The sequence below is a fragment of the Acidobacteriota bacterium genome, from assembly GCA_020349885.1.
Lineage (GTDB): Bacteria > Acidobacteriota.
In genome coordinates this window covers 2,040,713-2,084,332 of the sequence record CP070701.1, presented here as the reverse complement: position 1 = coordinate 2,084,332, position 43,620 = coordinate 2,040,713, and the positions used below count along the sequence as shown (strand labels likewise).

The following is a 43,620-nucleotide window of genomic DNA, read 5'->3' as shown; positions in this document are numbered from 1 at the left end:
CCGTAGAGCAATGACAGCATCACGTAGGCGTCCGAGCAGTGCTTGTCGTTCGTGGCCATCAAGAAGTGTTCTTTTGCCTTGGACGAGTCTCCTCGCTCCATGTGGTAGCGCCCTATCCCGATCCAGGCCATTCCTTTCTTCGGCCTCAACCGGATGGCTTTCTCGTAAAGCGGAAGGGCCTCGTCCCACCGTCCCTTCATCTCATGGAGGGAGGCGAGGATGTAAACCGCCTGGTAGTTCGTGGGATCCTTTTTCATGATGTTTTCCAGGTCCCTTTGCATGCCGTCGAGGTCGGAAACGTTTTGGAGATTCTCCGCGTCCCTGAGCAGTTCGTGCATGGCGATGGCATCCTTCGGATCACGGAGATCGGCCGGCTCCGCGCGGGACTCACGGGCCCCGAACACGTACCCCAGGCTTCTCAGGGTTTCCTCTTCCTCCTCGCTCATCGCGCGGCGCGAAGACACCGTTTCGTTCTCAGCCTTCCGGAGCTTCTCGAAAGTTTCCTCGTACCGCTTCACCAATGAGGCCCTCCTTTGAGGCTGGTCGTCCCATAGATTCGCCGTTTCGTTCGGGTCCCGGGCGAGATCATAGTACTCAGGCTGCGGCGCTTTGATGTACTTTTCACTCCCGTGAAGCAAGCCCGACAACGGCGCCCAATTGTAAGCCTCGAACGGGAACACGGATTCTATCAAGACGCTTCGATGGTCCAGCACCGCGCTCCCCTGCATCGCGTCGAGAAACGATTTTCCCTGAAGTTCGGGCGGCGCGGGCAGGCCGAAGTACTCGAGCACCGTCGGGGCCACGTCCGCCATGCTAACCGACGCGTCGAGCCGCTTGCCTTCCGGAAGAACGCCGGGCTGCGAGAAAATCAACGGAACCCGCATCGCCGCGTTGTAAATGAAAAACGCGTGTGTCTGCTCTCCGTGCTCGCCCAGGCTCTCTCCATGGTCCGCGATGACTACGACTAAGGTATCGCGGAGCACGCCCCAGCGCTCCAGCCGGGAGATCAGCGTCCCGATCACGCTGTCCATATACGCGATCTGTCCGTCGTAAGGATTGTGCGAGAACGCTTCCTGAAACTTGCGCGGTGCGCGGTAGGGCATGTGCGGGTCGAAGAAATGCACCCACAGGAAAAACTTCCGCCGGTGCGTCTCCCGGAGCCAGGCCAGGGCGTCCTCGACCGTCTGTTGGCCCGAGCGACTCTGAATCTCCATGGACGTAAGCTTCGGGTGCCCCGCCGTGAGATCGTCGCCGAAGCTCTCGAATCCCTGCGCCAGGCCGAACCGCGAATGAAGCACGAACGCCGAGATGAACGCCCCCGTGCGCCATCCTCCTTCCCGAAACATCTCGGCAAGCGTCGTGTATTCCCCGGGCAGCTCGTAGCGGCCGTTGTTGCGCACTCCATGGAACACCGGGTACAACCCAGTCAGAATCGTCGTGTGTGAAGGAAGCGTGAGGGGAGTCACGGCGTACGCCGCGTCGAACGCAACCCCTCGCTCCGCAATGCGGTCCAGAGCGGGGGTCCGGGCCGCTTCGTACCCGTAGCATCCTATGCGGTCGGCGCGGGTCGTGTCGAGCGTGAGGAGGAGCAGGTTGCGCCTTTCGGCCGGCGTATGGCCGCCCGAAGCAAGCTTGGAGCGGCCGTCCCGGGAAGGCGGCAGAAACCCTCGCAGTGCGACCAGAACCGCGGCCGCGATCATCAGTGCGAGCACCAAAACAATAAGCTTCCGCGACCTGTAGAAGGGCGGATCGTTGTGCTTCATGAGATACTATCGCTTTATCCGGTTGGGGCTGTGCACGGCTGTTTCTCCACATTCTACCATTTTTCAATCTGCGGCAATGGTGCCAAGGGCCCTTTGAAAAGAGTCTTTGCCCTTCAAAAAACGAGCCCTCCGGTGGAGGGCTCGTTAGAAGGAATGGATGGAGGTAAAGGGGATCAGGAAAGAGCCGCCTCGTCGCCGCTCCGCACGGGGGTCAGGAAGATTTTTCCCGAACCCGGAGCTTTAAGGCCGTCCCACCCAACACCCCGCCCAGGCGGACGAGGTCGCCGTCCTTGAGCTCCGTCTGGGACACGGGCCGGTCGTTTACGTACGTGCCGTTGGTGGACGCGCAATCGCGCAGCAGGATCGCGCGATCGCCGTAAATCTCGAGTACGGCGTGCTTGCGCGAGATCTGGGTGTCCAGGAACTGCATGTCCTCGAAGCCGCGCCCCATCGTTATGCGGCTCTTGTTGATCTCCAGCGTCCGCCCCTTGCGGGGGCCGTTGAGTATCTCCAGCGTGAGGCGATGGTTGGAGGGAAGCTCCCTCTCGCCCAGCCCGTCGCCGCCGTCGGATTCCTGGGAAACCGCCTGCAGAACGTCCGAGCAGGTCAGGGACCTGGTGGGGCTGGAGGGTGAGTGAAACTCAAACGTGTACCTACAAGCGGGACACGTTATGCGCTGCCCTTCCTCAATGCCCTCCGCGAGCCACCTGGACGTGCACTGGGGACAAGAGGCCTTGACGCGTCCGGTCGCGAGCGTCTCTCGGCGAGCGTTCTGGGTGATCGTATTCATGGTTTGCTTCTCTCCTCTCTTGTTCAGTCTTCTCTGCCCTGTTTGCTTCTTTCTTCTCTTGTTCAACTATCTCTTCCTCTGTTACTGACTAAGAGAACGCCTAACCCCCGGCGAGGGTTCCGGGTGACCATTTTCGGGAGGTTGCTTCTTTCTTCTCTTGTTCAACTATCTCTTCCTCTGTTACCGACTAAAAACTCACACGCAACCCTAAAATAATATATAACAACTTTTTCTACTTTTGTCAAGGGAAAAATATAAAAATAGATTATATTTAGTTAATACTATATGAAACTATTAAATGCCGCCCTGACCATAAATTGGCTTGCCCATGAGTATAAGTTCCAACGTGCGCCATTCCGGCAAGCCCGAACCCTTCGGCTTGAATAGGCGGCCCGGAAGGGTTACGATGAGATGCTTCCTTGGAAGAAGAAACCACTTTCCCCTTGCAAGGTGGACACCCATCGGTCAAGGCACAACTTTCGAATCCGCAACAGGATAAAGGAGGTCTTATGAGACGCTTGCTCTGCATTACCGTGTGCGTCGTTCTCGCGGCCGCGGCTTGCGTCCGCAAGGACGACAAGGCAACGACGGTCTTCCGTAACGGCGCCGTATATACCGTGGACGAAAACCGGCCGTGGGCCGAGGCCGTCGCCGTCCGGGGCGACACCATCGTATACGTCGGCCCGGATGATGGCGTCCAGGGCTACGTCGGGCCCGAAACCGAAGTGGTCGACCTTGCCGGCAAGATGCTGATGCCCGGATTCCACGACGTCCACATGCACCCGAGCACGGCCTCCGTTTTCGTCCACGAGTGCAATCTTTACGGCCTGTACACCAAGGAGGAACTGGTGGCCAGGCTCGAGGAGTGCGCCGCCCAGGACCGCGAATCCCCCTGGCTCAGGGGCACCGGCTGGGAGGCGTCAACACCCGACTCGCCCGAGCAGCTCTTCAAGGAGGACCTGGATATAATCTCTCCCGACCGCCCGGTCTACTTGATGGACCTGGACGGGCACCACGCGGTGGTTAACAGCAAGGCGCTGGAAATCGTCGGCATCGACGCCTCGACGGAAGACCCCGTGGGCGGGATCATCCACCGGCGCGCCGGCGGCGAGCCCTCCGGGCTGCTGATAGAGACCGCCGCGTACCTGCCCGAATCCTACGCCCCCGAGGTCAGCTTCGAGGATTCTCTGAAAACCCTGCAGTTTGCCATGCGCAAGGCGAACGAATACGGTATCACCACCATCAACGACGCCTGGGAGACGCCGGAGCGCGACAAGGTGTGGAAACACCTTCGGGAGCAGGGCCTGCTGACTGCGCGCGTCAACCTTAGCCTGTTGGTGACGGAGACGTGGGACGAGGACTGGGACGCGCTGCTCGCACGCAAGCTCGACGGCGACGAGATGCTCCGCGCCATGCAGGTGAAGCTGCTCGTGGACGGCGTGATGGAAAACCAGACCGCGGCGGTGAAACGGCCCTACCTCGATACGGACGGCAACAAGGGCCTGTCGATGTTCACCGACGAGCAGTTGAACAAGTGGATACCCCTGTTCGAAAAGCATGGCTTCCAGGTCCACGCCCACACCGTCGGCGACGCCGCCGTGGACCAGGTGCTGACGGCGCTCGAGGCGTCGAGGGAGGCAAACGGCGCGCCCAACGACTGGCCCTTCCTGATACACTGCTACCTTATCGACCCCGCCGATTATCCCCGCATCGAGGCGGCCGGCGCCACCGTCAATTTTACTATGCTGTGGCGCCAGTACTCTGAATCCATAGCAGACCTGGTCGAGCCTTATCTGACCGAGGAGCAATTCGAGCGGTTGATGCCCATGGCGGACGCGCATGATTACGGGCTGGTGGTCACCGGCGCCAGCGACTGGTACGTGTCGCAGATGGACCCGCTGGCGTCCGTCGCGGCGGCGCTCACGGGCAAGGCCGTTCCCTACTACCGGGACGAGCCCTACGACCCCGACGGCCAGCCGGTGATGCCGGGCAAGAAGCCCTCGCTTGAGACCATGCTCGCCGCCTACACCATCAACGGCGCCTACGCCTCGCACATAGAAGCCTTTACGGGCTCCATAGAGGTGGGAAAGCGGGCCGATCTGATCGTGTTGGAAAGGAATCTATTCGAGATTCCCGTGGAGCAGATCTACGGCACCAGGGTTCTCATGACCATGCTTAGCGGCAAAGTGGTCTACGCCCTCATGACCATACTTGACGGCAAAGCGGTCTACGGCACGCTGGACAGTTCCCCGGCGGGGGCGGGAACGTAAAGGGCGCGCCGAGGGTAGGGCGGGTTTTTGCCTTGGAAATAACGAGTCTTTGTGCTATACTTCCTCCGGAGGCGAGATGAAGCTGTAATCAATTTTCAGTGACCGACACACAGGGAAAGGAAAAGGGGAAAGTGATGCAAGAAAAATCCGGGGACTCGGAGAAAAAGAAAACCATCGTGCTCGTGGACGACTCACAGCTCTTCCTTCACATCGAGGAGGCGCTGCTGGATCGGAAGCGATTCAATCTTGTCAAAGCCACCACGGGCCAGCAGGCTCTCGACCTTATCAAGCGCCATAAGCCCTCGCTGGTTCTTCTGGATTTCATGCTTCCCGACATCAACGGCACCGAAGTCACGAAGCGCGTGCGCGAAGATCCCGAAGTTACAGACATTCCCATTGTCATCATTACGTCGAAAGGCTCGGAGGAGCAGAAGCTGGAATGCTTCAAGGCGGGGTGCAACGATTTTATAACGAAGCCCATCAATGGGAGTGTTTTGAAGCTCAAGGTGGATCGTCTCGTCAACATCGCGCCGAGGATGTCCTACCACACGATAGTAAAATTGCTGGAGGACGGAAAGAACAAAAACGACTTCGTTCTGAGCTCCAGCATTAACGTGAGCGAAACGGGCGTTCTTCTGGAAACGTTCAAGGAGTTCGAGGTGGGCACGAAAGTAGCCCTTCAATTCTACACGACGGTCTCGCGCGAGCCCGTCGTGGCGCAAGGCTTCATCGTGCGTGCCCAGGAAAAGGGGTTCCGGGGCGCCAAGGGCTACGCCGTCACGTTTTCCTACGTCTCCGACGAAGACCGCACCAAGATTCGCGCGCTTATGAAGCATACCGGCTGAGCGCCTCCGGCGAAACGCTCCGATTCGGATGTTTAAGAAGAAACGGGAAATCGGAGACGGCGGAAACAAGGCAGCCGAGGAGTCGTTTGTCGGATCAGCTGGGACGCGCTTTTTATGAAAGATACCCAAGGCGCCGAGATTCCCGTTCCCTACGAGACCCTGCTCGAAGCCGTAGGCGAGGGAATCGTCCTGCTCGACGGGTCCCAGCGAATATGCTACGTCAACAAGCAGGCCGGAGAATGGCTTGGCCGCAAGCGGAGCGAATTGTCCGGCGTGCCGCTACATGCCGTTCTTCCCGACCCGGCGCAAAAGAAGAACGTTTCCACCCAGCTTGAGAAGGCGAAGAAAAGGGGCGTGATTCGATTCGCGCTCCGGCTCCCCGGAAAAAAGGGAAATCCCGTCCACCTTCGCGTGACCCAAACGGTGATCCGCAACAAGGAGGGCGGCGGGAACAGCATCCTTCTGCTCCTCACGGATGTAAGCTCTTACAAAACACTGGAGCAGGAACTGCGAAAGCTGCAGGTCCACGACGAGGCCACGGGCCTGTACAGCCAGCGGTATTTCTTCGAGCAGTTGAACATGAATTTCGAGCACTGGAAGCGGTACAATCGGGAACTTTCGGTCGTCCTATTTCGCATCAACGGCATGAAACCCTTTCGTGACGAGTATGGGACGGACGTGGCCGAAACCTTCATGTCCAAGCTGTCCCATAGTCTTAAAGAGCAAACCCGCGGCTCGGATGTGCTTTGCCGCTTCGACATCGACGTGCTCGGGCTCTTGACTTTCGTTCCATCCGTTGAGTTCCTGGAGCTTGTCATGGAGCGGCTTTACCGGACCCTTCAATCAAAAATGGAGGAACTGATTAAAAAACTTCCCGTCGTCATGAGCGTCAGCGCCGGTGCGACGTCGACGCTGCTCAAGAAATACAAAATCCCTCGGGAAATGCTTCAGGACGCCAAAAAGGCGCTCAGGAGCACCAAGCCATCGAAGGCAAAGCCCGGGATTGCCCTGGGTGGATAAAATGAAATCATGGAAAATCTCGTAGCGGCCTGCCCTCAGTGCGGAATGAAATGGCCCGTGGAGGGAATGAAAACAATGCCGCTCCAAGCTCGTTTAAGCGCTCCGCGCCCTTGATAACGTTGAGGTTGCAGCGCCGTTCGGTGAGTGCTATCATACCGATCGGATGTTCAACGGTGTATCAACAAACCAAAAGGAGTTTCCCAATGAGAGTTCTTCCCACGACGCTTCTAATGACCGTCTTGCTTGTGGTGCCGCTTTGGAGCCAGGAAGGCGACGCCCCTGAAGAAACCACGGCAATTACCGTGGACCGGATTGCCGCCTGCACGGGCATCGAAGAGCGGGAGCCCGTCGGTTCCTCGGATTCCTTCCCGGCCGATGTGGGTGAGGTATATTGCTTCACGCACATAAAGGGCGCCGATGGCGAAACAACTGTCACCCATGTCTGGTACCAGGGAGAGACGGAGCGGGCGCGCGTCGAGCTCAACGTGCGTTCCGCCTCCTGGCGGACGTGGAGCAAGAAGAAGATTCCCGCCGAGTGGGCGGGCTCGTGGCGCGTCGTAGTGGTCGACGAGTCGGACAACGAAATCGGGAGCACGTCGTTCACGGTCGGGGAGTAACCCCGCCCTCGTCTCTCTTCGTTCGTACCCGTTGCACCGTTGCATGGCGTGCTGGGGGGATATACCTATCCCCCAGCACCTTCCGTGCCCGTGACGGCTTTTTCTACTTTTTAATAAGGAAGCGTCAGCCCGACGCGTCCTCCTCCGCCTCCGCGGGCGGCGCGCTCTCCTCCGCCTCCGCGGGCGGTGCGCTCTTCGCTGCCCCCGCAGGCGAGCCGAGTCTGGCCGCGAGGTCCTCGGCGACGCGCCTGCCGCTGCGGGCGGCGCTCTCGAGGAGTCCCTTGTAGCCCCTGTTGCAGTGCTCGCCGGCGAAGAACATGTTGCCGACCGGCGTGACCTGCCAGCCGGCGATGGTCGTCCGCTGGCCGGGCAGGTAGCAGGTGTAGCTGCCCAGGGAGAAGGGATAGGTGGGCCAGTGGAAGCGCTCGGCCCTGCCGTTGTACTCGGCGGAGATTCCGGGAATGGTGTTTTCGATTCCCGGCATCAGGCGCTCGACCTGTTCCGGTACGGTCCCCTCCCCGAGGTCGAGCGCGCGCTGGCCGCCGGGGTAGATGGTGATGCAGCCGGCGTCTCCGGGCCGCATCTGGCTGTCGTCCCACATCCCACAGAACGGCTCGTCGCTGTAGCCGTCGCCCCCGTACCCCTTCTCGCGCCACACGCGCTTATGGAAGCCAATCTGGATCTTGGGGTTCATGCCGTAGCCCATCTCGTCGATGACCTTTCTCTTGAGGGGCGGCATCTCCACCCTCAGGTCGATGCCGCGCAGGACCGAGAAGGGGATGGTCACGATGACGAGGTCCGCCTTGACGTCCACCGCGGAGGCGCTCGGGCCCTCGAAAGTCAGAACGAAGCCGTCGCCCTTGCTGGTCACGGCCTCCAGCCTGTGCCCGAAATTGATCTGCCCCTCGACGCGGTCGGCGAGCGCCTGGACCACCGCCTGGCAGCCTTCGAGGAGCGTGTACCGGGCGTAGTCCTCGCCCCAGAGCGCGAACGCGTCCCCGTCATAAGTCGAGTAGGCGAGGCCGCTTAGGAAATTGAGTGCCGACATCTGTTCGAAATCGAGGCCGAACTCGGCCACCAGGATCGCCTCGAACGCGCTGCGGGGCCAGGCTCTGGCCAGGCCGACGCGGTCGAGGTATTCCGCGGCGGTGAGCGCGTCGAGGGGGGCCCTCATGGCGTTCGCCTTCTCCGTCTCGCCCTCGCCGCTCAGACGCCCGGCTTCCCGGTGCGTCTCGACGTCGTCTTCGACGCGCTCGGCCATTTCCCGGAAGGCCTCGGCGACCTGCGCGTCGGTGTAGCGCTTGCCGTCGAAGTAGAAGGCCGTCTGCAGCTCCGTCTCGCTGGGCGACAACAGATCCAGCGGCGTTAATCCGAACTCCTCCACGAGGGAGATGAAGTCCTCGTGGCCGGGATCGAAGAACGAGGCCCCGAGCTCCGTCACGAGCCCGGGAGCGATGACGTCCTTCACGGAATAAATGCGTCCGCCCACGCGCTTCGCGGCCTCGTACACCTCGGCGCGATAGCCGGCCTTCTTGAGCGTGTACGCGGCGTTCAGGCCGGCGAGCCCGGCCCCTACGACGGCGATGCGCGGCGCGCCCTTCATTCTCGCGCAGGAGGCCAGAAGGCCGCTGCCCGCGAGCGCCAGGGCCGTGCCGGAAGTTTTCAAGAAGCGCCGCCGCGTCCATCCTGACGACGGAGGCGTCTCAGACCTTGTCGAGGCAAGGTCGACGAGTTCATCGAAGGGAGGGAATTCCGGTCGCCGCGCAAGGCGTGCGGCGTGCATCACACGCTGCATGGCGGCGAATTGGGGAGTGCGAGTTGAGGGGAATTTTTTGTGTTTCATACTATGTCACCTTTGGTTTGTTTGCGTTTTTTCCGAGGTGGGCCGCCAGGGCTTCGGCGACGCTTTTGCCGCTCTCGGCGGCGCTGTTAACGAACGAGGAACCGCTGCAGTGCTCGCCGGCGAAGAACATGTTGCCGACCGGCTCGGCCTCCGAGCCGGCGATGGTGGTCCACTGGCCGACCGTGTAGTTGCTGTAGCCGCACAAGGCGAAGGGATAGCTGGGCCAGTGGAAGCGCTCCGCTTTTCCGCTGAGCTCGGCCGACACGCCCGGAATGGATTTTTCCACTCCCGGCATCAAGCGCTCGACCTGCTCCGCGGCCGTTCCCTCCCCGAGCTTCACCCCCTCCCGTCCGCCCGGGTAGATGGTGAGGCAGCCGGCCTCGCCGCCCCGCAGTTGGCTGTCGTCCCACGCCGACTGGAAGGGTTCGCTGCTATAGGTCGTGCCCGAGAGCCCCGACTCGCGCCACACGCGCTTGTTGAAGCCCACCTGCAACTTGGGGCTCATGCCGTGGCCCAGCTCGGCGATGGCTTTCCTCTTGATGTCCGGCATCTCCATCCGCATTTCGATGTCGCGGAGAACCGAGAAGGGAACCGTCATAATCACGAAGTCCGCCTCGACGTCCACCGCGGCGCCGTTCGGGTCCTGGAAGGTCAGGACGAATCCGTCGCCCTTGCTCCGGACGGCCTCCAGCCTGTGCCCGAGCTTGACTTGCCCCTCTATGCGCTCGGCGAGCCCGTGGGCAATCGCCTGGCAGCCTTCCGCTACGGTGTACCGGGCGTAGTCCTCCCCGAACAGGGCGAACGGCTCCGCGTCGAGGTCCATCCATAGCATTCCGCCGACCGCGGAAACGGCCGACATCCGGTCGAAGTCGAGGCCCATCTCGGGCACGTAGACTCCCGCGAACACGGCGCGCATATCGCCGCTCGCTCCGGCCCGTTCGAGGTATTCCGCCGCGGAGAGCTCGTCGATGGGGGCCATCAGGGAGCGGGCCCCTTCCGAGTCGCCTTCCTCCCACAGGCCGAACGCCTTCTCGACCGTCTGGACGTCGTCCTCCATGAGTGCGGCGAGGGACCGGAAGGTGTCCCCAAGCTGGGCGGTGGTGTAGCGCTTTCCGTCGAAGATGTAGACCTCCTCCAGCTCGTTCTCCCCGGGTCCGGCCAGGTCGAGGAGCCCGAGCCCGAACTCCTCCACGAGGGACAGTAGCTCGTCGTGGTCGGAATCGATGAACGAGGCCCCGAACTCCGTCACGAGCCCGGGCGCGATGGCGTCCTTCACGCTGTAGAGGCGTCCACCCACGCGCTTTGCGGCCTCGTACACCTCGGCCACGTAGCCCGCCTGCTTCAGCCTGTACGCCGCCTCGAGGCCGGCTATGCCCGCCCCCACGACGACGATGCGCGGTGCGCCCTTCATTTTTACGCAAGATGTCAGAAGACCGCCGCCCGCGAGCGTCAGGGCCGCGGCACCGGAAGTTTTCAAGAAGCGCCGCCGCGTCCATCCGTTCGGACCCGCCGTCTCGGACGTCGGGGACGGCCGCATTTCAATCAGTTCGTCGAAGGGAGGCATGCCGGGGCGCCGTGAGAGACGCGCCAGGCGCATGGCGCGCCGAAAGGCGGCATATTGAGGGGTGTGAACTGCTTGGGAAAATTTTGACTTCATGACTTCTCCAGTCGGGACACAGTGTTGTTTTAGTGGACTCAGTTGCCCGCCATGATAGAGAAAACAGATGGTTGATTGCAAGTTTAATGAGACTCCCGGAACCCGCTTGCATTCCCCGACAAGGCTTGACCACCGCCCGCCGCGGTTGATTTGCCGAGACGGCGAATTCTATAATGGTGTGTAAAAAGGAGACCGGGAATGAAAGGAGCGGCAACGTGGATCGGCTTCACGCTGGCGGCCGCCTCGGCCGTTTGGGGAGGTGAACCGCCTGCATCCCCAGGGAAAGGCCCGCCGCGCGTCGGCGGCGAAGTCGAGATAGCAAACGTCCCCTTCGACCTGAACGAAGTCATCCGCACCGTCCGGAAGAACCGCGGCCTTCCCGAAGACCCTCCGCACCAAGGATTCCGCGCCGAAGCACGCGGCGAGCGGCCGTTTGTTTCCAAAGGAAATTCTTTCTCGCATGAGACTCCGCGATTCCAGGCGGAGGTCGGCGAGGGCGGGCTGAGGTATTTCGCGCAAGGAGGTAAGGGACAGCCTGATCTCGAAATTCTTTCCGTGAGCTTCGAGCAAGGAGATTTTTCGCAGACGGTGTTCGGAAAAAATTTCCTGGAGGAGCACGCGCCCGGCCTGCTTCAGGGAGAAACGCGCGACGGCGTTACGCCCTATGTGCGGAATCGCGGCGAGGAAGGGATAGAAATCTACTGGACGGTCGACGAGCCGCTCGGCCCCGAGGCTTCGGCGTTGCGCGTGCGTCTTGCGATCCGAGCCGCGGGAAAGCCGCGGGAGCATGATGAAGGGCTGGTGTTTCCGGCCTGGCGAAAGGAAGGCCAGGTGGCGTTCTCCAACGTAACCGTGGTTGACGCGGCGGGGCGTCTGGAAAGAATTCGGCCTTCGCATGCAACCAGTCAGGAAATCCTGTTCGAGATGCCGCGCGAATTTCTTGAGAATTCCCAATATCCCATCCTTATCGACCCTACGGTGGGGCCGGAGTTTCCGGTGGAGCCGAGTCCGGTGTTGGGACCGCCTCTTGATTACCAGAGAACACCCTCTGTGGCCTCGAACGGAACGGATTACTTCGTGGTGTGTTGGTGGCAAGACAAAGGCATTTATGGTGCTCGCGTAACGTCTGCGGGCGTGGTGCTAGACCCAAGGGGCATTGCCATCCTCCCGACGGTGACTTTCAGCCAACCTTCTGTTGCTTCTAACGGAATAGACTACTTTGTAGCAGGCACGGCAACAGGAAACGGAGTTGACATTTACGGAGTGCGTGTATCCTCGGCGGGCGCCGTCCTTGACCCATCGGGAATTGCCATCTCCACGGCGGCAAACGGTCAGTACGAACCCTCCGTTGCTTCGAACGGAACGGACTATTTCTTGGCGTGGAGTGATTACCGAAGCGGCACGGACTACGACATCTACGGGGCGCGCGTGGCCTCGGATGGAACGGTGCTCGACCCTGCGGGCGTCGCCGTCTCCACGGCGGCGGATTGGCAACTGTATCCTTCCGTGGCTTCAAATGGAACGGACTACTTCGTCGCATGGCAAGACCAGCGAAGCGGCGCGGACTGGGACATCTACGGCGCGCGTGTTACGGCAGGAGGGAGCGTTCTCGAACCCTCGGGCATCGCCATCTCAACGCAGGCAGACAACCAATTGGATCCTGCCGTTGCCTCAGACGGCGTGGACTATCTCGTGGTGTGGGAAGACATCCGAAATTCAGCCACTACAGGCTGGGATATCTACGGAGCACGTGTGCAAGCGTCGGATGGCTTGCTACTTGACGGCCCGCCTGACACGGGAGGCATTGCCATTGCAACGTTATCGGGCGGGACTAACCCCTCTGTCGCCTCAAACGGAACAGATTATTTCGTGGTATGGCCTGGGGTTAAGGGGACGCGGGTCACATCGGCAGGAATTGTGCTTGACCCTTCCGGTATCGACATTTCCACGGCACCGGGTAGTCAAGTCGTTCCCTCCATCGCTTCAAACGGTACAGATTACTTTGTAGCGTGGGAAGATACTCGGAGCGGTTCGCTGGGCAGCCTTGATATTTTTGGGACACGGGTTACCGAATCTGGAACGGTGCTCGACCCTTCGGGCATTCTCATCTTTGTAGATGTGAATGTTCAATTTTATCCTTCCGTGGCTTCGAACGGGGTGGACTATTTCGTCGCGTGGGAGGACTACAGGGACATTACCAATTACGACGTCTATGGAGCGCGCGTTACATCAGCAGGAACGGTGCTTGACCTTTCAGGTATCGCCATTTCCACGGAGGCAAACTGGCAACGATATCCCTCCGTGGCGTCAAACGGGACGGACTATTTCGTCGCGTGGGAGGACCGGCGGACGGACCGGGACGTCTACGGCGCACGCGTGTCAGCAGCGGGAACACTGCTAGATGTTTCAGGCATTGCCGTCTCAAAATCCCCTTCTGAATGGGAAACTAATCCTTCCGCAGCTTCGGATGGAGCAGATTATTTTGTGGTCTGGGTTGACACTCGAAATTTTTTGTCGGACGGCCTAGATGTCTACGGAGCACGTGTGCGCGCATCGGATGGAGTGGTGCTAGACTCGTCGGGTATTCGCGTTTCGGGGTGGCTCGCCGATGATGAGTCTCCTTCGGTAACTTCAAACGGCACGGATTACTTCACGGTGTGGCATGACTGCCGGAAAAGTTTCCTTGGAGATTGCACGTTTGATATAGATATCTACGGATCGCGGGTGCGGGCGTCCGATGGCGCGCGACTGGACCTGTTCGGGATACCGATATCAACGGCGGCATCTTTCCAAACAGCTCCTTCCGTGGTTTCGGATGGAACGGACTACCTCGTGGTTTGGCAAGACGACCGGAACTGGGCCACCACGAGCGTTGACATCTACGGGACCCGCGTGACCTCCGCGGGAGCACTGCTCGACGGCCCGCCGGACACGGGAGGCATCACTATTTCGACGGCGACGAGCTATCAGCTGGCTCCGGTCATTGCTTCGAACGGCACAGACTACTTTGTGGCATGGGAGGACAATCGAAGCGGCACGGACTTGGACATCTATGGAGCGCGCGTCACCTCGGGAGGAAGCGTCCTCGACCCATCAGGTCTCCTCATTCAGCAAAGCGCATACTTCGATGAAGAGCTGGCTGTGGCATACTCATCCTGTGGAAAATACCTTGTTACCTACCACCGTTTCAACGACGCGCCCGAATTTGGAACGAACCGCATCATGGCGCGCATGTTCTATGACGGTCTCAAGGCGTGCGTGGCGGAGGTGAGCGCGCCCTCGGGAATCGTGCCGCTTCTTGTCGAGGACGCCGGGGGCGGCCAGGTGGAAATCTGGTGGGAGAACCACGGCGAGCTTCTCCAATACAACATCTACGAAGGCGACCTCGACGCTCCCTTCTACAACCATCTGTCGCTCGTGTGCTGGACGGCGGGGACGGACGAGGGAGAAGGCTACCTGAGCGGGATAATTACGCCAAGCTATACGAACGCCTACTATCTCGTCACCGAGTGCGACACGGCGACGGAGGGCACCTCGGGCTACGACAGCGACGCCGCCGAGCGCAACCCGCTTCTGAACACCTGCGGCCCGCATCCCTGAGCCTTCTCTTAGAGAAAGTGGAGAAGCGGTTTTTGCAACGGAACAAGTGAAAGACAGCAACGATTACGAAAGGAGATATACCTATGCCGTCGCGCAGCATTCTTGACCGGCTCAAGGGGGGCGAGGTTCTGGTTTTGGACGGGGGCACGGGGAGCGAGCTGCAGAGACGCGGGGTCGACGTGAACAAGGGCTCGACCGTCGAACGACGGCCCACGACGCCCCACAAGTACGCGACCACCGCGACCCCCACGGTCGGGAGCCTCGGCGTGTGGTCGGCGGCCGCCAACCTTGACGCCCCGGACGTCGTCCGGAAGATTCACGAGGATTACCTCGACGCCGGGGCCGAGATCGTGACCAGCAACAACTTCTATACGAGCCGGTCCATGATGGCGGTTATAGGCGAGGAGGACCGGTGGGTGGAGTACGCGCGGCGGGGCGGAGAGCTGGCCGTCGAGGCGCGCAACGCCGTCAACCCCGAGGCGTACGTGGCGGGCGGCTTCGCCCCGTTCAAGTACAGCCAGGACCTTCGCAAGGAGTTCGAGGACGTCTCGGGCGTCCTCGCCCGGGCCGGCGTGGATTTTCTTCTTCCTGAATTCCTGGGAGGGCACCTGGTGCTCGACAGCCCCATCGGGGACTGCGTCACGGCGGCGGAGGCCTGCGCGAAGACGAATCTGCCGGTGTTCCTCGGGATATGCGAGGTCACGGAGAAGGGGACGATGCACCGCGGAGAGTCCTTCGCCGAGCTCGTCGCGGCGCTCAAGGGCCGCAGGGTGGACGGCATTCTTCTCATGTGCAGCTCCCCGAGTGAAATCTCGGCCTCACTGCCAGAGCTCCGCAAGGCTTTCGACGGTCCAGTGGGCGCCTACGCGGAAGTCGGGTACGACGAGAACCCCAGGTTCGGCTCCTCGCCGGACGAGCCGTTCTGGCTTTGCGGGACGTACGGAATCACGCCGGAGCAGTACGCCGGGTTCGCGCGGGAGTGGAAGGAGATGGGGGCGCAGATAATCGGGGGATGCTGCGCGACTGGGCCGGAGCACATCAGGGCCATCCGGCCGGTCGTGAAGGGTTAAAGGCCGGTCGGCGCCGCGCCTCCCGGCCGCGTTTTGCGGCCTCCGTCGCCGTCTCGAACAGGAAAAACGGGGCTGGCAATTGTGGAAAGGGTGTGGTAAATTCTTCATCTGTAGCCCGCGTATAAACTCAAGAACTCCAAAGCATTTTCATGGAATCGAACGAGAGCACCATCCAGGCCCTCGCCAGGCTTCCGCATTTTCGTGACCTGCTCGCCCGCGACCGGGAAATTCTCGCCCAATACGCGGAGGTGCGCTCCTTCTCTCGAGGCGAGTTCGTCGTGCGGGAGGGCGAACCGGGCCAGGCGGTCTTCTTCCTCGTCGAGGGAAGCGTCGAGGTAATTCAGGCGAGCGAGAAGGGAAAAGAGACAGCGCTCGCGCGCCTGCGGGACGACGTCTTCGGCGAGATGTCCTTCCTGAGCAGCGCGCCTCGCTCGGCGGGTATTCGCGCCCTCGAAGACACGAAGGCCGTTTCCTTCACGAAGGAAGCGTTTCACGAGCTATGCCGCGCACATCCCACGCTCGGACTTCGGGTTCTGGAAAGCGTTTCCAAGGCTTCGAGCGTCCACCTGCGCGACGTGGACCGCCAGCTTCTTCGCGCGCTCCGGGCGGGCCGAAAGCATCGCATCATCGCGGCCGCGTCGATAACGGCGCTGGTCGCCGTTTTCGTGTGGCTTCACTTTTACCTCAAGACGCTCGCAATAGAAGAGACGCCCCGCATGACTGCCTTCCAGGCGTCGTGGCAGGAGGAGGCACGCTACCGCTCTCCGCTTGAGCGCCTCGAAGCCACGGAAGTCGCGGCGCCCATGGACGGCGTGGTCGAGGCTGTCCATTTTGCCGACGGCGACGCCGTCCGGGAAGGGGACGCCTTGGTCAAGCTTGAAGGCGGGGCGTTCGTGCGCGCGCTTCGGAGGGCCGAGGCCGAATTTCTCAAGCGAAGGCAGAATCCCGAAAACGTTCCGCAGGACGTGCTTCAGTTGCGCCTTGCGGAGGCCGAGCTGGCCGTGTTCGCCGCGCGCGCCAAGCTTGCCCAGACCGTGCTCCGCGCCCCCCACGCCGGCACGGTGCACATGCATGATTCCCTGAGAACCATCGAGAAAGGCGACGCGATTTACCTGGGCGACGCGGTGGCGACGGTGCGCCGGCCCAAAAACTACGGCTTCACGCTCTGCGTGAGCGAGCCGGATGCTTCACGCTTTCCAGTGGGGCGAACGATTCGCGTCCGGGTGCCGGAGATTTCGGCCGAGCTTTACGGACAGGTGGTCTTCCGGGCCTTTGAGGCTACACCCGTTGAAGGGGCTCTCTGCCGCAGTGTAAGCGTGCAAATCGTCGAGGCACCGGAAGAGCTCGCCGCACGCTTGCCCCCGCACGTCGAGGGCCTGCAAGTCGGCATGACCTGCGAGGTCATGGGCATGGAGGGATCGTGAGCGCTATGGGCGGAAGACGTCCCCTGGGCCTTCTTGCGTTCGCTGGAGCGGCGATTTACGTGCTCCTTGGCCCACGGGGGGAAACGTTCGAGCTTCGGCCCACGAACGAGGAACGCATCATGCTTTACAAAGCGAACGAGGAGCGCACCAAGCGCGGCATTCCCCCGCTTACGCTGGCGGCGGACGCAAGCGCCACCGCGCGCAGCTACAGCCTTTTGATGGCGGAAACGAAGCGCATTGAGCACATCGACACGCGCGGGCGCGGCCCGGGCCAGCGCCTCGCGAAAGCCAGGCTGCACGCCACGGTCTACGGCGAAAACATCGCTTATCACCGCTCCCCCACGGAGGCCCATTATGCGTTCATGGGAAGCCCGCCCCATCGCGCCAATTTGCTCGACCCCGGCTACCGCGAGATGGGCGTCGGTGTGTTCGTGGACCGCCAGCGAGACGTCTGGGTGACGGAACTTTTTCTCACGCGCCTTCCGTACAACGACGAAGGGCTGGCGCTTACGATGTTGCGGGAGCGCGTGGACGAGCTTCGCCAGCCGCCGAAACTCACGCCGCTCCAATGGGATGCGGTGCTTGCGGCCTACCTTGCCGACACGGTCCGCACGCAGCCGCCCTCGTCCAAGCCTTCCGCCGTCACCCTTCCTCCCTTTCTCCGTGACGTGCTCGCCGCGACCTCGACGTTCACGTCCTCGAAGCTGAGTCCCTCCTCCAAGCCGGCGGCCCTCCTGCGCGACAAGCGCCTTACCCACATGGGCGCGTCGGTGCGAATCGAGCACACCAAGGATTACGCCTTTTACTACCGGGCCGATCTGGCCGTTTACCAAAGCCGGTAGCGCGGACCCCCATCCGCCGAACCGATGCTCCTCGCCTCGATCGACCTCGCCACGGCCGAAGGAAGCGTCGCGCTTCTTGACGCGAGCGGGGGTGTTGCAAAAGAGACGGCCTTCACCTGCCGGAACGACCACTCGGCGCGCGCCCTGCCGGCGCTTCACCGGCTGCTGAAGGCCATGGGGCGGGACGTGGAAAATATCGAAGCGTTCGCCGTCACCACGGGCCCGGGCTCGTTCACGGGGCTGCGCGTGGCGCTCGGCGTGGTGGAGGGCATGACGTTCGGCCGGAAGGACGTTCCCGTCGCTGGCGTGGGGACGCTTTACGCGGCGGCGCTCGCCGTGCAGGGCGAAGGGCGCTTCGTCTGCCCGCTCCTCAACGCCGGCCGCGGCGACGTCTACGCCGCACTCTATGAATCGGGAGACGGCGAGATCGTCGAGCGCGTCGCCCCCCGCGTCGCCAAGCCGCGGGAATGGATGGCCGCGTTGGCCGAGTTCCTCTCGAACGGCTCCGCCGGGAGCGAAAAGATTGTTTTCCACGGCACGGGCGTGCCGCTCGTGGAAGAATTTCCCGCTCCGCCGCGCTGGAAAAGAGCGCGCAGGCGGAAGCTGCGCCTCGCCCTGCCCGCCGCCCGCTACGCCGCCCGTCTTCTGGAGCGCGGCGAGCCTCTTCCTCCCCCGCGCCTCGCCTACATCAAGCCTCCGGACGTGCGAATGCCCGGCCCGGCGGTTTTAAATCGCTAAGGTATCACCCGAAAATTAAGAACGCCCGAGAGCGTGAAATATTGCAGTGGGGCTAGGAGGGCTTCGACTGGACTTGAACCCTGAACTCCGTCGTCCCCATGCGGACGACGTCGCCGTCCTTGAGCTGTGCCTGAGCGATAAGCTGCCCGTTCACCTGGGTGCCGTTGATGGAGGCCAGATCGCGCAAGAGAATCCCGCGGTCGCCGTAGACTTCAATCACGGCGTGCTTGCGTGAAATGGCTACGTCCGTAAGCTCTATACCCCGGAGGCAGCGTCCCAGAGTCATGCAGCTATCGGTGATTTCCAGCGTCCGGCCTTTTTGAAGACCGCTGATTATCTCCAGCGTTATGCGAAGGTGGGAAGGCAGCTCCGTCCTGCCTAGTCCGGCGCCGCCTTGCACGCCCATGGGGTCCGTTTCTTCCATCTTCGAATAATCCGGGCGGACACTGACGGCGGTCCGTTGGGTCATAAAGTGGAATGTGAACTCGTACCCGCAAAACGGGCACGTCAACTGCTGTTCGTCCTCTACGCCTCGCGTACGCCACTTAACCACGCACTGGGGACACTCTACCAGGTGAGTACTCATTCTCTGTCAGTATACCATGCGCCCCTTTCGACGTGCGGATGCCCGGCCCGGCGGTTTTAAAACGCCAGAGCGTCACCCGAGAATTATTACGGGGAGCGGAAAACAGGTTGACTGCATCGCCGGCCTCGGAGGCGGAAAGCTCGGAAAGTACAGGAGGTGCGGAAGGTTCGGAAGGTGCAGACAACACGTCCCGCACCTTCTGCACTTTCTGCACCTTCCGAACGTAAAGAGATGGCGTCAATCTACAAGACGCTCCCATTAATAAGAACGCCCGAGAGCGGAAATTATCGCAGAGGGGGCTATGAGGACTTCGGCTGGACTCGAAGCTTGAACTCCGTCAGCCCCATACGGACGACGTCACCATCCTTGAGTTGTGTCTGAGCGATAAGCTGCTCGTTCACAAGGGTGCCGTTGATGGAGGCTAGATCGCGCAAGAGAATCCCGCGGTCGCCGTAGATCTCGATCACGGCGTGCTTGCGTGACATGGATGTGTCCACAAGCTCCGTGCCCTGAAAGCAGCGTCCCAGAGTCATGCAGCTCTCGGTGATTTCCATTACTAGACCTTTTTGGGGACCGCTGATGATCTCCAGTGTGATGCTAAGGTGGGAAGGCAGTTCCCTCAGGCCCAGTTCATCGCCATCTTGCAAGCCCATGGGGTTCGTCTCTTCCATCAGTGAAAAATCCGGACGGGCCCAGACGGCGGTCTGTTGGGTTACCGAGTGGAACGTAAACTCGTACCCGCAAAACGGGCACGTTAGATGCTGGTCTTCCTCGACGCCTCGCGTGCGCCACCTAACTCCACACTGGGGACACTCTGCAAAGGAAGTGTTCATCTTCGTGCAGTATACCATGCCCCCCCTTTTGAAATTTTTCCCGATTTCCCGAAGCGATTTGATGTCAGGTAACGGCTTTCTTGAAATCCATACTACAGAGCCGGCCTAATGCATACCACAAGACACAGGAGAACGGGCACGGCTGCCGCTTTACCAATCACTGATCTCTGACCCCTGGTGGCTGGCTCCTGATTCCTGCTGAGAGGCGGCGGGCTCTTCCGCTTCGCCGCCGAACGCTTCCAGCGTCTTCAGATGCTCGAAAAGGTTTTTTAGAAGCTGCGTTCCCGGTCCCGCTTTTCCGTGGTTTCACTCTTCCCGCGCTTCCCCGGGCGCCGCCTTGAGCAGGTACGCCGCCATGAACTCGTCCAGGTCCCCGTCCAGCACCCGCTGGGCGTCACCCGCCTCCTGGCCGGTGCGGTGGTCCTTGACCATTTTGTACGGGTGGAGGACGTAGGAGCGGATCTGGGAGCCCCACGCGATGTCCTTCTTCTGCGCCTCCTGCTTCTCGCGCTCGGCCGCGCGCTTCTGGCGCTCGTGCTCGTAGAGCCGGGCGCGCAGCACCCGCATGGCCATGTCGCGGTTCTTGTGCTGGGAGCGCTCGTTCTGGCACTGCACGGTGATGTTCGTGGGAAGGTGGACGATGCGCACCGCCGAGTCGGTGACGTTCACGTGCTGGCCGCCGTGGCCCCCCGCGCGGAAGGTGTCGATGCGGAGATCCTTGTCCTCGATTTGAATCTTGATCGAGTCGTCCACCTCGGGGTAAGCGAAAACCGAGGCGAAGGAGGTGTGGCGGCGGTGGTTCGCGTCGAAGGGGGAGAGGCGCACGAGGCGGTGGACGCCCGACTCGGCCTTCAGGTAGCCGTAGGCGTATTCGCCCGTGACGCGCAGGGTGGCCGACTTGACGCCGGCCTCCTCGCCGAGCTGCCGGTCAACGATCTGCGTCTCGTAGTCGTGCTCCTCGGCCCAGCGAAGGTACATGCGCAGAAGAATCTCGGCCCAGTCCTGCGACTCGGTACCTCCGGCGCCCGCGTTGATGGAGAGGAAGGAGTTCCTGGAATCGTTCTCCCCGGAGAGCATGAGGGAAATTTCGAGGCGCTCAAGGAGCTGCGAGAAATTGAGGAGCGCCGCCTCGAGGTCCTCCCCCGCGTCCTCCCCCTCGCGCAGGAGCTCCAGATAAGTCGCGGCGTCCTGGTGCGCCCGCTCGACCGATTCGTAAAAGACCAGCTTCCGCTCGGCGCGGGCGCGCTCCCGCCCGAGCGTCTCGCGCTTCTCCGAGTCGGCCCAGCTTTCGGGATTTGAGAGTTCCTTGTCGAGGGAAGCTATGCGCGAACGAAGGCCCGGGAGGTCAAAGATGCCTCCGCAGTTCGTCGTAGTCCTCTTCGAGCGCCTCGAGGCGCTCGCGCTGCTCGTCGAAGGTGGCCATGCACTAAGGGTAGCACAGGCCGGCGCGCTTTGCCATGTTGGAAAATCGCTACAAGATGTAGCGGCTCAGGTCCTGGTCGTGGACGATGTCCGCGAGGGCGGTCTTCACGTAGGCCGCGTCGATCCGGGGGGAGCGGTCGGGGTTTTCCGGGCCCGCGAACGAAATCTCGTCGAAGAGCTTTTCCATGACCGTAAGGAGGCGGCGGGCGCCTATGTTCTCCGTCGTCTCGTTCACGCGGAACGCCAGCTCGGCCACGGTCTCGACGGCGTCGTCGGTGAAGGAGACGTGCACGTCCTCGGTCGCCATCATCGCCGTGTACTGGCGAATGAGGGAGTTTTCGGGCTCGCGCAGGATGCGGACGAAATCCTCCTTCGTCAGCGAGTCGAGCTCCACGCGGATGGGCAGGCGCCCCTGAAGCTCCGGAATGAGGTCGGAGGGCTTGGAGACGTGAAAGGCCCCGGAGGCTATGAAAAGGATGTGGTCGGTGCGCACGGTGCCGTACTTAGTGTGCACGGCGGTGCCTTCGATGATGGGCAGCAGGTCGCGCTGGACCCCCTCGCGGCTCACCTCGGGGCCCCGCCCCGATTCCCGGCTGGCTATCTTGTCGATCTCGTCGAGGAAAATGATGCCGGAGGACTCGGCGCGGGCGACGGCTTCTTCGGCGACGCGGTCCATGTCGATGAGCTTCTGCTCCTCTTCGCGGGCCAGGAAATCGCGCGCCTCGGCGACCGTCATGGTCTTCGTTTTCTTTTGCCCCGAAAACATATCCTGCATCATCTCGCGGAGGTTCGAATTGATTTCCTCGATGCTTCCGCCCGCGATGATTTCCATCGCGGGCACCTGCCGCGGCGTGAGCGAGACCGTCACGGTCCGGTCGTCCAGGCGCCCCGCGCGCAGACGCTCGCGGAGTTTCTTCCGCGTTTCCTCGTAGGACTCCGCATCGTCCGGGGGGGCGTCGCCGGACGTCTCCGAACCCGAAGGCTCGGGGCGGCGCCGGGGCGGCCGGGGAAGAAGCAAATCCAGGAGGCGCCCCTCGGCGTTGTGGCGCGCCTTGGCTTGCACCTTGGCGCTCTCTTCCTGCTTGATCATGTCCACCGTGACCTCCACCAGGTCCCGCACCATGGAGTCCACGTCGCGCCCCACGTAGCCCACCTCGGTGAACTTGGACGCTTCGACCTTGAGGAAGGGCGAGCTCGTCAGCTTCGCGAGGCGCCGGGAAATCTCGGTTTTTCCGCATCCCGTCGGCCCGATCATGAGAATGTTCTTGGGCAGGACCTCTTCCTGAAGCTCGGGCGGGATGTGCCGGTAGCGCCAGCGGTCGCGGAGGGCCTTGGCCACGGCCCGCTTCGCCTGGGTCTGGCCCACGATGAAGCGGTCGAGGTATTCGACGGTCTCGCGGGGAAGAAGGTCGTCGCCCGCGCGGGGCGGCGCGGCCTTCTCTTCCCTGTCGGGCAAGCCCGGAAACGCGGAGCTTTGGGGCAGCTCGATGGCCATGGGAGTTCAGAGCTTCTCCAGCGTGATGTGCTCGTTCGTGTGGACGCAGATGGACGCCGCAATCTTGAGCGCCTCGGCGGCGATTTCCTCCGCGGAGAGATCCGTGTGCCGGGCGAGTGCGCGCGCCGCGGCCAGCGCGTAGGGGCCGCCCGAGCCGATGGCTACGATTCCATCGTCCGGCTCGATAAGGTCTCCCGTGCCCGAAATAAGGAAACTCTGCTCCCGGTCGGCGACCGCAAGGAGGGCTTCGAGGCGGCGCAGGTATTTGTCCGTCCGCCATTCCTTGGCGAGCTCAACGGCCGCGCGGCGCAGGTTGCCGCTGTACTCCTCGAGCTTCGCCTCGAACCTGCCGAAAAGGGCGAGGCCGTCCGCGGCGGAGCCGGCAAACCCCGCGAGCACCCGGTCCTGGTAGATGCGGCGCACCTTGGACGCGGCGTGCTTCATTATGGTGTTTCCGTGGCTTACCTGGCCGTCGCTCGCCATGGCGAGACCGCTCCCCCGCCGCACGCACACAACGGTTGTTCCGAAAAACATGCTCACCACCGAGTATAGCAAAGGCCGCTTCGCGCAGGCAAACAACTCGACGGCTTCCTTCTGCACCGCAGACAGTTGCGTGAAGGATAAGGAAGTGGCATTGACGACGGCGCCGGGGCGGCTTGCGCGAAGCGGGGCCCGGCGCTTAAAAAAGCGCCCCGCGCCGGCGGCGCGACCGGCGCTCCAGTGGAGACTTGCCCCAGTTGCACGGCACCTGTTTGACGGAGCGCTCAATGAACACCCCCGTGACCGCGCCTTCGATCTTTACCGCGTCCACGGGATGCGCCAAAGCCTCTTCGCAACGGCAATCGGTGCTGCGTTCGAGCTCGCTCACGACCAGCACATAGACACCCTCCTCGTCGGTGCTGTGTATGTGGTCTATCTCGATGCCGTAGCAGCCGTTATGCTCTCCGAGCGAGACGGCAACGACCGTCTCATGGGAAAAATCCACGCCGAGGCCCTGGCATGGAGGCTTGTTTTGAAAGTCGGTGTACGCTTTGTCCCAGAACGCGCACCACTTTTCGTCGGTATCCAGAACGAACTCCCCGGCCTCGTCGAACGCCGAGCTGTTGGTGCGAAAGACGCGGCTCAACTGAGCCCGCAAATGCTTGCACTCTCAGCCGTGGGTTCCTTCGACGTGCTTTTCATCGGCATGCGCCTCGGAAGGACAGTCAGCGGAGGAACGAGCTTGCTCCTTCGCGTCGTCTTGCGCCCAGAGGCCGCCCGCCGCCGCGAGGCTCAGCCACAGCACACACAATGCCCGTCCTTGCATCATGGAACTCACCCTGTATAGAAGCGTCTTTTCCTATTGTCGAATATGTACTTTATGCCCGCGCACCTCAATGCGGCCTTCGCAGAAGAGACGAACGGCTTCGGGATAAATCTTGTGCTCCTGCCGGAGGATGCGGCGCGAGAGGGTCTCGACGGTATCGTCCTCACGCACGGGAACGGCCTTTTGCAGAATGATGGGGCCCTCGTCGAGGCCCTCCGTGACGAAGTGCACCGTCGCGCCCGCGACCTTGACGCCCGCCTCGAACGCCTGTCGCTGGCCATCGAGGCCCCGAAAGGCCGGAAGCAGCGCCGGGTGAATGTTCAGGACGCGCATGGGGAACGCCCGGATGAAGATTGGCGAGAGGATGCGCATAAATCCCGCCAGGCACACCAACTCCACGTTTCTCTCCCGGAGCGCTGCGACCATTTCGCGGTCAAAGTCCTCTCGGGATTTGCCGTGATGCGAGAGGTACAGGGTGTCGATGCCGAGGTCCTCGGCCTTTTTCAGCCCCACGGCGTCGCTGCGGTTGCTGAGCACCAGAACGATTTCTCCCGGAATGGTTCCGTCGAGCACCTTGCGGGCGATGGCCAGAAAGTTCGATCCTCGCCCCGAAAGGAGGACGGCGATGCGGGTGCTTGCCTTGGACATGCGTTATCGCTTCAAGCGCTTGGCCGTGAAGCTGCCTACGCTGGGGCCCTCGCTCAAAACATAGTTGCTCCATCGGCCCGCGAGCGATTTGCCGTCATCGGAAAGCACTGCGACGAATTCCCCCGCTCGCCCGAGCTGGGCGTCGTATCGCTCCAGCACGGCTTGCCCTCCGGCGACGTAGCCGCGAACGTTTCCGCGCCAGCCTCCGCTCAGAAGGTACGTGCCGCTCACCATAATGCCGTTTTGAAAAAGGCGCATCTCACCCACCAACTGGAGGGGTTCAAGCGACACGAGCCATGTGCCCGTAAGGTCGGTTGCTTCTTCGGGAACGGAAGCCAGGAGTTCCGCAATCTTGTGCGAAAATTGCGCCATGCGGTTGCGCACCTCGGTCATCTGATCGCGCAGGCGCTTGAGTTCGATCGTGAGCTGCACCAGATGGGCCTCCAGGGCGTCGAGGCGCTCCAGCGCGTCCCGAAGACCCTCCTCGCGCTCAGGCGAGGCGCGGCTTGCAAGAAGCGAATCCACGTCATAGTAAAGTGCGCGGAGCTCGTCGAAAAGGCCCTGCTCCTCCACGCGTTTTGCTTGGTAGCGTTCGTAAAGATTTCTTAAGAAATCCTCCTCCATGCTTCGCTGCACATTCAGAAAGTAGATGGCCTGATGGATGTTTTCGACGGGGGGCACATCAGCGAGGGATGTATCTTCGGGTGGAAAAAGCTCCTGGGCCTGCGCAACGTGCGGAAGACAGAAAGCCAGCGTAAGTGCGGCCGACCAGAAGAGAAAACGCCCGGTCACGGGGTTGCTCCGGAGGCCGCCGGATGCTCCTCGGGTGCGGCTTTGCGTTTCGCCCCAAGCATGCGCCGAACATGGGCGAACAGATTGCCGGCGAAATAGGCGTAGGCGCAGAATACCAGTGCAAGAGGCGGCTTGTAGAAAATAAAAACCAGGAAGAGGGTGATGGGGAAGATGTAGGCGTGCGAGCGAGGGCTCCGTAAATCGAGCGCCTTGAGGCTCGCGAAGCGAATCTGGCTTACCATCAAGGCTGCAAGCCCCAGGAGGGCGATGAGTACTGCCACCTGGACAAGCGAGCGCCCCAGGGGGTTGGGGTAGTAGTAGATGGTGCTTGCGATAACCGCTGCCGCGGCCGGAGCGGGCATTCCGACGAAATAGTTGCGCGCCACCGTGTCCACGTTGAAACGCGCCAGGCGAATGGCGGCGGCGGCCATGAAGATGAACCCCACCAGCCATCCCAGGCGGCCGAGCGTATGGGGCTCCGCAGCGAAGGCCCAGCGCCACACGAGAATCACGGGCGCCACGCCGAAGGACACCATATCGGCGAGCGAATCAAGCTCCCTTCCCATCGGAGAGGCGGCACCCATCATGCGTGCGAATCGGCCGTCGAGACCGTCCGCCACGATGGCAAGGCTGAGGTAGCCCGCGGCTTGAAAGTAACGCCCGTGCGTAGCCGCCACAATGGCGGAAAAGCCGAAAAGCATGTTGAGGAGCGTAAACGTCGTCGGGAGAAGGTATATCTCCTTCGGCCTGAGCGACCGCCGACGGAAAAAACGGCGTCGGCGCGGCTTCACGGCGCGCCTCCTTTCGCCCGTCCGATCACCGTCTCGCCGCCGCGCACGACATCTCCCTCCTTCACCAGGGGCGTGACAGTCGGCGGGAGTTCGCACTCCACACGAGAGCCGAACTGGATGAGGCCCATGCGCTCCCCTCGCGAGACGCGGTCCCCTTCTTTAAGACGGCAGACGATGCGCCGCGCAATCCAGCCCGCCACCTGCGTGACAGCCATCGTTCCCAGCGGCGTGGCGAGTTCCACGCGATTCCGTTCGTTCCGCAGACCGGCGTCTTGGCGGAACGCCGCGAGAAATTTTCCCGACTGGTAGCGCACGGCCGAGACGCTTCCGTTGTAGGGAACGCGGTTCACGTGAACGTTCCATGGAGCGAGGAAAACACCGATTTGGTGCGTGCCGCCTTCTTTCGGAACGAACTCGACGACGGTTCCGTCCGCGGGAGAAACCACGGTGTCGGCGTCTTCAGGCAAGCGGCGTTCGGGATCGCGAAAAAAGAAGGCCACGGCCGCCGCGAGCAAAGCAAGCGGAATCCCCACGGAGTATAACCCCAAGGCCAGCCCGATAAAGCTTCCAGCCGCCGCCACGGCAACAAACGGCCATGCCTCTTTCGCCAAGCGCATTTCTATCCTTTGGATGCGTTCTCTTGCACCGCACCAGTCTGCTCATAAGCAAGCACCATTTGCGCCATGCGGTCTTTGAGGAAAAGTTTTTTCTTTTTGATTTGTTTTTCCTCCATCTGCTCCGCGGGGGTCAGTCTGGGGCGGTTCTTGAGTTCGTCGAGGCGAGCCTCGCAGGTTTGGTGTTCTTCGTGCAGGCGGCGAAAGGAAGGGTTCGCGTGAAACAATTGTTCTCGGACGTTATCCATGCGGAAGACGCCTCCCTGGCATGGCCGACTCGCTTTCCCTCGATCCGCTCCAGGCAGAAGGAAAGGGCGCCCGGGTTCGCTTTACGAGCCTATGCGGCATGAGACACATTGAATAGCACACTTTTTTCCTGGATTCAAGCCCGCGTGCGGCTAAAGAGTCCCTCACCAAAGCTCCGCCAAAACGGGATTCCGGCGGAAGCGTCCATTCCACGGATTAGGCCCGTCCGGCCGCGTTACTCTTTCCTGCGGAGGCCCCAAACACTTTCCCTAAGCGTATATGTTGAACCTGTGCCCGCCCTTGACTTTTTCCCCCGCATGTGCTATATAACACAAGTAAGAGAAGGTAGGTGCTGATGGCGGCCATCGATCGAAAAAAGATCATTCAAGGCGCCCAGAAACTTGTCCTGAAGGGGAAGTTTGAGAGCGCGGCCGAGGAGTACGAAAAGCTCCTCGCCCAGCAGTCCAAGGACGAAACCGCCCTCAACGCCCTGGGGGACGTTTACTCCCGCCTCAAGAAGGTCCCCGAAGCCATCAAGTGCTACAAGAAGCTGGGCGATATCTATCTCGAGAAAGGCTTCGCCGTCAAGGCCCTCGCGGTCTATAAGCGCGTCACCAAGCTCGATCCCTCCTCCATAGAAAACAACCTGCGGCTTGCCGACATTCAGGCCCAGCAGGGATTCGTCAACGAGGCCAAGATGCAGTACGTATCCGTGGCCGAGCACTGTGCCGAGGGAGGGATGAAGGACAAGGCCATCGACGTGCTCAAGAAGGTTAAGACCCTCGACCCCGGCGACCATAAGGTCCGGCTCAAGCTGGCCGACCTCTGCGGGGACCGCAAGCGCGTCGAGGATGCCGTGCGCGAATACCTCGAGGTCGGCAAGGGGATGCTCTCGGCCGGTTCCTTTGACGGCGCCATCAAGGTTTTTAAGCGGGGGCTCGTCTTGGATGCCTCCAACGCGAAGCTTCTCGGCGCCCTGGGAGAAGCGTACACCGGGAAGGGAGACTTCGAGAGCGCCGTAGGTCTCTTCCAGGAGCTCTTGAAAAAAAATCCGAAAAACGCCGAGGTTATGGTGCAGCTCGGCCTCACCTACCTGCGCGCCAAAAGGGTGGAGGAAGCGGAAGAAATTCTGCGCAAGGCGCACCAGCAGGAGCCGGGGCGCACGGGCGGCCTCACGGAGCTGGGCCGCTTCTACCTTAACCAAGGCAATCCGGACCAGGCTTTCGAGGTCTACCGCACGGCGGCCGAGGGACTGATGGAAGCGGGAGGCGAGTTGGCCGAGGTCGCCAGGTTGATGGAGGGTTTCACGTCCAGCTATTCCAAGAATCCGCACGCCTTCTCGCTCCTGGCGACGCTCTATCAGAAGATGGGCAACACGACGCACGCCGTCAACGCCTACGACGCGCAGGCGCAGGCCCACATCGCGCTCAACGAGTTCGACCGGGCGGAGCGCGTTTTGCAGAAACTTCTTGAGATGGAGCCGGACAACGCCCAGCATCAGGAGCGGCTGCGTTTTGTGCGCTCGCGTTCCAGAAAAGATGCCGCGCCGATGGAAGTGGGCGGCGAAGACCTGGCGGCGGCGCAACCGAAGGCAGTGTCCGCCGAGGCGCCGGCTTCCTCGCAGAAGTCGCTCGACATCGAAACCGCCCTAGCGAGCGAAGACGACATGATTATGGAATTCCTCACGGAAGCGGACGTCTTCACCAAATACGGCCTCATCGCCAAGGCCATCGACAAGCTGCAATTTGCAAAAACCCAGTTTCCGCGCAACATCGAGGTTCGGACCAAGCTCCTCGCCATCTACAACGAGCAGGGCAACCGCCCCAAGGCGGTGGAGGAATGCGTTGAGCTGTCAAAGCTCTTCCGCGACCTTGGGGATGACGAGGCCGCCGAGGATATCCTCAACGATGCCCGCGACATCGATCCCAACCACCCGCTCTTGCAGGGCGTCGAGGTCGCGCCTCCGGCCGAGGCCAAAGAGAAAGACAAGGAGGAGGGCGAGGAACTCGACGAGCTCGACGAGGCAATTGAAGTCGAAGTGGAAGGACTTGACGACGAGGAGGGAGTGGAAGAGCTCGACGACAAAGAGGAAGCGGAAGGCGAGAGCTTTGACACGCAGTCGTTCGAGGTGGAAGAGCTGGCGGTTGAGGAGGCTCCCACGCCGCAGCCCGCAAAGCGCGAACCGACGCTTGACGAAGCGCTCGAAGAGGCTGATTTCTATCTGTCGCAGGGCTTTAAGGACGACGCCTTAAAGCTCCTCAAGACGCTCGATGAAAAATATCCGGCCGAGCCGCGCGTTAAAAACAAGCTGGCCAAGCTTGTTCCCTCGGAGGCACCTCCCAAGCCCGCGGCGGCCCGAAAGCCCGCGAAGGCGAAGCCCAAGGCCGCTCCTTCCGCGCCGGGCAAAAAGCCCGCCCCTCCAGCGAAGGAGGCCAAGAAAGACGTTCAACCTTCCATTGCTGAGGTTATGGAAGAGCTCGACGCCCTCGAGGGGGAGGGCGAGGAAGCCGGAGGCGAGGAATTTTTCGACCTAGCCGCCGAGATTCAGGAGGAATTCACGGGGGCCGAAGGGGAAAAAGAGCAGTCCAAGGAGGAGCTCGACGAGCTTTTCTCGGCCTTCAAGCAGGGCGTCGAGAAGCAGGTGGCCAAGGAGGATTACGAGACCCATTACAACCTCGGCATCGCCTACAAGGAAATGGGCCTCGTGGACGAAGCCATCGCGGAATTCCAGGTGGCGGCGAAGAACCCCGACCAGACCCGCGCCCTGGAGTGTTGCAGCATGCTCGGGGTTTGCTTCTTGGATAAGGGCCTTCCCGACATAGCCGCCAAATGGTATCGCAAGGGGCTCGACGCGAAAGGCCTTTCGGAGGACGACGCCATGGGCCTGCGCTACGACCTAGCCATAGCGTTGGAGCAGGGCGGGAACCTCGAAGAGGCTTTCCGGATGTACGAGGAGGTTTACGGCCTCAACACCAGTTACCGCGACGTGGCCCGGAAGATCAAGGAACTTCAGCGCTCCGTCAAGGGGAAGTAGAGAGGCCGCGTCGGCCCTCCGCCCGCAGAAACCGTCCGGCGGTTTTGTTCCTCTGTTTCTCGGTTTTTCGGTTCTAACTGAGTAACCGAGTAACCGACGCCTAGAGCTTATCCCGCGGCATCTCTACCGCGAGGGAACCATCCCAGAGCTTCTTGTACCGGAGGCCGTGGAAGAGCGCGGGCATCTCGTGCTCCATAATCTTCGCGATCTGCACGTAGACGTCGCGGATGACCGCCTCGGCGTGCTCGTTGGCGCGCAGGGCGATGCAGTTCCAGAGGGCGCGCGCGTTCGCCGACATCACCAGTATGGCTTCCGTGGCCACGGGGAGCACGTCGCGCGCCGCCCCGCGCGCCGCCTTGCGGAGCATCCGCTTGCGTTCCCGCTCCGGAATCTTTTGAAGCTCTCTCTGAAACGCCTTGCTGCCCTTGAGGTCGTCTTCGATGAGGCGGAGGAGTTCGACGTAGTCCCGCTGCGCCCGGGAGAGGGATTCTTCCATCGCCCTCCGCGCCTCCTCGCTCAACTGCGCCAGTGGCGGGAGCGCGAACCCCGGCTCCCACGTGCCTTCCCCCTCTTCGCGCTCGAAATCGCAGTAGCGGGTCGAAAGCTGCGAGTAGGCCCACCCCGTGCGGTGCCGCACCTGCTCGTGCGAAAAACCGCGCCCCGCCCCCGTGACGATGAATGTCCAGCACGGGTGCTCGACGACCGAGCCGTGGGCGGGGCCCGCCTTGAACGTGCCGTCCTCGTTCCGCCCGAGGATGTTTTCGATGTAGCGCCTGTTCGTCTTCGTGCCCGCCTTCTTGCCGAAGCTCATGTAGCAGCACCGCCCCGCGGCCTCGACGATTCGCTCCGCGTCCCGCACGCCATCCGTGGGGGTGGGCCAGCGAAGGTCGTTGTCCCAAAGGAACGCCTCGAGCCCTTCTTCGACAATCTGAGGGCGGGCGATCAGATAGACGCGGCAGCGCTTAAGGATTCGCACGGAGGCGCTCCGCGGCGGCGGCGAGGGCCTCGGACGCCCGCGCCATGTTCGCTTCCAGGCGGGCCACCGTCTCGTCGCGCAGTCTCTCCGCCGCCCCGGCCGCCCTGGCGGCGTTGAAGCCCAAGGGGCGGTCGAGCTTGCGGCGCATCTCCTCGTGGATAGAAAAGACCTCGAGGCTCAAGGAATGCTGCAGGTGGTCGTGCTCGCGGCTCCAGGTCCGCATCTCCTCCGACATGCGCATAAGCTTCTCCAGCGTGCGGCTGGAGAACCGAAACGTCCACGACGGCTGGATCGTGTGGTCTTGAAACTCGTCCCCCTCCTCCATGATCTCGAGGGCTTCCGCGATCCGCGCACGCCTATCCGCTACGCTCGAAACGGGGCGCTGCAGCACCTCTGCAATTTTCGCCAGCCGCTCCGCGTCCACCGAGTAGCGGTAGGTGCGGGCCTGGGCCGTTTCCATGTCCGTGGCCACGAGGGCCGGGATCAGCTCGCTGCGGACCGCTAAGCGGTGCGCGTTCAGGCGGGCGAGCACGTCGTCGCCCTCCTCGCGGGCGCTCTCGAGCCGCTTGGCGTCGTCCGCCGCGGCCTCCTCGAAGGACGATAGCGCCGCCCACAGGGAATCGAACGAAACGTCGGGCACGCGCGCGGCGTCCTCCTCGTAGGCGGTGCGAGCCCACGAGGCGACGGCCGCGAAATCAAGGGGCGGGTCGTCGGCGCAGTCGGCGCGGTGGAGCGCCAGCAGGTACAGCTGTAGGTCGGTCTCGAGGTTGGCGAGGAGTCCCTCTTCGTAGGCGTCGTGGTCGGTATGGTAATAGTCCCAGTAGTCGCTTATATCCCACTCGGATGAGAAGGTGGTGGCGCCCCCGACTGAGGAGTAGCACCAAGCGTCCACCCAGATGCTTATTTGCGGCACGATCTCGACGCGCGAGTCGAGGCCGCGGTCCTTCAAGAGGGCCTCGGCGAAGGGCACGCCCTCCGGCGAGACGTTCGCGTAGCCGCTCTCCCCCCTCCAGCCTACGCTGTCCAGGTTCAGGACGAGAGCCGTGTGCTCAAACAGATCCGGCTTATCCTTCACCAGGGCGTACGAGCCAGCCAGCCACTCGTCGAGGCTCTGGATGCCTCCCGCCTCCTCCGAGCCAACCGCCGCGAAGAGGAAGGAGCGGCGCGGCGTGCCGCGCTCGGTGACGGCGCGCGCGAGCTCGAGCATCGCCCCAATGCCAGAGGAGTTGTCCAAATAAGCCTGGAACCAGCGGTCCATGTGGGCGCTCACGAGAATCCACTCATCCGGAAAACGCGAGCCGCGCAGCGAGCCGAGCACGTTCACGCTCGTGCCGTCGAGTTCCTCGGCGCTGCACGAGAGCTCCGTCTCCATCGGACGTTGCGATAACTCTTCGCGCAGGCGCTCGCCGTTTGTGCGGCTGATGGAAAAGGCCGGTATCGGATTGCAGTAAAGCACGCTGTCCTGGCGCAGCGCTTCCGGAAGAAGCGTTTCCTCGCCCTCGACGCCGAACATGACTATCGCGGCCGCCCCGTGCGTGGAGGCTTCCAGAGTCATCAGCGACGGCCAGCCCGTGGCGTTGTCGTCGCGCAGGAGGAGCAGGATCTTGCCCTTCACGTCCCCTGCGGCGGCGATGTCGTCGCGCGTGCCCGTCCCCGCGTACACCAGCGGGGCGCGCAGCGTTTCGTCTCCGTTCGCGTTGCCGCGCTTGTACCCCTGGCCGTCGCGCGTGCCGTAGGTGCCGGGGCTGCCGTAGAGGATTACCGCAGGGATGGATTCTCCGCCCACGGTCAAGCCCACCGGCCCGTAGCGGAACACGCGCACGGGGAACGTGTGGCGCTCGGTCCCGAGACCGATGGCGCGGAATTTTTCCTCCACGTAGTCGGCGAGCGCCGCCTCCTGCTCCGAGCCGGGGGAGGCAGTCCCCATGCCGAGGCCCGAGGGGTCGTCGACGGCCTCGGCGAAGATGCGGGTCTCTTCGAGCGCGCGGGCCGCGTCCAGCTTCTTGAGCAGCCGCTGCTCGCCGCCGCGTCTGCAGGACGGCCCGGTGCATGCAGTCGCCGCCACCACAAGGGCGGCCAGAGCAATCCCGCAAGCCGCTTTAAGCAGGAAGCGGCCACGGACGAAAGGGAAAGTTGTATCTCTATGCACTTTTTTCACCTCGTTCAAGTTTTCACGACAACGCCGCCCGAGTCAAGCACCGCGCCTGGCGGCTAGCCGAGGCGTTTTGCGAGTTCTTCGGCGGCGCGCTTTCCGCTCTCGATGGCGCCGTTTATGTACCCCTGGTACCAGCTGCAATGGTCGCCCGCAAAGAGCATGTTGCCCAAGGGCTCGCCCGGGTTGTAGATGGTGGTCCACTGGCCGGGCTTGTAGCAAGGATAACTGCCCAAGGAAAAGGGGTAGGTGCCCCAGTCGAAGCGCTCGACCTTGCCGTTGAACTCGGCGGAAACTCCGGGAAATATTTTTTCCACCGTCGGCATAAAGCGCTCGACATGCTCCTCGGCGGTTCCCTCTCTGACGTCGATGCTCGGCTGCCCGCCCAGGTAATAGGTGAGGCCGCCGGGTTCTCCCACGTAGCCCTCCATCTGGTTGGTATCGTACACCGCCTGGAACGGCTCGTCGGTGCTGGCACCGCCCGAGTATCCCTTCTCGCGCCACACGCGCTTGTCGACTCCCATCAGGAGCTTGGTGTGTACGCCGTAGCCCATCTCGTCGATGGCTTTCCTCTTCTCGGGCGGCATCTCCACCTGCATCTCGACGTTGCGCAGCATCGAGAACGGAACGGTCATGATGACGAAGTCCGCCTCGACGTCCTTCGAGGCGCCGTTCGGGTCCTGGAAGGTCAGCGTGAAGCCTTCGCCGCTGCTTTTCACGGCCTCCAGCCGGTGCGCGAGCTTGACCTGCCCTTCGTCGAGGCCGTCGGAAAGCCCGCGAATTATCCCCTGGACGCCTCCCACGATCTTGTACTGCTCGTTGCCCTCTTCGAAAAGATAGATAAGGCTCTCGGAGGAATCCAGGGAGACGGAGCCGATGACGTTGAGTGCGGACTGCTGATCGCAATCCAGGCCTCCGTTCGACGCGGTGGCCACTTCCAGGAAGGAGCGGCCCCAGCCCGACGCGCCGATTCGGTCGAGGTATTCCGCAGCGGACATCTCGTCAAGCGGAGACAGCATGGCGCTGATCTCCTCCGGGTCGCCGTCTTCAAACAAATCATAGGCTTTCTGGAGAATGTTGATCTCGTTCTCCATCAGCTCGACAACGGGCTGAAGAGCTTTTACGAGCTGTTCATCTGTGTAGATCTTCCCGTCGAAGTAGTATGCCGTGAGAAGATCCTTTTCGCTGGGTCCGCGCAGGTCGTTGAGCTCGAGACCGAGCTCCTTCACCAGGGAGAGTCCGGCTTCGTGATCATCGTCGAGCCACTCGCCTCCGAGCTCGGCGAAAAGTCCCGGCGCCATGACGTCATAGGCCGTGTGTATGCGCCCGCCCAAGCGCTTGCTCGCCTCGTACACCTCCGCGCTGTGGCCCAGCTTCTTGAGCGTGTACGCGGCGTTCAGGCCGGCAAGTCCCGCCCCCACGACGGCGATGCGCCGCGCGCCCTTCAGCTTTGCGCAGGACGTCAGAAGCCCGCTGCCCGCAACCGCCAGGGTTGCGGCCCCCGAAGCCTTTAAGAAGCGCCGCCGCGTCCACGGAGCCTGTGCGCGCGAGCGCACCGACTCGCGGTACATCTCGACGAGCTCGTCCGCCGGGGGCGTGTCGCTTCGGTTCGCACAGCGAGCGAGACGCAGAGCCTTTGAAAGGGGGTTTCGTGCCATTCGTGATTTCGTCAGTTTCATGAGGATCTCCTATCGATCAGGTTTGTTGAGGTTTCTCTGAAGCTTTTTTTCCCAGGCGGGCCGCGAGTCTTTCGGCGGTGCGCCTTCCAGTCTCTATGGCGCCGTTTATATACCCTTGGTAGTCCTCGCTGCAATGGTCGCCCGCGAAGAGCATGTTGCCCACCGGCTCGCCCTCCCAGCCGTTGATGGTGGTCCACTGGCCGGGCTTATAGACGGCATAACTGCCCTTGGCGTAGGGAAAGGCGCCCCAGTTGAAGCGGTGGGTCTTGCCGTTGAACTCGGCGGAAACTCCGGGAAAAACTTTTTCCGCTCCCGGCATTAAGCGCTCGACCTGCTCCTCGGCGGTTCCCGCCTCAGCGTCACGGCTCGCCTGCCCGGCCAGGTAAAAAGTGAGCCCGCCGACGTCCCCCTCGTAGCCCGCCATTCGGCTGTTATCGTACATCCCCCGGAACGGCTCATCGGTGTAGGTAGCGCCCGCGTATCCCTGCTCGCGCCACACGCGCTTGTCTACGCCCGCCAGGAGCTTGGTGTGGACGCCGTAGCCAATCTCGTCGATGGCTTTCTTCTTGCCGGGCGGCATCTCCATCCGCATTTCGACGTCGCGCAGCATCGAAAAGGGGATGGCCATGATGACGAAGTCCGCCTCGACGTCCAACGCGGAGCCGTTCGGGTCCTCGAAGGTCAGCGTGAAGCCGTCGCCGCTGCTTTTCACGGCCTCCAGCCGGTGTCCGAGCTTGACTTGTCCCTCGACGCGCTCGGCGAGCCCGCGAATCGCTCCCTGCCAGCCTCCCACGAGTTTGTATCGCTCGCTGCCATCATCTAAAAGATAGAACGTGGGGAACTCCAGGGAGACGGAGCCGATGAAGGTAAGAGCGGACTGCTGGTCGGTTTCGGCGCCCCCGATTGAAGAGGCCACGTCCAGGTAGGCGCGGGGCCAACCCGACGCACCGACGCGGTCGAGATATTCCGCTATGGAAATGTTGTCAAGCGGGGATAGCAAGGTAACGGCCTTTTCCCAGTCGTCTTCTTCCTCCTCGATACGGTAGGCCTCCTCGACCGTGTTGATGTCGTCCTCCATGCGCGCGACAATGGGCTGAATCGCTTCCATGACCTGGGCATCGGTGTAGTTCGTCCCCTCGAAGTAGTACGACATGAGAAAATCCCTCTCGCCGGGGGCCATCAGGTCGTTGATCTCGAGCCCAAGCTCTTTCACCAGGGAGAATGCCTCATCGTCGCCTTCGTTCAGCCACTCGCCTCCCAGCTCGGCAAAAAGTCCCGGCGCCATGACGTCATAGGCCGAGTAGATGCGCCCGCCCATGCGCTTGCTCGCCTCGTATACCTCCGCGCGGAGACCCAACTTCTTCAGCGTATACGCGGCGTTCAGTCCGGTAAGTCCCGCCCCGACGACGGCGACGCGCGGCGCGCCCTTCGTCCTCGCGCATGACGTCAGAAGGCTTCCGCTTGCGAGCGCCAGTGTTGCGACGGAGGAAGTCTTCAAGAAGCTCCGCCTCGTCCACGGTGCCCGTGCGCCCGGGAGCGCCGACTCGCGGCGCATTTCGACGAGCTCGTCCGCCGGAGGCACGCCGCGGCGGTTCGCAAATCGGGCGAGACGCAGAGCGTTTGCAAGGAAAGATCGCGCCATCCGGAAATTTTTCGGTTTCATGACCAAGCCCCCATTTGCCGGGGTTTTATGAGGCCTCGCTTAAGCTTTTCCTCCCAGACGGTCCACAAGGTCCTTCGCGACGCGCATTCCGCTCTCGACGGCGCCGTTTATATACCCACCGTACTCGCTGCAATGGTCGCCCGCGAAGAGCATGTTGCCCAACGGCTCGCTCGGGTCGCCGAAGGTGGTCAGCTGGCCGGGCTTGAGGCAGGGATAACCGCCCAGGGCGTAGGGATAGGCGCCCCAGTCGAAGCGATGAGTCTTGCCGTTAAGCACGGCGGTGACTCCGGGAAAAACCTTCTCTGCCCCTAGCATTAAACGCTCGACCTGCTCGGGAGCGGTTCCCGCCCCGGCGTCGATGCTCGCCTGCCCGCCCAAGTAGAAGGTGAGCCCGCCGACGTCACCCTCGTAGCCCGTCATCTGGCTGTTGTCGTACGCCACCTGGAACGGCTCATCGGTGTATGCGCCGCCCGAGTACCCCTTCTCACGCCACACGCGCTTGTCGACGCCCGCCAGGAGCTTGGTGTGGACGCCGTAGCCCATCTCGGCGATGGCTTTCTTAATGTCAGGCGGCATCTCCATACGCATTTCGATGTCGCGCAGTATCGAGAAGGGGACGGTCATGATGACGAAGTCCGCCTTGACGTCCAACGCGGAGCCTTTCGGGTCCTGGAAGGTCAGCGTGAAGCCGTCGCCGCTGCTTTTCACGGCCTCCAGCCGGTGTGCGGGCTTGACCTGCCCCTCGTCGAGGCCGTCGGCTAGCCCGCGTATTATCCCCTGGCAGCCTCCCACGATTTTGTATCGCTCCTCGCCCTCATCGAAAAGATACATCGATGGGGGCTCCAGGTAGACGGAGCCGAGGATATTGATAGCCGTCTGCTGGCCGGGTTCGAGGCCTCCGTTCGACCCGGACGCCACGTCCAGGAAGGTGCGGACCCAGCCGGACGCGCCGATGCGGTCGAGGTATTCCTCCATGGAAATCTCGTCGAGCGGAGCAGCCAGGGAACGGGCTTTTTCCAGGTTGCCCCTCATGTAGGCGCGGTAGGCTTTCCTGAGCGTGCGAATGTCGTCCTCCATGAGCGCGACGACTGGCTGAAGTGCCTCTATAAGCTGGGCATCCGTGTAGTTCGTCCCCTCGAAGTAGTTCGACGAGAGAAGCTTCCCTTCGCTGGGAGCGTTCAGGTCGCTGAGTTCCAGACCAAGCTCCTTCACCAGGGAAAGCACCTCTTCATGGTCTTCGTTCACCCATTCGCCTCCCAGCTCGGCGAAAAGTCCCGGCGCCATGACGTCGTATGCCGTGTAGATGCGCCCGCCCATGCGCTTCGCGGCCTCGTACACCTCCGCGCGATGGCCCAGCTTCTTCAACTTGTACGCGGCGCTCAGGCCGGCAAGTCCCGCCCCGACGACGGCGATGCGCGGCGCGGCGCCCTTCGCCTTCGCGCACTTCGTCTTCTTCTTGCGGGACGCCAGAACACTTCCGCCCGCCAGCGTGACGGCCGCCGCAGCCGCGGAGGTTTTCAGGAAGCGCCGCCGCGTCCACGGAGCCCGCGTGCCCGGGCGCGCCGACTCGCGGCGCATCTCGACGAGCTCGTCCGCCGGAGGCGCGTCTCTGCGGTTCGCAGTGCGGGCGAGACGCAGGGCCTTTGCGAGGGGAGTTCGCGCCGTTCGGGAATTCTTTAATTTCATGAATAAGCTCCCATTTGCCGGGATTTTTTTAGGTTTTATTGCTTTGTTGAAAAGCTTTCCACAAGTTTCCCCCTTTAGTAAAGGGGGCTAGGGGGATTACTATGAAAAAAGGAAAATTTCTATTTCGTAATTCCCCTGTATCCCCCTTTAGAAAAGGGGGAGATGCGGTCTTTTCAACAGAGCAAGGTTTTATTAGCATCTTTTCTTGTTCATGCGAGCTAGCCCAGGCGGGCCGCGATTTCTTCGGCGGCGCGCCTTCCGCTCTCGGTGGCGCCGTTTATAAACCCGAAGTCCCAGCTGCAATGGTCGCCCGCGAAGAACATGTTGCCCACCGGATCGCCTTCCATGTAGGCGATGGTGGTCCACTGGCCGACCTTGCGGCAGGGGACGCTGCCCTTGGCGAAGGGATAGCTGTGCCATACGAAGCGCTGGACGTTACCGTTGAGCTCAGCGGTGACTCCGGGATAAGCCCTCTCCACTCCCGGCATCAGGCGCTCGACCTGGTCCTGGGCGGTTCCCTCTCCCAGGTCGATGCCGGCCTGGCCGCCGGAGTAAAGGGTGAACCCGCCGATTTCACCAAGGTAGCCCTCGTTTTCGCTGTTGTCGTACATCGACTGGAACGGCTCGTCGCTGTAGGTGTTGCCCTGGTATCCCTGCTCGCGCCACACGCGCCTGTGGACGCCCAGAGCGAGCTTGGAGTTGGAGCCGTAGCCCAGCTCGGCGATGGCCTTCTTCTTGATGTCCGGCAGCTCCATCCGCATTTCGATGTCGCGCAGGATCGAGAAGGGAACGGTCATGATGACGAAGTCCGCCTTGACGTCCGAGGCGGCGCCGCCCGGGCCCTGGAAGGTCAGGGTGAAGCCGTCACCGCTGCTCCGGACGGCCTCCAGCCGGTGCCCGAACTTGACCTGCCCCTCGTCGAGACGCTCGGCGAGCCCGTTTGTCACCTCCTGGCAGCCTTCCACGACCTTGTATCGCTCGAAGTCCATCGTGAGAAAACCGGGCACTCTCTCGCCGGGCTTGCCCGCGATGGAATAAACCAGGTTGATGGCGGACTGCTGGTCGGTCGGCATGGACGACTCGACGGTGGTGGTCACGTCCAGCAGGTCGCGGACCCAGCCGGTCGCGCCGATGTTTTCCAGATACTCCGCGACGGAAATCCCGTCGAGCTCGGCCACCCGGACCTCGGCCTCCTCCGCGCCTTCTTCCTCATCGTTGTCCCATATCTCGAATGCGGCCAGATCATCCTCCATGAGCGCGGCAATGGGCTGAAAGGCCTCTATGAGTTGGGGTTCGTTGTAGCGCTTCCCCTCGAAGAGGTGTAGCGACTCGAGCCCGACGACTTCGCTGGGGGCCCACATGTCGCTGAGGTGGAGGCCGAACTCCTCCGCCAGGGAGAGCGTATCTTCGTCGGTGGCGTTCAGCCACTCTCCTCCCACTTCGGTCACCAGGCCGGGCGCCAGAGCGTCCTTGACCGTGTAGATGCGCCCGCCCGTGCGCTTGCTCGCCTCGTACACGTCCGCGCGGTGGCCCAGCTTCTTCAGCTGATACGCGGCGTTGAGGCCGGCAAGTCCCGCCCCGATTATGGCGATGCGCGGCGCGCCCTTCATCCTTGCGCAGGACGTCAGAAGGCCGCCGCCCGCGAGCGCTAGTGCCCCCGCCCCGGAAGTCTTCAAGAAGCGCCGGCGCGTCCACCGGCCCCGTTTCGACATTGTCGGGGCAATCTCGACGAGCTCGTCGAGCGGAGGAGCATCTGGGCGGTTCGCATTGCGGGCGAGGCGCATGGAGCGCCGCACGGAGTTAAAGAGAGGGGTGCGAGCCCCTCGGAAATGCTTCGATCTCATGATGAACTCCTGTTTGCCGGGATTTTATTAGGTTTCGCTTACGCTTTTCCCTTCCAGGCGGGCCGCAAGGGCTTCGGCTGCGCGCCTTCCACTCTCGGCGGCGCCGTTTATCTGCCCCAAGCTCTCGCTGCAATGGTCGCCCGCGAAGAACATGTTGCCCACCGGCTCGCCTTCCCAGCCGGCGATGGTGGTCACCTGGCCGACCTTGTAGTCGGGATAACCGCACATGGAGAAGGGATAGGTGGGCCAGATGAAGCGCTCGATGTTGCCGTTGTACGCGGCTGAGACTCCGGGATAGGCTTTTTCCAACCCCGGCATCAAGCGCTCGACCTGCTCCTCGGCGGTTCCCTCTCCCACGTCAAAAGCGCTTTGGCCGCCGGAGTAAATAGTGAGTCCGCCGACGTCCCCCTCGTAGCCCTCCATTTGGCTGTTGTCCCACGCCTCCTGGAACGGCTCGTCGGTGTAGACTTCGCCAAAGTATCCCTGCTTGCGCCACACGCGCTTGTTGACGCCTATCAGCAGCTTGGAGTTCATGCCGTAGCCCATCTCGTCGATGGCTCTCCTCTTCATGTCCGGCATCTCCATTCGCATCTCGATGTCGCGCAAGAGCACGAAGGGAACGGTCATGACGACGAAGTCCGCCTCGACGTCCGCCGCGGCGCCGTTCGGGTCCTCAAAGGTCAGCGTGAAGCCTTCGCCGCTGCTTCGGACGGCCTCCAGCCGGTGCCCGAGCCTGACCTGTCCCTCGTCGAGGCGGTCGGCGAGCCCGCGAATCACCTCCTGGCAGCCTTCCACGAATTTGTGGCGCCCATAGTTTTCATCAAAAATATAGAGGGTGCCGTCCGGGTTGACGGAGTCGATGAAGGTGAGAGCGGTCTGCTGGTCGATAGCGAGGCCCCCGTTCGTCGTAAAGCTTACCTCTATGTAGGTGCGGACCCAGCCGGTCGCGCCGACGCGGTCGAGATATTCCGCCACGGAAATGTTGTCAAGCGGGGCTATCGAGGGAATGGCCTTTTCCCAGCCGTCTTCTCCCTCTTCCTCGTAGAGACGGTAGGCCTCATGGAGTGCTTTGATGTCGTCCTCCATGCGTTCGGCAATGGGCTCAAAGGCTTTCACGAGGTCGTCGTCGTTATAGTGCTTCCCCCCGAAGAGGTATAGCGTGTAGAAATCGCTCTCGCTGGGGCCCCCCAGGTCGGTGAGCTCGAGACCGAGCTCCTCCGCCAGGGAGAACATGTCTTCGTTGTCGCCGTCTATGAAACCGCCTCCCACCTCGGTCACCAGGCCGGGCGCCAGGACGTCCTTGACCGAGTAAACGCGCCCGCCCATGCGCCTGCTCGCCTCGTACACCTCCGCGCGGTGGCCCAGCTTCTTCAGCTGGTACGCGGCGTTGAGGCCGGCGATCCCGGCCCCCACGACGGCGATGCGCGGCGCGCCCTTCAGCTTTGCGCAGGACGTCAGAAGACCACCGCCCGCGAGCGCCAGGGTTGCGGCCCCGGAGGTCTTCAAAAAACGCCGCCGCGTCCATGGAGACTGTATGCCCAGGCGCGCCGACTCGCGGCGCATTTCGACGAGCTCGTCGAGAGGAGGAGCGCCGGGACGCCGGGCAAGATTGGCGAGGCGCAGAGCCTTTGCAACGGGAGTTCGTGCCATTCGGGAATTTTTCAACTTCATGCTGTTGTCAGCCTCCAGCTGTCGTGTAGGGTAAACATCTTATTTAGAGGGCCCGTCCGCGGGGGACGAGGTGTTCGGTTTAGTTGTTGGGCGCGCCGGCCTTGATCCAGTCGATGACGACCTGGATTTCTTCGGCGGTGAGACACTCCGCTCCCCTGCAGAACAGGGGCATCGTGCCCCCGACCAGCTCGGGGGTGCCCGGGCCGCATATAACGTCGCAGGGGGGGTCGCATTTGTTGCCGCAGAGCGTCTTCAGAAGATAGCTTTTTGAAGGTTCGCCCGGCTCGGTTAGGTTGAACTCCGGCCGCACGCAGCTCGGAACTCCCACGGTCGTGTTGTAGGTTTCCGAAGCTGTGGTGTGCTTTAGGGCCTCGCATCCATCGGAGCCGTGGCAGCCACCGCAGGCGTAGATGTCGAAGATGCGCTGCACGTCGCCGGTCAGCGACGGCACACGGTGCTTGGCGCAGCCATGAAGAAAAAGTCCCCCCGTTGCAAGGGCAGCCCACAAGACCGAGAGCAGAAACAGCTTAAGAGGAATACGGGCGGGTTCCATACATCACCACACCGTTTATACCAGAACATGGGGCTTATTGCAAGGAATTTCTACGGGGAAATTACGCCGACGGCAACGTCAGGAATTTTTTCCGAATTCGGCGCGAGGCCTTCCGTTCGAAGGCGTCTGTGCGTCGCTACTAAGCGCCGGGGCTTAACAACATGCCGATAAAAACCAGCGCGATGCACACCCACTGAAGGAACGTGGGCCTCTCCTTGATGACGAAGTACGCGTACACCAGCGTTACCGCCGGGTAGGCGCCCGACAGGGTCGTCACGAGCGTGGCCGGGCCCAACCTGTAAGCAAGGTAGAGCACCCCGTCGGCGACGGCGCTTATCGCCAGCGGCAGGGCGGCCCACGCCCCTTCCTTGACGGGGAATTTCCACTCGCGCTCCAGGAGCGCGCCGTAGACGCCGATGGTGAGCACGTCGGCAAATATCCCGTACAGCGCAAAGTTGGCCTCACTCGCATTGGGCAGCTCATAGACCCACCGGTTCATGGCCCCTCCGATCCCCCACAGCAACGCGGCAAGGATGGCATAGACGAACCATAAGGGCATTCCCAGAGCTCGGCGCGTCGAGGTCTTTTGGTCGGGGTCGGAAGGTTCGTACGCAATGCCGATGCACCCGGCGACCACCAACGCGGCCCCTATGTATTGAGTGGGGATAAGTAATTCTCCCAAAAAAATGAAGGCCAGCACGGCGGTCGCGACCGGATAAGCCGCGGAAACCGTGCCGACGATGCTCACGGGGCCACCCGAAAGGGACTCGTAATAGAGGATGCCGGCTATGCCTTCCAGCAGGCCGGACACCATCGCCCAGAAGAAGAACTGCAGTCCCTCGGGAGCAAACGGCGGAGGATGAGAACCGGTCTTATGCCAGTACAGAAAAAAAGACATGTAGACCACGGCGTCCACCACCACCGTGTACAGGCAGAAACGGGAAACCGGGATATCGTCGAGGGCTTGCTTAAATAATCCGCCCGATATCCCGTAGAGGAGGAATGCGACCAGCGTGGGCCCCAGCCAATGCCCGCTCAGCAGGAGAAACATTCTCGATTAATTTCTTGGCTTTATACGTCGGCGGTAAGGATCTCATGCGCCACGGGCAGGGCGGATTCTTCATCAGCGGTAAAGATCTCCTGCACCGCG

34 protein-coding genes are annotated in these 43,620 nt (G+C 62.2%); 10 read left to right on the top strand and 24 right to left on the bottom strand.

Annotated features, from left to right (window positions below):
• Together JSV08_08835 and JSV08_08830 are read right to left on the bottom strand one after the other, a co-directional pair.
• The coding region (locus tag JSV08_08835; protein UCF80596.1) for a sulfatase-like hydrolase/transferase at positions 1–1,763 on the bottom strand (1,763 nt) is incomplete at its 3' end.
• Between the two features lie 211 nt (positions 1,764–1,974).
• Positions 1,975–2,553, bottom strand: coding sequence for an FHA domain-containing protein (locus JSV08_08830; GenBank protein ID UCF80595.1), 579 nt, complete (start codon positions 2,551–2,553; stop codon positions 1,975–1,977).
• A 509-nt stretch (positions 2,554–3,062) separates the two neighbouring features.
• On the opposite strand from JSV08_08830, the gene JSV08_08825 reads away from it, so the two are divergent.
• From JSV08_08825 to JSV08_08810, 4 genes are all read left to right on the top strand, one after another.
• Positions 3,063–4,823 (top strand): amidohydrolase, encoded by a 1,761-nt coding sequence (locus tag JSV08_08825; protein UCF80594.1) that lies wholly within the window; start codon positions 3,063–3,065, stop codon positions 4,821–4,823.
• 134 nt (positions 4,824–4,957) lie between these two features.
• Positions 4,958–5,668: a response regulator gene (locus JSV08_08820; protein ID UCF80593.1), complete on the top strand. Its 711-nt coding sequence runs from the start codon at positions 4,958–4,960 to the stop codon at positions 5,666–5,668.
• Between the two features lie 114 nt (positions 5,669–5,782).
• Entirely contained in the window at positions 5,783–6,688 is a 906-nt protein-coding gene (locus JSV08_08815) for a diguanylate cyclase (GenBank protein UCF80592.1), read from the top strand.
• A gap of 203 nt (positions 6,689–6,891) precedes the next feature.
• Complete coding sequence (locus tag JSV08_08810; GenBank protein UCF80591.1) at positions 6,892–7,305, top strand: DUF2914 domain-containing protein; 414 nt, start codon at positions 6,892–6,894, stop codon at positions 7,303–7,305.
• A 124-nt stretch (positions 7,306–7,429) separates the two neighbouring features.
• On the opposite strand, the gene JSV08_08805 is transcribed toward JSV08_08810, so the two are convergent.
• The gene (locus tag JSV08_08805) at positions 7,430–9,148 is read right to left on the bottom strand and encodes an NAD(P)/FAD-dependent oxidoreductase (protein ID UCF80590.1); all 1,719 of its coding nucleotides are present in this window, start codon (positions 9,146–9,148) and stop codon (positions 7,430–7,432) included.
• A 1-nt stretch (position 9,149) separates the two neighbouring features.
• Complete coding sequence (locus tag JSV08_08800; GenBank protein ID UCF80589.1) at positions 9,150–10,805, bottom strand: FAD-dependent oxidoreductase; 1,656 nt, start codon at positions 10,803–10,805, stop codon at positions 9,150–9,152.
• A gap of 198 nt (positions 10,806–11,003) precedes the next feature.
• Here JSV08_08800 and JSV08_08795 point away from each other — a divergent pair, with 198 nt between their 5' ends.
• The 5 genes from JSV08_08795 (at position 11,004) to tsaB (ending at position 18,479) form a co-directional block, all read left to right on the top strand.
• Positions 11,004–14,405, top strand: a complete 3,402-nt coding sequence (locus JSV08_08795; GenBank protein ID UCF80588.1) for a hypothetical protein — start codon at positions 11,004–11,006, stop codon at positions 14,403–14,405.
• 83 nt (positions 14,406–14,488) lie between these two features.
• The gene (locus JSV08_08790) at positions 14,489–15,475 is read left to right on the top strand and encodes a homocysteine S-methyltransferase family protein (protein UCF80587.1); all 987 of its coding nucleotides are present in this window, start codon (positions 14,489–14,491) and stop codon (positions 15,473–15,475) included.
• Between the two features lie 149 nt (positions 15,476–15,624).
• On the top strand, positions 15,625–16,899 hold the full coding sequence (locus JSV08_08785; GenBank protein UCF80586.1) for a cyclic nucleotide-binding domain-containing protein: 1,275 nt from the start codon (positions 15,625–15,627) through the stop codon (positions 16,897–16,899).
• A 5-nt stretch (positions 16,900–16,904) separates the two neighbouring features.
• On the top strand, positions 16,905–17,741 hold the full coding sequence (locus tag JSV08_08780; GenBank protein ID UCF80585.1) for a CAP domain-containing protein: 837 nt from the start codon (positions 16,905–16,907) through the stop codon (positions 17,739–17,741).
• Positions 17,742–17,765: 24 nt separating this feature from the next.
• Positions 17,766–18,479 (top strand): tRNA (adenosine(37)-N6)-threonylcarbamoyltransferase complex dimerization subunit type 1 TsaB, encoded by a 714-nt coding sequence (gene tsaB, locus JSV08_08775; protein ID UCF80584.1) that lies wholly within the window; start codon positions 17,766–17,768, stop codon positions 18,477–18,479.
• A gap of 52 nt (positions 18,480–18,531) precedes the next feature.
• Here tsaB and JSV08_08770 read toward each other — a convergent pair whose 3' ends face one another.
• The 11 genes from JSV08_08770 to JSV08_08720 all read right to left on the bottom strand — a co-directional run bounded on the left by JSV08_08770 (position 18,532) and on the right by JSV08_08720 (position 27,214).
• Positions 18,532–18,885 (bottom strand): FHA domain-containing protein, encoded by a 354-nt coding sequence (locus JSV08_08770; protein ID UCF80583.1) that lies wholly within the window; start codon positions 18,883–18,885, stop codon positions 18,532–18,534.
• A 479-nt stretch (positions 18,886–19,364) separates the two neighbouring features.
• Positions 19,365–19,619: an FHA domain-containing protein gene (locus JSV08_08765; protein UCF80582.1), complete on the bottom strand. Its 255-nt coding sequence runs from the start codon at positions 19,617–19,619 to the stop codon at positions 19,365–19,367.
• A 585-nt stretch (positions 19,620–20,204) separates the two neighbouring features.
• Positions 20,205–21,251 (bottom strand): peptide chain release factor 2, encoded by a 1,047-nt coding sequence (gene prfB / locus JSV08_08760; GenBank protein UCF81874.1) that lies wholly within the window; start codon positions 21,249–21,251, stop codon positions 20,205–20,207.
• A gap of 118 nt (positions 21,252–21,369) precedes the next feature.
• On the bottom strand, positions 21,370–22,815 hold the full coding sequence (gene hslU / locus JSV08_08755; protein UCF80581.1) for an ATP-dependent protease ATPase subunit HslU: 1,446 nt from the start codon (positions 22,813–22,815) through the stop codon (positions 21,370–21,372).
• Between the two features lie 6 nt (positions 22,816–22,821).
• Complete coding sequence (gene hslV / locus JSV08_08750) at positions 22,822–23,349, bottom strand: ATP-dependent protease subunit HslV (protein UCF81873.1); 528 nt, start codon at positions 23,347–23,349, stop codon at positions 22,822–22,824.
• Between the two features lie 145 nt (positions 23,350–23,494).
• The gene (locus JSV08_08745; GenBank protein UCF80580.1) at positions 23,495–23,953 is read right to left on the bottom strand and encodes a hypothetical protein; all 459 of its coding nucleotides are present in this window, start codon (positions 23,951–23,953) and stop codon (positions 23,495–23,497) included.
• A gap of 201 nt (positions 23,954–24,154) precedes the next feature.
• On the bottom strand, positions 24,155–24,769 hold the full coding sequence (locus tag JSV08_08740; GenBank protein ID UCF80579.1) for a phosphoribosylglycinamide formyltransferase: 615 nt from the start codon (positions 24,767–24,769) through the stop codon (positions 24,155–24,157).
• 3 nt (positions 24,770–24,772) lie between these two features.
• Positions 24,773–25,561 carry a hypothetical protein gene (locus JSV08_08735; protein UCF80578.1) on the bottom strand — a complete coding sequence of 263 codons (789 nt, stop codon included), beginning with the start codon at positions 25,559–25,561 and terminating at the stop codon, positions 24,773–24,775.
• Positions 25,558–26,352, bottom strand: a complete 795-nt coding sequence (gene pssA, locus JSV08_08730; GenBank protein ID UCF80577.1) for a CDP-diacylglycerol--serine O-phosphatidyltransferase — start codon at positions 26,350–26,352, stop codon at positions 25,558–25,560. Before pssA ends, JSV08_08735 begins: the two co-directional genes overlap by 4 nt.
• Complete coding sequence (locus JSV08_08725; protein ID UCF80576.1) at positions 26,349–26,969, bottom strand: phosphatidylserine decarboxylase; 621 nt, start codon at positions 26,967–26,969, stop codon at positions 26,349–26,351. Before JSV08_08725 ends, pssA begins: the two co-directional genes overlap by 4 nt.
• A gap of 2 nt (positions 26,970–26,971) precedes the next feature.
• The gene (locus tag JSV08_08720) at positions 26,972–27,214 is read right to left on the bottom strand and encodes a YdcH family protein (protein ID UCF80575.1); all 243 of its coding nucleotides are present in this window, start codon (positions 27,212–27,214) and stop codon (positions 26,972–26,974) included.
• Between the two features lie 353 nt (positions 27,215–27,567).
• Here JSV08_08720 and JSV08_08715 point away from each other — a divergent pair, with 353 nt between their 5' ends.
• Positions 27,568–30,246 carry a tetratricopeptide repeat protein gene (locus JSV08_08715; protein ID UCF80574.1) on the top strand — a complete coding sequence of 893 codons (2,679 nt, stop codon included), beginning with the start codon at positions 27,568–27,570 and terminating at the stop codon, positions 30,244–30,246.
• Between the two features lie 100 nt (positions 30,247–30,346).
• Here JSV08_08715 and thyX read toward each other — a convergent pair whose 3' ends face one another.
• From thyX to JSV08_08670, 9 genes are all read right to left on the bottom strand, one after another.
• Positions 30,347–31,222 (bottom strand): FAD-dependent thymidylate synthase, encoded by an 876-nt coding sequence (gene thyX / locus JSV08_08710; protein ID UCF80573.1) that lies wholly within the window; start codon positions 31,220–31,222, stop codon positions 30,347–30,349.
• Entirely contained in the window at positions 31,209–33,371 is a 2,163-nt protein-coding gene (locus JSV08_08705) for a M28 family peptidase (protein ID UCF80572.1), read from the bottom strand. Before JSV08_08705 ends, thyX begins: the two co-directional genes overlap by 14 nt.
• 62 nt (positions 33,372–33,433) lie before the next feature.
• Entirely contained in the window at positions 33,434–35,053 is a 1,620-nt protein-coding gene (locus JSV08_08700; GenBank protein ID UCF80571.1) for an FAD-dependent oxidoreductase, read from the bottom strand.
• 16 nt (positions 35,054–35,069) lie between these two features.
• Positions 35,070–36,695, bottom strand: a complete 1,626-nt coding sequence (locus JSV08_08695; protein UCF80570.1) for an FAD-dependent oxidoreductase — start codon at positions 36,693–36,695, stop codon at positions 35,070–35,072.
• A gap of 60 nt (positions 36,696–36,755) precedes the next feature.
• Complete coding sequence (locus JSV08_08690; GenBank protein ID UCF80569.1) at positions 36,756–38,402, bottom strand: FAD-dependent oxidoreductase; 1,647 nt, start codon at positions 38,400–38,402, stop codon at positions 36,756–36,758.
• Positions 38,403–38,620: 218 nt separating this feature from the next.
• Entirely contained in the window at positions 38,621–40,246 is a 1,626-nt protein-coding gene (locus JSV08_08685) for an FAD-dependent oxidoreductase (protein ID UCF80568.1), read from the bottom strand.
• A gap of 27 nt (positions 40,247–40,273) precedes the next feature.
• Positions 40,274–41,896 carry an FAD-dependent oxidoreductase gene (locus tag JSV08_08680; GenBank protein UCF80567.1) on the bottom strand — a complete coding sequence of 541 codons (1,623 nt, stop codon included), beginning with the start codon at positions 41,894–41,896 and terminating at the stop codon, positions 40,274–40,276.
• 100 nt (positions 41,897–41,996) lie between these two features.
• Positions 41,997–42,470 (bottom strand): hypothetical protein, encoded by a 474-nt coding sequence (locus tag JSV08_08675; protein ID UCF80566.1) that lies wholly within the window; start codon positions 42,468–42,470, stop codon positions 41,997–41,999.
• Positions 42,471–42,609: 139 nt separating this feature from the next.
• Positions 42,610–43,521 carry a DMT family transporter gene (locus tag JSV08_08670; protein ID UCF80565.1) on the bottom strand — a complete coding sequence of 304 codons (912 nt, stop codon included), beginning with the start codon at positions 43,519–43,521 and terminating at the stop codon, positions 42,610–42,612.
• Positions 43,522–43,620 lie beyond the last annotated feature (99 nt).

Excerpts from the sequence above, each read along its gene's own strand:
- JSV08_08830 (UCF80595.1), bottom strand. The coding sequence starts at position 2,553 with ATGAATACGATCACCCAGAACGCTCGCCGAGAGACGCTCGCGACCGGA.
- JSV08_08825 (UCF80594.1), top strand. The coding sequence starts at position 3,063 with ATGAGACGCTTGCTCTGCATTACCGTGTGCGTCGTTCTCGCGGCCGCG.
- JSV08_08820 (UCF80593.1), top strand. The coding sequence starts at position 4,958 with ATGCAAGAAAAATCCGGGGACTCGGAGAAAAAGAAAACCATCGTGCTC.
- JSV08_08815 (UCF80592.1), top strand. The coding sequence starts at position 5,783 with ATGAAAGATACCCAAGGCGCCGAGATTCCCGTTCCCTACGAGACCCTG.
- JSV08_08810 (UCF80591.1), top strand. The coding sequence starts at position 6,892 with ATGAGAGTTCTTCCCACGACGCTTCTAATGACCGTCTTGCTTGTGGTG.
- JSV08_08805 (UCF80590.1), bottom strand. The coding sequence starts at position 9,148 with ATGAAACACAAAAAATTCCCCTCAACTCGCACTCCCCAATTCGCCGCC.
- JSV08_08800 (UCF80589.1), bottom strand. The coding sequence starts at position 10,805 with ATGAAGTCAAAATTTTCCCAAGCAGTTCACACCCCTCAATATGCCGCC.
- JSV08_08795 (UCF80588.1), top strand. The coding sequence starts at position 11,004 with ATGAAAGGAGCGGCAACGTGGATCGGCTTCACGCTGGCGGCCGCCTCG.
- JSV08_08790 (UCF80587.1), top strand. The coding sequence starts at position 14,489 with ATGCCGTCGCGCAGCATTCTTGACCGGCTCAAGGGGGGCGAGGTTCTG.
- JSV08_08785 (UCF80586.1), top strand. The coding sequence starts at position 15,625 with ATGGAATCGAACGAGAGCACCATCCAGGCCCTCGCCAGGCTTCCGCAT.
- JSV08_08780 (UCF80585.1), top strand. The coding sequence starts at position 16,905 with ATGGGCGGAAGACGTCCCCTGGGCCTTCTTGCGTTCGCTGGAGCGGCG.
- tsaB (UCF80584.1), top strand. The coding sequence starts at position 17,766 with ATGCTCCTCGCCTCGATCGACCTCGCCACGGCCGAAGGAAGCGTCGCG.
- JSV08_08770 (UCF80583.1), bottom strand. The coding sequence starts at position 18,885 with ATGGGCGTGCAAGGCGGCGCCGGACTAGGCAGGACGGAGCTGCCTTCC.
- JSV08_08765 (UCF80582.1), bottom strand. The coding sequence starts at position 19,619 with ATGGAAATCACCGAGAGCTGCATGACTCTGGGACGCTGCTTTCAGGGC.
- hslU (UCF80581.1), bottom strand. The coding sequence starts at position 22,815 with ATGGCCATCGAGCTGCCCCAAAGCTCCGCGTTTCCGGGCTTGCCCGAC.
- hslV (UCF81873.1), bottom strand. The coding sequence starts at position 23,349 with ATGTTTTTCGGAACAACCGTTGTGTGCGTGCGGCGGGGGAGCGGTCTC.
- JSV08_08740 (UCF80579.1), bottom strand. The coding sequence starts at position 24,769 with ATGTCCAAGGCAAGCACCCGCATCGCCGTCCTCCTTTCGGGGCGAGGA.
- JSV08_08725 (UCF80576.1), bottom strand. The coding sequence starts at position 26,969 with ATGCGCTTGGCGAAAGAGGCATGGCCGTTTGTTGCCGTGGCGGCGGCT.
- JSV08_08720 (UCF80575.1), bottom strand. The coding sequence starts at position 27,214 with ATGGATAACGTCCGAGAACAATTGTTTCACGCGAACCCTTCCTTTCGC.
- JSV08_08715 (UCF80574.1), top strand. The coding sequence starts at position 27,568 with ATGGCGGCCATCGATCGAAAAAAGATCATTCAAGGCGCCCAGAAACTT.
- JSV08_08700 (UCF80571.1), bottom strand. The coding sequence starts at position 35,053 with ATGAAACTGACGAAATCACGAATGGCACGAAACCCCCTTTCAAAGGCT.
- JSV08_08695 (UCF80570.1), bottom strand. The coding sequence starts at position 36,695 with ATGGCGCGATCTTTCCTTGCAAACGCTCTGCGTCTCGCCCGATTTGCG.
- JSV08_08690 (UCF80569.1), bottom strand. The coding sequence starts at position 38,402 with ATGAAATTAAAGAATTCCCGAACGGCGCGAACTCCCCTCGCAAAGGCC.
- JSV08_08685 (UCF80568.1), bottom strand. The coding sequence starts at position 40,246 with ATGAGATCGAAGCATTTCCGAGGGGCTCGCACCCCTCTCTTTAACTCC.
- JSV08_08680 (UCF80567.1), bottom strand. The coding sequence starts at position 41,896 with ATGGCACGAACTCCCGTTGCAAAGGCTCTGCGCCTCGCCAATCTTGCC.
- JSV08_08675 (UCF80566.1), bottom strand. The coding sequence starts at position 42,470 with ATGGAACCCGCCCGTATTCCTCTTAAGCTGTTTCTGCTCTCGGTCTTG.
- JSV08_08670 (UCF80565.1), bottom strand. The coding sequence starts at position 43,521 with ATGTTTCTCCTGCTGAGCGGGCATTGGCTGGGGCCCACGCTGGTCGCA.